The 57671-nt window shown below is 36.9% G+C and carries 42 protein-coding genes, 1 other RNA gene, 1 pseudogene and 1 riboswitch (1 of these 45 only partly in view); of the genes and pseudogenes, 22 read left to right on the forward strand and 22 right to left on the reverse strand.

Annotated elements, in window-relative coordinates; translation table 11 throughout:
* The 3 genes from lon to AC27G3_RS10615 form a co-directional block, all read left to right on the forward strand.
* Positions 1–1766, forward strand: the 3' portion of a protein-coding gene (gene lon, locus AC27G3_RS10605; protein WP_487121372.1) for an endopeptidase La. Its footprint begins 583 nt before the window's first position; only the last 1766 of its 2349 coding nucleotides appear in the window; its start codon lies beyond the left edge, outside the window; its stop codon occupies positions 1764–1766.
* Between the two features lie 235 nt (positions 1767–2001).
* Positions 2002–2337: an HU family DNA-binding protein gene (locus AC27G3_RS10610; protein ID WP_487121541.1), complete on the forward strand. Its 336-nt coding sequence runs from the start codon at positions 2002–2004 to the stop codon at positions 2335–2337.
* 253 nt (positions 2338–2590) lie between these two features.
* On the forward strand, positions 2591–4504 hold the full coding sequence (locus tag AC27G3_RS10615) for a SurA N-terminal domain-containing protein (protein ID WP_487121374.1): 1914 nt from the start codon (positions 2591–2593) through the stop codon (positions 4502–4504).
* A gap of 98 nt (positions 4505–4602) precedes the next feature.
* Here the strand turns inward: AC27G3_RS10615 and AC27G3_RS10620 are convergent, their stop codons facing one another.
* Positions 4603–5355, reverse strand: a complete 753-nt coding sequence (locus AC27G3_RS10620) for a peptidylprolyl isomerase (RefSeq protein WP_487121376.1) — start codon at positions 5353–5355, stop codon at positions 4603–4605.
* 299 nt (positions 5356–5654) lie between these two features.
* Positions 5655–6131, reverse strand: a complete 477-nt coding sequence (locus tag AC27G3_RS10625) for an acyl-CoA thioesterase (RefSeq protein ID WP_487121378.1) — start codon at positions 6129–6131, stop codon at positions 5655–5657.
* A 326-nt stretch (positions 6132–6457) separates the two neighbouring features.
* Between AC27G3_RS10625 and AC27G3_RS10630 the strand changes: the two genes are divergently transcribed.
* The 3 genes from AC27G3_RS10630 (at position 6458) to AC27G3_RS10640 (ending at position 11443) form a co-directional block, all read left to right on the forward strand.
* Entirely contained in the window at positions 6458–7690 is a 1233-nt protein-coding gene (locus AC27G3_RS10630) for an efflux RND transporter periplasmic adaptor subunit (RefSeq protein ID WP_487121380.1), read from the forward strand.
* A 3-nt stretch (positions 7691–7693) separates the two neighbouring features.
* A complete protein-coding gene (locus AC27G3_RS10635; protein ID WP_487121382.1) occupies positions 7694–10807 on the forward strand; it encodes an efflux RND transporter permease subunit in 3114 nt (1037 codons plus the stop codon).
* Positions 10808–10933: 126 nt separating this feature from the next.
* Positions 10934–11443, forward strand: coding sequence for an RNA methyltransferase (locus AC27G3_RS10640; protein WP_487121384.1), 510 nt, complete (start codon positions 10934–10936; stop codon positions 11441–11443).
* Between the two features lie 29 nt (positions 11444–11472).
* Here the strand turns inward: AC27G3_RS10640 and AC27G3_RS10645 are convergent, their stop codons facing one another.
* Together AC27G3_RS10645 and AC27G3_RS10650 are read right to left on the reverse strand one after the other, a co-directional pair.
* Positions 11473–11664 carry a DUF2986 domain-containing protein gene (locus tag AC27G3_RS10645; RefSeq protein ID WP_487121386.1) on the reverse strand — a complete coding sequence of 64 codons (192 nt, stop codon included), beginning with the start codon at positions 11662–11664 and terminating at the stop codon, positions 11473–11475.
* Between the two features lie 38 nt (positions 11665–11702).
* Positions 11703–12131, reverse strand: coding sequence for a hypothetical protein (locus tag AC27G3_RS10650; RefSeq protein WP_487121388.1), 429 nt, complete (start codon positions 12129–12131; stop codon positions 11703–11705).
* 169 nt (positions 12132–12300) lie between these two features.
* Here AC27G3_RS10650 and dbpA point away from each other — a divergent pair, with 169 nt between their 5' ends.
* From dbpA to ffs, 7 genes are all read left to right on the forward strand, one after another.
* On the forward strand, positions 12301–13698 hold the full coding sequence (gene dbpA, locus AC27G3_RS10655) for an ATP-dependent RNA helicase DbpA (RefSeq protein WP_487121390.1): 1398 nt from the start codon (positions 12301–12303) through the stop codon (positions 13696–13698).
* Positions 13699–13725: 27 nt separating this feature from the next.
* The gene (gene zapE / locus AC27G3_RS10660) at positions 13726–14946 is read left to right on the forward strand and encodes a cell division protein ZapE (RefSeq protein ID WP_487121543.1); all 1221 of its coding nucleotides are present in this window, start codon (positions 13726–13728) and stop codon (positions 14944–14946) included.
* 81 nt (positions 14947–15027) lie between these two features.
* A riboswitch (cyclic di-GMP riboswitch) is annotated at positions 15028–15111 on the forward strand.
* Positions 15112–15202: 91 nt separating this feature from the next.
* Positions 15203–15406 (forward strand): hypothetical protein, encoded by a 204-nt coding sequence (locus AC27G3_RS10665; RefSeq protein ID WP_487121392.1) that lies wholly within the window; start codon positions 15203–15205, stop codon positions 15404–15406.
* 241 nt (positions 15407–15647) lie between these two features.
* Positions 15648–16460 (forward strand): DUF2884 family protein, encoded by an 813-nt coding sequence (locus AC27G3_RS10670; protein ID WP_487121394.1) that lies wholly within the window; start codon positions 15648–15650, stop codon positions 16458–16460.
* A gap of 298 nt (positions 16461–16758) precedes the next feature.
* The gene (locus AC27G3_RS10675) at positions 16759–17637 is read left to right on the forward strand and encodes a DUF3014 domain-containing protein (RefSeq protein ID WP_487121396.1); all 879 of its coding nucleotides are present in this window, start codon (positions 16759–16761) and stop codon (positions 17635–17637) included.
* A 4-nt stretch (positions 17638–17641) separates the two neighbouring features.
* Positions 17642–18226 (forward strand): 1-acyl-sn-glycerol-3-phosphate acyltransferase, encoded by a 585-nt coding sequence (locus AC27G3_RS10680; protein ID WP_487121398.1) that lies wholly within the window; start codon positions 17642–17644, stop codon positions 18224–18226.
* Positions 18227–18329: 103 nt separating this feature from the next.
* An RNA gene (gene ffs, locus AC27G3_RS10685) (signal recognition particle sRNA small type) lies at positions 18330–18426 on the forward strand.
* A gap of 64 nt (positions 18427–18490) precedes the next feature.
* On the opposite strand, the gene AC27G3_RS10690 is transcribed toward ffs, so the two are convergent.
* Entirely contained in the window at positions 18491–20299 is a 1809-nt protein-coding gene (locus AC27G3_RS10690; protein ID WP_487121400.1) for a tetratricopeptide repeat-containing diguanylate cyclase, read from the reverse strand.
* A gap of 564 nt (positions 20300–20863) precedes the next feature.
* Positions 20864–22663, reverse strand: a complete 1800-nt coding sequence (locus AC27G3_RS10695) for a DUF885 domain-containing protein (RefSeq protein ID WP_487121402.1) — start codon at positions 22661–22663, stop codon at positions 20864–20866.
* A gap of 171 nt (positions 22664–22834) precedes the next feature.
* Between AC27G3_RS10695 and AC27G3_RS10700 the strand changes: the two genes are divergently transcribed.
* Positions 22835–23179 carry a hypothetical protein gene (locus tag AC27G3_RS10700; RefSeq protein WP_487121404.1) on the forward strand — a complete coding sequence of 115 codons (345 nt, stop codon included), beginning with the start codon at positions 22835–22837 and terminating at the stop codon, positions 23177–23179.
* Between the two features lie 381 nt (positions 23180–23560).
* Here the strand turns inward: AC27G3_RS10700 and AC27G3_RS10705 are convergent, their stop codons facing one another.
* From AC27G3_RS10705 to AC27G3_RS10725, 5 genes and pseudogenes are all read right to left on the reverse strand, one after another.
* On the reverse strand, positions 23561–24136 hold the full coding sequence (locus tag AC27G3_RS10705; protein WP_487121406.1) for a PEP-CTERM sorting domain-containing protein: 576 nt from the start codon (positions 24134–24136) through the stop codon (positions 23561–23563).
* Between the two features lie 221 nt (positions 24137–24357).
* A pseudogene (locus tag AC27G3_RS10710) lies at positions 24358–24645 on the reverse strand (N-acetylmuramoyl-L-alanine amidase); the annotation flags it as partial.
* A gap of 10 nt (positions 24646–24655) precedes the next feature.
* Positions 24656–27748 carry an efflux RND transporter permease subunit gene (locus AC27G3_RS10715; protein WP_487121408.1) on the reverse strand — a complete coding sequence of 1031 codons (3093 nt, stop codon included), beginning with the start codon at positions 27746–27748 and terminating at the stop codon, positions 24656–24658.
* Positions 27745–28779 carry an efflux RND transporter periplasmic adaptor subunit gene (locus AC27G3_RS10720; RefSeq protein WP_487121410.1) on the reverse strand — a complete coding sequence of 345 codons (1035 nt, stop codon included), beginning with the start codon at positions 28777–28779 and terminating at the stop codon, positions 27745–27747. The genes AC27G3_RS10715 and AC27G3_RS10720 overlap by 4 nt, the downstream gene beginning before the upstream one ends.
* A gap of 361 nt (positions 28780–29140) precedes the next feature.
* Positions 29141–29650, reverse strand: coding sequence for a PEP-CTERM sorting domain-containing protein (locus tag AC27G3_RS10725; protein WP_487121412.1), 510 nt, complete (start codon positions 29648–29650; stop codon positions 29141–29143).
* Between the two features lie 307 nt (positions 29651–29957).
* Between AC27G3_RS10725 and AC27G3_RS10730 the strand changes: the two genes are divergently transcribed.
* From AC27G3_RS10730 to AC27G3_RS10740, 3 genes are all read left to right on the forward strand, one after another.
* The gene (locus AC27G3_RS10730; protein WP_487121414.1) at positions 29958–30965 is read left to right on the forward strand and encodes a cytochrome-c peroxidase; all 1008 of its coding nucleotides are present in this window, start codon (positions 29958–29960) and stop codon (positions 30963–30965) included.
* A 7-nt stretch (positions 30966–30972) separates the two neighbouring features.
* Positions 30973–33312 (forward strand): response regulator, encoded by a 2340-nt coding sequence (locus tag AC27G3_RS10735; RefSeq protein ID WP_487121545.1) that lies wholly within the window; start codon positions 30973–30975, stop codon positions 33310–33312.
* Between the two features lie 684 nt (positions 33313–33996).
* The gene (locus AC27G3_RS10740; protein WP_487121416.1) at positions 33997–34950 is read left to right on the forward strand and encodes a nuclease-related domain-containing protein; all 954 of its coding nucleotides are present in this window, start codon (positions 33997–33999) and stop codon (positions 34948–34950) included.
* 100 nt (positions 34951–35050) lie between these two features.
* Here the strand turns inward: AC27G3_RS10740 and AC27G3_RS10745 are convergent, their stop codons facing one another.
* Positions 35051–35176, reverse strand: a complete 126-nt coding sequence (locus AC27G3_RS10745; protein WP_487121418.1) for a hypothetical protein — start codon at positions 35174–35176, stop codon at positions 35051–35053.
* Between the two features lie 231 nt (positions 35177–35407).
* Between AC27G3_RS10745 and rimO the strand changes: the two genes are divergently transcribed.
* Positions 35408–36850, forward strand: a complete 1443-nt coding sequence (rimO, locus tag AC27G3_RS10750; protein ID WP_487121420.1) for a 30S ribosomal protein S12 methylthiotransferase RimO — start codon at positions 35408–35410, stop codon at positions 36848–36850.
* Positions 36851–36952: 102 nt separating this feature from the next.
* Here the strand turns inward: rimO and AC27G3_RS10755 are convergent, their stop codons facing one another.
* Positions 36953–37348: a MerR family transcriptional regulator gene (locus tag AC27G3_RS10755; RefSeq protein ID WP_487121422.1), complete on the reverse strand. Its 396-nt coding sequence runs from the start codon at positions 37346–37348 to the stop codon at positions 36953–36955.
* A 140-nt stretch (positions 37349–37488) separates the two neighbouring features.
* Here AC27G3_RS10755 and AC27G3_RS10760 point away from each other — a divergent pair, with 140 nt between their 5' ends.
* The 3 genes from AC27G3_RS10760 to AC27G3_RS10770 are packed head-to-tail and all read left to right on the forward strand — an operon-like array spanning position 37489 to position 43136.
* Positions 37489–38868, forward strand: coding sequence for a TolC family protein (locus AC27G3_RS10760; protein ID WP_487121424.1), 1380 nt, complete (start codon positions 37489–37491; stop codon positions 38866–38868).
* A 38-nt stretch (positions 38869–38906) separates the two neighbouring features.
* Positions 38907–39977, forward strand: coding sequence for an efflux RND transporter periplasmic adaptor subunit (locus tag AC27G3_RS10765; RefSeq protein WP_487121426.1), 1071 nt, complete (start codon positions 38907–38909; stop codon positions 39975–39977).
* A 9-nt stretch (positions 39978–39986) separates the two neighbouring features.
* Positions 39987–43136: an efflux RND transporter permease subunit gene (locus AC27G3_RS10770; protein WP_487121428.1), complete on the forward strand. Its 3150-nt coding sequence runs from the start codon at positions 39987–39989 to the stop codon at positions 43134–43136.
* Positions 43137–43233: 97 nt separating this feature from the next.
* On the opposite strand, the gene AC27G3_RS10775 is transcribed toward AC27G3_RS10770, so the two are convergent.
* The 8 genes from AC27G3_RS10775 to AC27G3_RS10810 all read right to left on the reverse strand — a co-directional run bounded on the left by AC27G3_RS10775 (position 43234) and on the right by AC27G3_RS10810 (position 54343).
* Positions 43234–44646, reverse strand: a complete 1413-nt coding sequence (locus tag AC27G3_RS10775) for a serine hydrolase domain-containing protein (RefSeq protein ID WP_487121430.1) — start codon at positions 44644–44646, stop codon at positions 43234–43236.
* 118 nt (positions 44647–44764) lie between these two features.
* Positions 44765–47371: a TonB-dependent receptor gene (locus AC27G3_RS10780; protein WP_487121432.1), complete on the reverse strand. Its 2607-nt coding sequence runs from the start codon at positions 47369–47371 to the stop codon at positions 44765–44767.
* 125 nt (positions 47372–47496) lie between these two features.
* On the reverse strand, positions 47497–48297 hold the full coding sequence (locus AC27G3_RS10785; RefSeq protein WP_487121434.1) for an SDR family oxidoreductase: 801 nt from the start codon (positions 48295–48297) through the stop codon (positions 47497–47499).
* Positions 48290–49480, reverse strand: a complete 1191-nt coding sequence (locus tag AC27G3_RS10790) for an MFS transporter (protein WP_487121436.1) — start codon at positions 49478–49480, stop codon at positions 48290–48292. Before AC27G3_RS10790 ends, AC27G3_RS10785 begins: the two co-directional genes overlap by 8 nt.
* A 1-nt stretch (position 49481) precedes the next feature.
* Positions 49482–51293, reverse strand: a complete 1812-nt coding sequence (locus AC27G3_RS10795; protein ID WP_487121438.1) for a Vgb family protein — start codon at positions 51291–51293, stop codon at positions 49482–49484.
* The gene (locus AC27G3_RS10800) at positions 51294–52256 is read right to left on the reverse strand and encodes an NAD-dependent epimerase/dehydratase family protein (RefSeq protein WP_487121440.1); all 963 of its coding nucleotides are present in this window, start codon (positions 52254–52256) and stop codon (positions 51294–51296) included.
* A 2-nt stretch (positions 52257–52258) separates the two neighbouring features.
* Positions 52259–53173, reverse strand: coding sequence for a bile acid:sodium symporter family protein (locus AC27G3_RS10805; RefSeq protein WP_487121442.1), 915 nt, complete (start codon positions 53171–53173; stop codon positions 52259–52261).
* Between the two features lie 171 nt (positions 53174–53344).
* Entirely contained in the window at positions 53345–54343 is a 999-nt protein-coding gene (locus tag AC27G3_RS10810; protein ID WP_487121444.1) for an AraC family transcriptional regulator, read from the reverse strand.
* A gap of 270 nt (positions 54344–54613) precedes the next feature.
* Here AC27G3_RS10810 and AC27G3_RS10815 point away from each other — a divergent pair, with 270 nt between their 5' ends.
* A complete protein-coding gene (locus AC27G3_RS10815) occupies positions 54614–55342 on the forward strand; it encodes a hypothetical protein (RefSeq protein ID WP_487121446.1) in 729 nt (242 codons plus the stop codon).
* A gap of 207 nt (positions 55343–55549) precedes the next feature.
* Here the strand turns inward: AC27G3_RS10815 and AC27G3_RS10820 are convergent, their stop codons facing one another.
* Positions 55550–57394 (reverse strand): M2 family metallopeptidase, encoded by a 1845-nt coding sequence (locus tag AC27G3_RS10820; protein ID WP_487121448.1) that lies wholly within the window; start codon positions 57392–57394, stop codon positions 55550–55552.
* Positions 57395–57671 lie beyond the last annotated feature (277 nt).

Here is a 57671-nt window from a genome sequence, read left to right on the forward strand (position 1 = left end):
ATTTAATGGCGCTTATGGAAGGCGAAATTGATTTATTACAAGTAGAAAAGAAAATCCGCACCCGTGTGAAAAAGCAAATGGAGAAAAGTCAAAGAGACTACTACCTGAATGAGCAAATGAAAGCGATTCAAAAAGAGCTTGGGGAAGGTGAAGAAGGGCAAGATGAAACTGAACAAATGGCAAAGCGCATTGATGATGCTCAAATGCCTAAAGAAGCAAAAGAGAAAACATTAGCTGAATTTCAAAAGCTAAAAATGATGTCGCCAATGTCGGCAGAAGCTACTGTTGTGAGAAGCTACATTGAATGGATGACGAATGTTCCTTGGAAAAAACGTAGCAAATTAAAGAAAAACTTAAAACTTGCGCAAGATGTATTAGACAAAGATCACTTTGGTTTAGATAAAGTTAAAGAGCGTATTCTTGAGTATTTAGCCGTTCAACAACGTGTAACAAAACTTAAAGGGCCAATTTTATGTTTAGTCGGGCCTCCTGGTGTTGGTAAAACGTCATTAGGACAATCTATCGCCAAAGCGACGGGCCGTAAGTATGTACGCATGGCGTTAGGCGGAGTAAGAGATGAAGCTGAAATAAGAGGCCATCGCCGCACTTACATTGGCTCTTTACCGGGTAAACTTATTCAAAAAATGGCGAAAGCCGGCGTTAAGAATCCATTATTTTTATTAGATGAAATTGATAAGATGGCGTCTGATATGCGCGGAGATCCTGCTTCTGCATTACTTGAAGTGTTAGATCCAGAGCAAAATGTTAACTTTAATGATCATTACTTAGAAGTCGATTACGACTTATCTGATGTTATGTTTGTCGCAACCTCTAACAGTATGGACATACCTGGACCATTATTAGATCGTATGGAGGTTATCCGCTTATCAGGTTATACCGAAGACGAAAAACTCAATATTGCTCGTAATCACCTCAGTGAGAAGCAAATTGAGCGTAATGGCTTAAAAGCTAATGAAATTACCATAGAAGATAGTGCCATAATTGGTATTATTCGCTACTACACTCGTGAGGCTGGGGTACGTAGTTTAGAAAGAGAAATCTCAAAGCTTTGTCGTAAAGCCGTTAAAGCTATTTTGCTCGATAAAAAATTGAAAAAAGTAGTGATCAATCAAGATAATTTAGAAGAATACCTTGGCGTACAACGCTTTGATTATGGTAAAGCTGATGATGAAAATAGAATTGGCTTAGTTACTGGCCTTGCTTGGACTCAAGTGGGAGGTGAGTTATTAACAATAGAAACCGCTTCAGTGCCCGGCAAAGGTAAGTTAACTTACACCGGCTCTTTAGGCGATGTTATGCAAGAATCTATTCAAGCTGCGATGACCGTGGTAAGAAGTCGTCAAGAAAAGCTTCGCATTAATAGCGACTTTAATGAAAAACGCGATATTCATGTTCATGTGCCAGAAGGAGCAACTCCTAAAGACGGCCCAAGTGCTGGTATTGGTATGTGTACCGCCTTAGTTTCTAGTTTAACAGGAAACCCTGTCAAAGCCGATGTTGCCATGACTGGTGAAATTACGCTTCGCGGTGAAGTGCTTCCTATTGGCGGTTTAAAAGAAAAACTGTTAGCGGCGCATCGAGGGGGAATTAAAACGGTTGTTATTCCAAAAGATAATGAGCGCGATTTAAAAGAAATTCCTGATAATGTTAAACAAGATCTTGCCATTTACCCAGTAAAATGGATTGAAGAAGTGCTAGATATTGCTCTTGAACATCCCGTTGAAAAGTGGAGCGTTGAAGATTAAATCACCTGAAAACGCAGTGTTTTTAGTAAAAAAGTAGAAAAAAGTGAAAAAAAAGCGAAAAAACTGCAATTTTCGCTTTTCAAACGCTGAAACTATGGTAAGTTATCTACGCAAATAACGCTAGACCGCGCTATTCATAGGGATCTAGTGTTGATAATTATTGAAAGATAGTTTATCGAATTGTATTTTTAATTAACTCGGTATTCGATGTTCAAAGAAACATAATAAGAAGTTTCTGCAGGACGCTAAACAACAAAGTCAATACCGTATAATAACAACTGAAGGGGAAGTTACTGTGAACAAATCTCAACTTATCGAAAAAATTGCTGCTGGTGCAGATATTTCTAAAGCTGCTGCTGGTCGTGCATTAGATTCATTTATTGATGCTGTTACAGATGAATTAAAAAGTGGTGAGCAAGTTGCTCTAGTTGGTTTTGGTACATTCTCTGTACGTGATCGTGCAGCACGCGCTGGCCGTAATCCACAAACAGGCGCTACTATTCAAATCGCTGCTGCTAAAATTCCTGCATTTAAAGCGGGTAAAGCATTAAAAGATGCTTGTAACGATTAATTTTATAATTAACGTTATAAACTAGTCTGCTAAAGACCACCTCAAGGTGGTCTTTTTGTATCTGAGTTTTGTGTTTTATCAAACGCAGTTAATTTAAACAGTGACTTTAATTTACTAAAAACCGTATTTGAAAAATATTTAACCAATTTATTTGCATTTATCGTCTGTTTCGACTTCAAGCGGTGCTTTGCATCTGATAAAATCGCGGACAAATAATGACAGGGATTTCCCTGATTAATATAAAGAGACAAAGATGTTAGAAGATATCAGAGAAAAATCACAAGGTGGGATTGCTAAATCCATCCTTGGTTTAATCATTTTAACTTTTGCTGTTGCTGGTATTGGTAGTTATTCCAATTCTGTTGATACATCAGTGGCAGAAGTTAACGGTCAAAAAATCACGAAAAATGATTTTGATAAAGCCTATCAAAATCAACGTGGCCGTATGGAACAACAATTTGGTGAAATGTTTGAAACACTGTCTGCCGATAGCACCTACATGGCAAACTTCCGTAACAGCGTATTAGATAGTCTCATTAACGAAACGTTAATCGATCAAAGTACTGTTGATTTAGCTATTCGTATTTCAGATGAGCGTCTAAAAGAAGTTATTCGTGAAATGCCTGAATTTCAAGTAGATGGTGTGTTCGATAACAACCGTTACCTAGCTATTATTAATCAAGCTGGATTTTTTCAATCATCAAGTTTTAGAGATTACTTACGTACCGAAATGACACGTCGTCAATTAAGTATGGGGTTAGTAGGAAGTGAATTTAACTTACCTTATCAAGAAGCGCAATTTCAACGCTTAGAAAATCAAAAACGTGACATTCGTTTCGCTACTATTGCAGCTGAGCAATTTAAAGCGGAAGTTGAAGTTAGCGACGAAGAAATTAATAGTTATTATTTAGCTAATCAAACACGATTTGAAAACCTTGAACAAGTAAAAGTGGATTACCTTGTTTTAGACGTTAATGAAATTGCTAAAGGTATTGAAGTTGAAGAAAGTGATTTAACAACGTATTACCAAGAAAACATCGCGAACTATCGTCAAAATGAAGAGCGCCGTGTATCGCACATTTTGATTGAATTTGGAGAAGATGAATCTGCTGCAAAAAGTGCTATTGAAGCGGTGCTTGCACGTCTGGAACAGGGTGAAGATTTTGCTGAGCTAGCCAAAGAAGTTTCTACTGATACTTTCAGTGGTGAAAACGGTGGTGATCTCGAGTGGATTGAGCCAGGTGTCATGGACCCAACATTTGATGATAGTGCATTTGCCTTAACTGAAATTGGTGACGTAAGTGATGTCGTGAAGTCTGAATTTGGTTTTCACATTATTAAATTGACCGATTTAAAACCTGAACAAACTAAATCGTTCGATGAAGTGCGTGAAGAATTAGCATCTTTGGTGAGCAATGAAAAAGCTCAGGATAAGTTCTTTTCTTTACAACAAGAAATGGCACAAATTAGCTTTGAATTTCCAGATAGCCTAGACGATGCAGCACAAGCGGTAGATGTAGCAGTACAAACAACAGATTGGTTATCTCGTAATGGCAATGAATTACCTTTTAACGACCCACAAGTAATTGATGCAATCTTCTCAGATTTAGTGCTGACAGATAACATGAATTCAGATGTTATTGAAGTTAATGACAACCTTGCTATCGTGGTTAGATTAAATGAATACCAACCTGCTGAAGTTAAGCCATTATCTGAAGTGACTGACGAAATTAAATCAATGTTAGTGGCTAATAAAGCTTCTGAAAAAGCGTTGAATACTGCTGAAGATTTATTAACTCAGTTTACTTCGGGTGAAGATATTACCGCTCAACTTACAGACGTTAATTCAAGCTTTGTTGTTAAACCTGCTATAGGTCGTTTTGGTAGTGATGTTGCACAAGCTATAAGTAAAGAAGCATTTGTATTGCCTCACCCAAGTGAAGGTAGTATTTCAGCCTCAACTGTCGCATTACCTAATGGTGATTTAGTCTTACTTGAAGTTCAGTCTGTCATTGAAGCTGATGAAGAGGCAATTGAAAATCCTAATTTAACGAAGCAGCAAGTGTCACAGCTGGCTCAATCGGCATACAGTAGTTATGTAGGAGCATTAAAGGTTGACGCTAAAATAACACGTAAAGAGGTTATTGAAGCAGTACCTGCTTATTAATTGTCTAATGATGACTCGTTCTAATTAGAATGAGTCAAGCTAATAAAAAAGGAGCGTAATGCTCCTTTTTTGTATCTATTGATATTTATATATCTTAATTACTTTTTAAACTTTCTACGGCCTATAGATAACAAGCCTAAAGTTAACAAAGATATAATACTTAAACTGCCGCCACTGTCTTTATCGTTGTCTGAATCATCAGTTGATATATTTTTAACAGGGTTAAGCTGAGCAGCACTGTCAATTGAAGTATCAGAAATAGTCGCGCTATAAATAGTGACAAAAGTTTCAACACTTGGTGTACTGGTGTCAGCACATTCAAAGTCGATAGTTGGTATATCGCTGCATGTTTCAAAGCTAGCTACTTTATCTATAACATCCATGCCTTCGGTGACTTGCCCAAACACCGTATAGCCGCTTTCGTTAACATCTAAATTTGCGCTGTTATCCGCGAGGTTGAAAAACCACTGGTTGGTTGCACTATTAGGTTGGCCGCCTATTTTAGCCATTGAAATTGTACCGCGACGGTTTGAGTAAACAGGCTCGTTTACCACTGATGACATAGTAGGTAATTTAACTAATGGAAAAGCGCCTTCAAATGCGTAACCGCCTCCTTGAATGATAAAACCAGGTATACTACGATGGATAACAGAGTTGTTATATGAGCCATTATTAACATACGATAAGAAGTTATTTACAGTTTTAGGGGTGTCATTATCAAATAAATTAATAACGATAGTGCCCTCTGATGTGTCAAAAGTTACTTCTGTCGCTGAAGCTTGTGTGGCAAGTGTTAAGGCACTTAATAGAAAAGTTGATTGAGCCAATTGTTGAAATGTTTTTTTACGCATGTATCCTCACAAGATTGATTATTTTCAGTGTTAATTAATCTTTAGTTAACACTATTGAATTAATTTTATGGCAATGATGATAATCTGTTCATTGCTGAACAACCAGCGTTGACTGTAAGTATTTTGTAACTAAAATATAATTTATATGATGAGAGCAGAATCCATTCTGCTTATATTATTAACAACGATACTTTTTGTTGAGTGACTAAAGCTAAATTAAGTTAGATTAGGTTAAATTAAGTTAAGTTAAGTAAAGTGAGAAAATAAATACTAAAATGACGGAACAAACATGTATTGGTTTAATCAACAAAAATTTCCATTTCTTCACCAATAGTTTTACGCATTTCCATTAATCTTTCTGCAGTCTCATGCTGTTTTATATCACTTTCTGATTCGGGTACCCAAGTAGGAATCGATATCTTTTGTCCAGTTTCATCTACTGCGACCATAATGACAATACAATGTGTTGTTAAACGTCGGTTTAGAGACTTTGGATCACATGCGTTCACTTCAAGGGCAATATGCATTGAAGAGTTACCTGTAAGAATAACTTTTGCTTCTACTTCAACTAAAGAACCTACATGTATTGGGGCAATAAATCGAATGCCACCTGCATACGCTGTCACACAATACCTTCCACTCCATCCAGCAGCACAGGCGTACGCGGCTAAATCGATCCATTTCATTACTGCACCACCATGGACCTTACCACCAAAATTAACATCTTGTGGTTCGGCTAAAAATCTTAAGGTGATGTCTCTTTGAGGTTTGTTCATTATTATTCCTTAATTATTGCAATAGTTAGCTTGAAGCTAGAGTGAAGCTTTAGAGATAGTAACACTGCCACAACTATGAATGCATTATTTATAAACACAGTGAACCAATGATAATCAGCTAAGATAGTTTTTTAGGTGCTAATTAGGTTAATGAAATAAAGTAATGTTCCAAAGGATTATATTCGTTGCTTTAGTAAATATTTGTCATTTTTCAAAATTATCCTAAATCGATGAATAATTTAACAATTAACTGCTGTACTAATTCTTAGTAGGTGCCATAATTGATTGTTACTTTATAAATCATGGCCTAAAAAGGAAAAGCATTGATGATGCCGCAAAACTTTAAAGCGAAATTACCGTTTAAAAATAAAACACCTTTATCTCAGTTATTGTTTTCAGGCTTGGTTGCATTAATGCTAACCGCTTGTGATAAAGCACAAGTCGCCGCTCCGGCAGCACCAGCACCAGCTGTTTCGGTTTATCAAATAAAAACACAAGATATCGGTAATTATCGAGAGATTGTTGCGCGAACAGTTGCCTCTAAAGAAGCTAATTTGCGTGCTCGTGTTGAAGGTGAATTATTAGAGCGAACTTTCAAAGAAGGCTCTAAGGTTGAAGTTGGACAAGTGTTATTGAAAATTGATCCTGCAGAATACATTGCTTCACTCGCTTCTGCTAAAGCCGATTTAACCAGTAAAATCGCCGGGGCAAATGGCGCAGAAAGAGACTTAGTACGTGGTAAAGAAATTGCCGCAAATGGTTTTATTTCTCAATCTGATTTAGACAAGTTAATTACCAATGAGGCACAAACTAAAGCTGCAGTACGCGTTGCTAAAGCGGCGGTTGAAAAAGCTGAGCTTAACTTAAGTTATACAACTATTCGTGCTCCTTTCTCTGGCCGAATAGGTAAAGTTAATTATAATGTGGGCAATGTTATTGGTCCTGCAAGTGATGTGATAGCAACGCTTACCTTGACAGATCCTATGTATGTAAGTTTTCAAATAGAGGAAAGCTTATATGTTTCTTATTCGCAACAACATGTTAAGCAAAAAGAAATTAATGGCGTGAAGTCTCCTGATGTTAATCTCTCTATCCGTTTGCCCAATAATTCACTTTATCCCGAAAAGGGCGTGCTAGATTTTGCCGATACAAAAATTAATCAAAGTATGGGAACCGTAGAATTACGAGCATTATTTAATAACCCTGATGGCATCATTTTGCCAGGTTTGTTCGTCACGTTATTAATAGAAAGCCAAGATAAATTACAAATGTCTTTAGTGCCGCAAGTGGCTGTTCAAGAAAGTCAGCAAGGAAAATTTGTTTTAGTGGTTAAAGACAAAAAAGTTGTTCAACGTCATGTTGAGTTAGGCCGAAGAATTAACGCGATGTGGGTTGTTGACACAGGGCTAGAAGAAGGCGAAGAAGTTATTGTTGAAGGTTTACAAAAAGTTCGACCTGGTGTTGAAGTTAACGCTGTAAATAAAGTTGTTGACGAGCTAACAGGCACGATTTCAGATATTACGACTGATCCCACTACTGAAAATGCACAAAAGGGCTAAACGATGATTAGTAAAACCTTTATCGAACGGCCAAAGTTCGCCTTTGTTATTTCTATTGTTATTTCGCTTGCCGGCTTAATTGCCATGAGTTTATTGCCGGTTAATATGTATCCGGAAATAACGCCTCCTCAAGTCCAAATTTCGACAGTATACCCAGGCGCAAGTGCGCAGGTTGTAGAAGAATCAGTTATCAGGCCTATTGAAGAGCAAGTCAATGGTGTTGAAGACATGATGTATATCGAATCAACAGCATCAAATAATGGGAGTGCCTCAATTACTGTCTACTTTAAAGTAGGAACTGACGGCGATATGGCGCAAGTTAATGTACAAAATCGAGTTGCATTAGCGACAAGTTCACTTCCTTCAGAGGTAACGAGGCAAGGGGTGAATGTTGAGAAAAAATCGAGCACCATGTTACTTGGAGTTAACCTATTTTCCACACAAGAGAATGTCGATCAATTATTTTTAAGTAATTACGCAACTAATTATTTAGTTGAACCTTTAAGTCGTATTAAAGGTGTTGCTTCAGCAGAAGTAATGGGAGAAATGACTTATAGCATGCGTGCTTGGTTAAATCCTGATCGAATGGCCTCGTTAAATATCACGGTGACAGAAGTCCAGCAAGCGCTGCAAGAGCAGAATATGATTGTTGCGGCAGGAAAATTAGGTGCCAGTCCTTCTTTGCCTAATCAAAAATTCGAGTATTCAATACAAGCTAAAGGCCGTTTAAAAACACCAGAAGAATTTGGGCAAACGATTATCCGAGCGCAAAAAAATGGTAATTTTGTGCGTTTAACCGATATTGCTAGGCTTGAATTAGGTGCAGAAGATTACTCGACCCAAGCAAGGTTAGATGGTAATGAAACGGCATTCCTTGTTATTTATCAATTGCCTGATGCCAATGCTACTGAAGTGGCTATGTTAGTTAAAGCTGAAATGGAAGTGCTAGCTCAGCGTTTTCCTGACGGACTAGAGTATGTCATTCCATATGATACTACTGAGTTTATCTTTCGGTCGATGGAAGAAGTAAAAACTACACTTTTTCAAGCTGTTGGTTTAGTGATTTTAGTTGTCTTTTTATTTTTACAAAATTGGCGGGCTACTATCATTCCAACCTTAGCGATTCCTGTTTCTTTAATTGGTACTTTTGCTTTTATGATCGTAATGGGGTATTCAATTAATACCATTACTTTGTTTGGTTTAGTGTTAGCCATTGGTATTGTCGTTGATGATGCCATTATCGTTATTGAAAATGTAGAACGTATCCTAAAAGAAGATAAACTCCCTATCAAAGAAGCAGTAAGCAAAGCGATGGAGCAGGTCTCGGGACCTATTATCGCGACCACTTTAGTACTGTTAGCGGTTTTTGTTCCTGTTGGTTTTATGCCTGGAATTACAGGTGAATTATATAAGCAATTTTCTGTTACCATTTCTTTTGCGGTATTAATCTCCTCTCTTAATGCTTTAACACTCAGTCCTGCATTGTGTACTGTGTTGTTAAGTGAAAAAAATATGAAGCCTATAGGCTGGTTAAAGCCTTTTGAACAAGGGATTACCAAATTAACAGGTGGTTACACTACAGCAGTTAACTTTGTGCTAAAACGAGCGATTAGAATAGGCTTGTTTGTTTTGATCATTTTTGGCGCTGCCGGCTGGTTAACAACGTCTGTTCCTACCGCATTTTTACCTGCGGAGGATCAGGGCTATTTGTTTGTCGATATTCAATTGCCTGATGCATCATCAAGTGTTCGTACTCAAGCCGTGATGGATAAAATCTCACCTATAATCGAGAATGATCCTGCTGTTGAAGACGTTATTACCGTTGCTGGATTCTCCTTACTTGGTGGTGCAGGTTCCAATAATGCATTAGGGATTATTATTTTAAATGATTGGGAAGAAAGAACTAGCCCTGAGCTTGGTTTAGCACAAGTCATTCCTCGTTTAATGGGGCAACTATGGTCGATGCCTGATGCACAAATTATGGTTTTTAATCCGCCACCAATTCCAGGTTTGGGTAATAGTTCAGGGTTTGAATTTAAACTTCAAGATAGTGAGGGGCGAGATCCAGCATTGCTTGCGCAAGTTATGAATGGCTTAATATATGAAGCAAATCAACGACCTGAGCTTGAGCGAGTATTTAGTACTTTTAGAGCTAACGTGCCACAATATTTCTTGGAAGTTGACCGTAATAAGGCCAAAGCTCAGGGAGTTGTTCTGTCTGATATTTTTGTGACACTACAAGCACAGTTAGGATCGTTATATATTAATGATTTCAGTCAATTTGGCAGAACGTATAGAGTTACCATTCAGGCTGAAACTGAGTTTCGTAAAGATCCGTCAGATCTACGTCATTATTATGTGCGCAATAGTGAGGGTGATATGGTGCCTTTAACCACATTAGCCAAACTAACACCTATTTTAGGCCCAACGAGTATTACGCATTTTAACTTATATCGAAGCGCGAGTATTACTGGACAAGCAGCTCCTGGGTATTCTTCAGGACAAGCTATAGCGGTCATGGAAGAACTAGCAAGTAAATTGCCACAAGGTTACATTTATGAATGGTCTGGGCAGTCAAAGCAAGAATTAGAAGCTGGAGATTTAGCGCCTATTCTATTCTCGTTAGCGATACTATTTGTTTACTTATTTTTAGTGGCGCAATATGAAAGTTGGACTATTCCTTTTTCGGTTATTGCTGCGGTTCCCCTCGCTTTATTTGGCGCTATGCTCACCTTGTATACCGTGGGGATGGCTAACAATATTTACGCACAGGTTGGTTTGGTATTATTGATTGGTTTATCCACTAAAACTGCGATATTAATTGTTGAATTTGCAATGGAGCAAAGAGCTGCAGGAGAAACTATTATTAATGCTGCACTTAATGCTGCCAGAATGAGGTTCAGAGCTGTTCTAATGACGGCGTTATCATTTATCTTAGGTGTATTGCCACTAGTGTTTGCAAGTGGTGCGGGTGCAGGGAGCCGTGTATCTTTAGGGGTTACAGTACTTGCTGGTATGGTAGCTGCAACATTATTTGGGACGTTACTTGTGCCATATTTTTATATGCTCATTCAATCGATGAGAGAAAAAATAAAAGGGTCAAGTAATCCGAATTAACGATAAGAAATGATTAGATCTCTACATGCCAATCTCTAAACAAGGTTGGCATTTTTTTCAGCTCAGAACTGAAAAAATATTCACGCTTTACAGGATAATAGTGAAAAATAATTGGAATTAAGCATAATGAAAAATGAATATGTAAAAATTGGATTAATTAACCCTAAAAGTCCAACTAATGTTGGCGCAGTTATGAGGGCTGCTGGTTGCTATCAAGTCAATGAGGTTTACTTTACAGGAGAGCGCTTTGCTCGAGCAGCTAAATACAATACTGATACCAAGGATGCTAGTTTAAATATTCCTCTTTCGTGTGTGGATAACTTACTTGACAATATTGAAGGCAATATGCAAGTTGTCTGTGTCGATTTAATTGAAGGGGCAACACCGCTTCCAGAGTTTAATCACCCCGCGAATGCGCTTTATATTTTTGGACCTGAAGATGGCACAATCTCACAAGGGGTTATCGATAGGGCAGACTCAGTTGTATATGTGCCTACTGTGGGGTGTATGAATTTAGCCGCCTCTGTAAATGTTTTATTGTATGATCGCTTGGCAAAGTCTAAGAACTCTATAGCCAGTGATGCATTAATTAAAAAAAGTAGAGATACCAATAATAAAGTTAAAGTGAAACGCTAGCGCTAACGGTAGTTTTTGACTCGCTATTATTAATTGTTACTGTCTGTATGACTGCCTGTATTGCTATCTGATTCACTACATGGCGTATTATCTAATTCTGCGGCTATTTTTGCTCTTTCAGCTTTTGATATGTACTTAGGCTTGTTTGTTTTTTGCAATTTAGCATTTGTTTTTTTTAGGCGCTTTTTAAGGCTTTGATTAATTTTTTTCTTGCGATTCATTACTTTAATATTTTGATAATAAGTTAACTAAGCGCTGATTATAGCAAACTAACACTGAAACTTATAAGCACTAAAATTAAATAGGGGTACATAACCGTCGGCCTTAACGAATTTAGAAGGTATTCTTTAATTAAACCAAGTTGGCTTCGGCGACTACTTTCCCAAGTGCTGTACAATTGAAAGGCTTGATAGGAGTCATCCATTGAGGTATTAATCGATTTTTCAATAAATAATATTCTATCGATTAATCGAGATTGAAAAGTCTTCCATACGCCTTCTAATACCCAAAGAGTTAGCACTATCAAGGTAGTTAAAATAATAGGAGACTTTGAAATATACAACCAACAGCAAAGAAGTATAGCAACAAGTTTAATGACTAAGGCAAACTTTTCATAGTTTTCGATATTGTGATGTAATAGTGTCCATTCGTGTTGTAAAGCGTGAGTATCTTTGGTGAGGTGATTCATTAAACGTCCATTTATCTACTGAAAATTTTGATAATAATACACAAGATTTCCTAAGAAAACATTGGATAAAAACAAATTCCAACTATGCTTGGTTGTAACTAAGCTTTGCTGTTATTATGCGCGCCTAAATAGTCTACAAACTATATATTGTTTAACGAAGGATTTTACCTTGAGCCAGAATAAACCGACTGAATTTTCATCATTAGCACTAAACGACGACTTACTGCAAAATTTATCGTCTTTGGGCTACAAGTCAATGACACCAATTCAAGCATTGAGCCTGCCTGATATATTGGCAGGCAAAGATGTTATCGGCCAAGGGAAAACCGGTTCAGGTAAAACTGCGGCTTTTGGTTTAGGTTTATTGGCTAAATTAAATGTAAAACGATTTAGAATCCAGTCATTAATTTTATGTCCAACACGAGAACTAGCAGATCAAGTCGCTAAAGAAATTAGAAAGTTGGCCCGTACTATTCACAATATTAAAGTGTTAACTTTGTGTGGCGGCACACCATTTGGCCCACAAATAGGTTCACTCGAACACGGTGCTCATATTATTGTTGGAACGCCTGGTCGAGTAGAAGAACACGTTATTAAAGGTACCTTACAACTCGATAATTTAGAAATGCTGATCCTTGATGAAGCTGATCGTATGCTAGAAATGGGTTTTCAAGCAGCGTTAGATAACATTGTAGAGCGCGCCCCGAAAGTACGTCAAACCTTATTGTTCAGTGCAACGTTTCCTAAGCAAATTCAAGCAATTGCCCAGAATATTATGGTTAACCCTGTAATGGCTAAAGTTGAATCGACCCATGATAGCAGTAGTATTACTCAGCACTTCTATCAAGTAGCTGATGTAGAGGAGCGTTTATTAGCTGTAAGGTTACTGTTGTTGAAAAATACGCCTGAGTCTACGGTTATTTTTTGTAACACGAAGAAAGAAGCACAAGAAGTTGCCGATGAATTACATGACTTTGGTTTTAGTGTTTTAGCTTTACATGGTGATTTAGAGCAAAGAGATCGAGATCAAACCTTAATTCGTTTTGCCAATAAGAGTGTTGCAGTGCTTGTTGCAACAGATGTTGCTTCAAGAGGTTTAGATATTGATGCACTAGATGCCGTTATTAACTATCATATTGCTCGTGATAGTGAAGTTCATGTTCACCGTATAGGTCGTACTGGGCGTGCAGGAAGTAAAGGTATCGCTTGTTCTTTATTTAGTGAGAAAGAAAGTTATAAGGTTGGCTTGCTTGAGGATTACCTCGATCAAGTTATTACTGGTGAGCCTTTGCCTAGTTTATCTGTACTCGATCAAGCCCCATTGCAAAGCAAAATGGCTACACTGCAAATTGATGGTGGTAAAAAGCAAAAAGTAAGGCCTGGCGATATTCTTGGTGCTTTAACAGGTGAAAATGGTATTCAAGGATCACAAGTTGGTAAAATCAATGTTTTGGATAATTGGGCGTATGTAGCAGTAGATAAAAACGCACTTAAATTAGCCCTTAAAAAACTGGAAAAAGGGAAGTTAAAGGGGAGAACCTTTAGAGTAAGACACCTAAGCGTTTAATTTTATTGGGAGCAATTCCTGATGTCGATGAAAATAGCGTATCAACAGCTCGTTGAAACAAAGAAGTTGTCTTATGATGAGGCACAATTACTTGCTGTTAATGCGCTTAATGAACTCTCTTGCCAAGTGTCATTAACAGCGAGTGATAACTCATCTTTTTTCTCTAAGCTTCTGTGCTTAAAACTAACACCCTTGTTTAATCAAAATAGGTACATCAAAGGTATTTATTTTTATGGCAAAGTAGGGCGTGGTAAAACCATGCTAATGGACTTGTTTTATCAACATCTTGCTATTGATAAAAAAATGCGTATTCACTTTCATCGATTTATGGAAAGTGTTCACCAGCAATTAAATGAAATTTCAAATCAACATGCCTTGCAACAAACAAAACAAACGCATCCATTAAGCACTATCGCAAAAAGGTGGGCAACTAAAGTCGACGTACTCTGCTTTGATGAGTTTTTTGTGTCAGATATTGGTGATGCTATGCTTATGTCGGGCTTGCTGGACGCTCTTTTTGCCCAAGGGATAACATTGGTTGCTACCTCAAATTGTCAACCTGAAAACCTCTATAAAAATGGACTTCAACGGGCTCTATTCTTACCCACAATTCAACTGATTAATGACCATTGTCAGGTTATTTCAATTGATGGTGAAATTGATCATCGAAGATCGTTATCAGACAGTCATTATTCATCTTTGTCCCCTAAAATTACAGACACAGGAATTCCTTATCGTGATTATGTTTATCCAAGCACCGCATATCCTAACTTCTTAAGGCAACGTTTTATTGATATTACTCAGGAGAACAAGCTTGCTTCGGGTCATATTTGCATTAATCATCGGAATATTGATTATATAGCCATGCACGATAAAACGATTTACTTTGACTTCTTTGCGCTATGCTCAGGACCAAGAAGCCAGCGAGATTATATAACTCTTGCAGATATGTTTGACACTATCCTTATAGATAATTTACCACAATTTCATGGTGATTTAATTCCTGCAGTGTTTTCAGGAGTAGAGGATAGCTACCAACGAAGCGGGGTTTTAATGTCAGAACTAAGACATTTTGATGATGAAGCTCGACGTTTTATTGCGCTGGTTGACGAGTTTTACGATCAAAATATACGTCTTATTATTAGTGCTGAGGTTGATATTGATGCCTTATATCAAGCAACGCAATTAGCATTCGAGTTTGAACGCTGTCAATCAAGGTTGTTTGAGATGCAAAGAATATACTACTAAAATCAATATCTTAATGGTTTTGGTTACACTGAAATATTTTGTTACGAATAGTTGTAATCTAATAAACTTTGTGTAGAATGTTATGGCATCTGGCAAGATATTTGAAAAAATATTCGCGCAAAACCACAGATCTACGGGGAAACCTATGATGGCTGGGCTACAAAATTATATAGTGCTTAACTTATAATTTAAGTGTATTAACAGCGAACATTATTTTCCGACAATATAATAAAAAATTAAATCGGATGTAGTATTAATGAAAGTTAATTTAACAAAAAAATACCTAACTAAACTGACAGATTTAGCGGCAAAGTTTCATAAAGAAGAAGCTAGCATGACAGATTTGGTTCAGCTAAAGTTATTAATTGGTGCGTTTCAAACGTATTTGAAAAATAATAAAGTTAGCCCTGAGATTGCTTACCAATTTTCTGAAATACGTAAGTTGTCACAAGTAAAGTAAATTAGCTTACTTGTATTCTTATTTTAAGTGCTTGTTTTATGGCTTAGTTTAAGTAAGTACCGAATCACTAACTTTTAGTTTAAATAACCACTATTTAGTTTTTTTAACTTGGTAGTGCTTTGTGCTTATTGTAAGAGTTATTTTTAAGTTAATAAAAATCAAATAGTTACCCTTCTTTGCTAACTTGGCATCAGTCTTGTTATATACTTTGTAATTACAATGAAATTATAAAGGACTTCACATGAAAAACATCCTAACAGCCTCTTTATTGGTTTTAACTACAAGCATCGCTTCTGCTAGTGCTTTTGCACATCAAATTAGTTGCGATATTCAACTTGAAGCTGGCGTAAAGGTTTCTAAAGATAGCTTAGAATTTTTAGATGATTCGGAAAATAACCTCTACACAATCACCGATAACAAAGTCCTAATAGTGAAAGGTAAAACTATTGCCTTAAACGCAAAACAGCAAAGTTTAGTGACTCAATACTCGACCAGCATTAGAGATGTTGTACCAGAAGTAAAAGCGATCGCTTTAGATGCTTTATCGTTAGCTTCAGATGGGTTAACGAAAACGTTTGACGAGCTATTGGGCGAAAATAACCAAGTAGGTGCAGATATCACTACAGAGTTAGATACTATTCACCAACAAATAGAAACACATTTTTCAGCTGAGCAAGGGTTCTACCTTAATGATGATGGTATTGATGGCGATGAAATCTTTGGTGAAGACTTTGAAGAGCGTATTGAAGCTGTTATAGAAAAAGCAGTGCAAAACTCAATGGGGACTTTATTAATGGCATTAGGTAAAGAGATGCTAACTTCTGGTGGAGATATGGATGCGTTTGAAACTCGAATGGAAGATTTTGGTGAAAAAATAGAGCATGAAATGGAAACTCACGCTAAATCTTTTGAAAAACGAGGTAATGACCTATGTGCCTCAGCGGTTGCTATTGATGTTTTAGAATCAAAACTTCAAGCGAACATCCCTGAGCTTGCAGATATTGATGTTTTAACTGCAAAGCAAGGTAAATCGCATAACCAAAATAGCATTTAACGACAGCAACTGATTAAACACTTGTGACGGAATCGATTTTTTAATGTGCTTTGACAAAGAAAAATTAAGCGGCCATAAGTGTTTTATCTGTATTTGTTTTATTTAATAAATATCATTCCTGTGACATACCCTAGAATGACTTATCTTAAGCCCTCCTGAACAATTCAATACTAAAATTTACAAAATAGTTAACTTTAAAGCTTGCAACCATTAATAAAAAACGTTGCAATGACTTATCAGTTAAATTCAATGCAAAATAAATTAGTGTATTTCTTTTATTTACAATAAATAGGACATTATGGAAAATTCAGAAACCGTTGAAAATATCAAAAAGCCAAATTCTTGGGGTTTAGTGAGTGTTATTATTATTGTGATAATAGCTTTATCGGTTTGGCTTTATACGAACGAAAGTACTCCACCTCAAGAAGTTGAAGTAGAGGAAGAAATAGTTGAGGTTGTAATTGAAGAAGCTCCTTTGCCTGAAGTTGTTGTCCCTGAAATTATTACGCCTGAAGTGGAAGAGGTTGTTGAACTAGAGCCAATCATTGAGCCTGTAGACGTTAATCCGTTACCTCCATTAAATGAGAGTGATGTGTGGGTTAGAGAGCAACTTCCTTCTCTTACATGGAGAAAAGAACTCTTAAAGCTAGTGATTGATGATGACATGATTAGGCGATTAGTTGTTTTCACTGATAACTTTGCTCAAGGTACTTTAGCTTATAAATACAGTCCATTAATTTCTCCTAATGTTGGATTTTCAGCAAAAGACAAGCAGGTAGATGAAAGTAATCAAGCTCACTGGACATGGGATGCACAATCTGAAAAAAGATTTACTTCGTATATTGAACTTTTGCGTTCAATGGACAGCGATAAATTAGTCGATTGGTATATAGAAATTAAACCATTGCTCAATGAAGCCTATGCAGAATTAGGTTACCCTGAAGATGACTTTACTGAAACGGTGCAAGCAGCAATCGCTCGTGTATTAGATGCTGAAATGCCTAAAGAAGAGTTAAAAATTATTAGGCCTAGTGTAATGTATAAGTATCAAGACGCAGAAATTGAAGCGCTAGATGATGTTGACAAATTATTACTTCGTTTAGGTAAAGAGAATGTCTTGGTGATCAAATCAATCTTGCTTGAATTTAGTGAAAAGCTAGACGAGAAGTCAGAATAACTCAATGCTATTAACTGATATACCGCCTTGTGTGCCTAAAACAAATAGTACTATATCTAAATGGTTAGGGATGGTGATATTAAAAACTTTACGTTGGAAAGTAACCGGGAGCTTACCTGAGCGTAAAAAGTTTATTATCGCCATTGCTCCACATACTTCTAACTGGGATTTTATCATTTGTATCGGTGTGAAGTTAGCGCTTAATTTACGCGTAAAATCTATGGTAAAAGCATCACTCTTTGTTTGGCCGCTTAAAGGTCTATTATTAGCTTTAGGCACAGTGCCAATTCATCGTAATAGTAAGCAGGGAGTTGTTAGTCAGATGGTAGCCCAATTTAGACAAGTAGATGAGTTAATTTTAGCTATTACGCCAGAAGGAACAAGAAGCAAAACTGATGAGTGGAAGAAAGGTTTTTTACTGATTGCCTGTCAAGCGAATATTCCTGTCGTTCCTGTTAGTGTTGACTTTAAAAAAAGAACTGTAAACTTTCTACTTGCTCAAGATATTAGTGATGATATTGACTCTGAATTAGAACAGTTTAAATTGAACTTTATTGGTGTGTGCGCAAAAAATCCCCAAGCAGTTTGATTTTTTAAACAAGTACTTGCATCTTATTAATTGATTAGCGATAATCCGCGCCGTTACTATTATTTCTTACGTAATAATAGTTAGTAGCGTTCTATGGTGACCCTTTTGGTCCCCTCGCAATGATACTCTGTGAACTCGGCCAGGTCCGGAAGGAAGCAACCGCAGCAGACGACTCATGTGCCGGGGTGTGGCTATTAGGGTTACCACCACTCTTATTTCATCTAATTCTTTACTAAATAGCACACCCAAAATATATAATATGTGTTATATCGTTTTTGTCTGGTTTTGAGATTTAATTTCTTCAGTAAATAATAATACTTTGTTTCGACCCTGATCTTTTGCTGCGTAAAGCGCAATATCTGCTTGTTTATATAGTTCATCGTAATTGGCTTGTTTCATATTTCCAATGGCAACACCAATACTGGCTGTAACAGTTGACTCTAAAGATCTCGTCATTCCCTCTATACAAAGTCTTATTCTTTCGGCAAATAAAAATGAAGCCTCTTTAGTACTGTTCATATTTAAAATAACAAACTCTTCTCCGCCGATACGAGCAAATAAATCATTTTTCCGACAAAGGTCCTTAATGGTCTCTGCAATAGAAACTAGTATTTCATCACCAACATCGTGGCCAAAATTATCATTTATACCTTTAAAGTGGTCAATGTCTAACAATAAAAATGCCATTTCAATGTCTTTTCCTTTAAATTCATTGATTTTATTGTCTAGAAACCGGCGATTACCAATACCTGTTAACGGATCGGTTTCAGAGGCTTTTTTTAATGTTTTGTTTGTTGCTTCTAAGCGAGCAATAACTTGTTTTCTTAGCATTAATATCAAAATTAACACCAAACTAATGAGTGAAATAACTACAACGGCAAATAAATAAAGTGAAGAATGTAAAGACTCACGTTCACTTATCAATAATTCATCTTGCAGTTTTATATAATCTCGTTCCATTTGTAATTGGCTTTCTAGTTTTTGAACGATACCTTTTTGTATTAAGGGCTGAACTTGGTTTCTTCTTTTTATGTAGTCAGATTGTGTTTTTGAGGCGGCTTTAAAGTTGTTTTGACTCAGTTCTAATTCAGCCAAGTTTTCATACATGGCCATTTCGCTTTCAACAGATATTTTATCTTTAACTTCAACGATACCTTTTTGGTATAAATTAATAGCTTCTTGTATTTTATCAGTTTGAATCAATATCTCGGCTAAACCAACATATGCAGCAGCTACAGCAGGAGGATACGCACTGCCGATATCATTATTGATGACAAATTCATAAAGCGATTGTGCAGAGGCTAGCTCATTCTTCGACTTATAAACATGAGCTAAACTAACGGAAGCTTCACTTATGCTAAAGTCACTAATATAAGCTTTATTACTTAGTACTTGTTTAAGTAACTTTTCTGCTTGTAGTAATTTTCCAGAACCTAAAAACGATATGCTTAATCCCACAGAAGCATTTAACTTCATTTCTATATCATTGAGTTCGGAATTAATCGTTATTGAGCGTTGAAAATATTTAGCTGCATCAATATAGTCATTTTGTGAGTTCAATACATTGCCTAAGTTATTATAAACCATTGCTAAATCTTGCTTCTTATTACTTAACTTGGCAAATTTCAAAGCTTCAAGGTAATAATAAAGGGCATTTTCATGATCAACTAATAGTTCATGAAACACCCCCATTACTCTATTCGATACAGAAAGCACATGAGGATCATTGCTTTCGTTTGCGCTAATAATAGATTGATTTAAATGAGTAAAAGCTTTTTTATTTAAACCTTGATACATTTCTGCTTGACCAAGTAAGCGCAAGGCAGTTGCTTTAATTACATTATTATTATCAATACTAGGTATCGCTATAGCTTGTTTGGCATATTCAGCTGTTTTGTCAGGAGAGGTGTAGATATAAAAATTGGCTAATGCAATTAATGGTTTTATGCGTGCTTTGTCATCTACAGGAAGTTTACTTAATTTCGCTTTTAAGGACTCTACATTAACTTCGCTAGCAAATAGCTGTGGTGTAACAGCTAATGCAAATAGTAAAGCTAATATCCATTTAATCATTGTTAACCTTTTATTCTAAGAAGGGGCATTATACCAATCTCACTAATTAGGTGATCATTTCTACAGGTTAAAATAACCAATTACTGTTTTATTTAATAATTTAAACAAGTAGTTACTCAAATAAATACTGCATATTTGGCTATTTTCTCTGCGTATAAAGGAGATCACCTATTAAGTAAATACTATTAATTATCTTTGTCATCATATTATTAACGCGATATTAGGTTAATGTCTACTTTATATACGTGAAAATGGTTATATAAAGCATTATCATGGTTTTAATTTATAGAAGATGAGAAGGTAAGGTGTAAAGTAACTTAATTTAGTTAATTTAGTTTAGTTAAGATAATAGCTTCTGTAAGAAATTCTTGAATATAAACTGTTAAAAAGTGTTTTAACAGTATTGGTGTTGAGTGAGTAATTTAAAAATACGTAAAGCACCTATAACCTCTAATAAGTGCTGTACGTTAATACGGTTAAACCATCAAATTATTTGCTAAATTTTGAAACCATTCAGATCAAGATTTAGTTAATTATTTAAGTTAACCATTTTAGTTAATTATTTCACTTAGCTTGGCTCGCAATATATCGGTCTATTTCTTTTTCGACCATAGCAAGTGGTAATGCACCATTGCCAAGTAAAACGTCATGAAAGTCTCGCAATTTGAATCTATCACCCAATATTTTTTCAGCTTTATGTCTAAATTTCCAAATGGCTATTTCGCCTAATTTATATGAAAGCGCTTGACCAGGCCATGAAATATAGCGATCAACTTCAGCTCTAACATTTGCCTCAGAAAGTGATGTATTATTCGCGAGAAAGTCGATACCTTGTTGTCTACTCCAACCTTTGGCATGTATACCTGTATCTATCACTAAGCGACAAGCACGCCACATTTCATAGCTTAGGCGTCCAAAATGATCGTATGGCGTGTCGTAAACACCCATCTCTATCCCTAACTTTTCAGAATATAGACCCCAACCTTCACCATAAGCACTAAAGTATAAGCCTAACCGAAATTTAGGAACATTCTCTAACTCTCGTGAAATTGCAGTTTGATGATGATGGCCAGGAACAGCTTCATGTAATGTTAGCGCGGTAAGTTCATATAAAGGGCGTTGATCTAGCTGATAGGTATTTAACCAATATGCACCTCCTCGAGTGCCACCAACGACACCACCGTTATATGAAGCTGTGGTGTAATTAGGCGCGATCTCTTTAGGTACTGGAACAACGCCATAAGGTACTCGTGGTAATTTTCCAAAAAATTCAGGCATCACATAATCAATTCTCTTAGCGATATAAGAGGCTTCTTTGAGTAGATCTTTCGCTGATTTAGCATAAAACTGTGGATCTGTACGAAGAAACTGTGTGAATTCTTCAAAGCTGCCATCAAAATTAAGTGCTTTTATAATTTCGTTCATTTCTGCTCGTATTCGTTTGACTTCATTCAGGCCTGTTTCATGTATTTGTTGGGCAGTAATATCTGTTAATGTCGTATACGTTTTAATTTGATGAGCATAATAAGCTTTGCCGTTATTCATTTGCTCTGCACCAAGAGTTGTTGAAGCTGCATTGAGGTATTCACCACCAAAAAATTTAGCAAATGAAGCAAAGGCGGGCATTGCAGATTCTGATATCGCTTTTTTAGCACTTGCTCTAAGTATGGCTTGGTTTTCTGCTGATATGTTATTGTTCATTTTCAAAAAGGGCTTATACATGCTACTTTTTGTCGGGTCTTGATAAACTTGTGCATGAACAGTTGGAAGTATGCCTTTGACAACAATTTTAGGTAGAGTAAAGTTTGTTTTAATCCCCTTACGCATATTGGTAATATTTTCATTAAAATAGCGAGGAATTTCATTCAACCTTGCAATATAATCTTGGTAATCTTTTACTGAGTCCATCACTAAACCATTACTCATATTTAGAACGCCTAAATAAAAGCTACTAAAGGTGTTTAATGGGATCCTCGATAAATCTAATTGATATCGACGAATCGAACCTTCTAAAACCCACTTTAATAGTTGGTAGTTAATGCGGTTGTCAGCAGTTAGTTTATTCTCATCAATGTTAGTTAAACGTTTAAGGAATATAGTTTCCGCTGCGAGACGTCTATCATTATCTTTAGCTGATACACCTTTAAGCAAATGATTATATGTATTTACACCTGCTCGCGTTGCTGAAAGTGGATTTTCTTTTAATGAATAATCCCACCTTTCATCAATTATTTCTGTTAACACTTCATCTGCGCTTTTAGGTATATGATCATTTGCTATTAAGTGTGTGTTATAAAAGCAAAGCAAAATCAATAGGAATAAATTACTTATTTTTTGATTTAACATTAAGTTGATACTTTTCATTATTTCCCCAATATTTTTGTATGTACAAATATTTTCATTACTAGTCAATATTGCCATAAGTATGAACAATAATGTATGTTTAGCCACACTCAATTTTATAATAGACAGTGAGTATCTATTGAATAAGTGAGGTCACCTGAAACTAAGGGTCAATAAGTTAGAGAGATTATAATGCAATCAAAGTCCATCATATTAATTTTTACCTTAATGCTCTTTATCGTGACATTACTTGTTGGTTTTTATATCGGTACAGTCTCAAGTGCAGGCTCACATAGCAGTCAACTTTATGCTGGAGCTCAAGAAATGAGAGCAGCGCTATTGAATTTGAATAAAAATGATATTCCAGAGGCTAGGGCGATACTTTGTCGTTCAATAGAAACAAGACTACAAATATTAGATTTAGCCAAGCCTGCATTACCTGAACGCACAGTAGAAGAAGTTAACGCTATAAAACAGGCATGGCTGTATAAAAACATTAATGAATCAAAAGATGATTTTATGGAAATTTGTTCCTAAAATAGGCGTAAAGGTACTTATTAATTAAGTAGTATCGTTTTATTAAATACTGCTAATTTTTAGTTACTATAAAATTAAGAAGGTCGTATGAAGTTTATTTATCTACTCGTTTTGTTACTTATATCAGGGTGTTCCACTCAAACTTTGAAAGAACAATTAGCAGACACAACGTTTGGAGCTGTAACGGGATCGGATTATTCTCGAAATCCTGCAAGCTGCCCAAGAATAGAACAGCAATGCGCCGACGGAAATTATCAAGAATGGATTCAGGATAATGGTCAATTAGCTTGCGCTTGTAATAATTAATTAACTGGAATACAGACAATAAAAAAGCACCTTAAAAAGGTGCTTAAACAATATATATTATCTGTAAGTGATTTTCTATTTTTTAAACTTACGAGATGTTAAACCTATAATGCCTAAAGCAAAAATGGCAAGAGTAGTAGGCTCTGGAACTTGTACTGAAGATGTTTGAATAATTGCTTGGTTTTGCCCCCAAGTAACACTGACACTTTCACCTGCTAACATGCCAAGTGAAGCTAATGTAACACCACTAAAAGTTGCAGATTCATTAACAGTTCCAATCAAAGCGGCATTAATTTGAAAAGCAATCTGATTTTGCACATTAGCGAAGAAAAAAGGATTTGTTGTAGAAGTAAGCGAAGCTGGGTATGCATTACCAGTAGCAGTAAGGCTTCCTACAAATGTTGCTTCAAACAGATTATTTGACCCTGTTTCCCAACCAAAAGCAGGTAAAGTTCCGGCGACAGCTGCATTTGCCCCTAAATTTATATTTCCTTGGCTTATTAGCCCTGTATTATCGTAATCACCAGTTGCTGTCATCATTAAATCAGTGCCATTATCAGTAATATTCATAATAATAAGGCCAGCGTTAGCATAACCACTAACAGTTAATATTAAACTAGCAATTGCGACTCTCAACATTTTTGTATTCATAACTACCACCTTTATAATTTACATTCTTGTAATAAAACATCACTTGGTTTTAATAAAGCATTATTCATGCCGAAAAATTAAAACCTTTTTTATCAAGAGAGTAGAAATGTCTTTGAAAAAGTTTTATTAAAAGGTGTAAAGTAATCATACAGTTAAACTATTGAAAATCAAAATTTTGTTAACAGTATTGCAACAACCAACGATATTCTTTCTATATGCGTTTATAATTTTTCTGCAATATCATGTATAGCACTTACATAAGCGGCTATTAATTCTTTACGATTAATAGTGGCACAGGATAAATCACTGTCATTATCAATAAAGAATGGCTCTGCAATTAGACAAGGGGCAGAAGTTTCTTTAAGTAAATATCCACCTCTATCTTCAACTGTTTTGGCTTTAATACCTCTATCAAATAAAGCGAGGGCGGAGACTAGTTTCTGTTGTAATACAGTTGCTATTGCTTTGCCTTTTGCTGACTTGTGGTAATAGAGTACTTCGGTACCACTTACTTTTTTGTTAAGACTCTAACTGTTGAGCTTGCTCTAACTCAGTTTCTAAACGTTTTGTTTCATCGGCACGTGGCTTGGTGAAACGGGCTAAGGCAAGGTACAAGACAGGGGTTAAATAAAGCGTAAAGATTACCGCAATTCCAAGCCCACCGAACACAACCCAACCAATTGCGTTGCGTGCTTCAGCACCGGCCCCGCTTGATAATATCAAAGGTAAAGAACCTAGCAGTGTGGATAATAACGTCATTGTAATCGGACGAAGCCTTGTACTTGCTGCTTCTTCTACAGCTTGGCGCACATCCATACCTTTATCGCGTAATTGGTCGGCAAATTCGACTAGTAGAATAGCATTTTTTGCGAGTAGCCCAATCAGCATTACTAAACCTATTTGTGAGTAAATATTAATAGAAGTGCCTGTTAAAAATAAGGCAAATAAAGCAGCAGCTATACCAAAAGGTACGGTGGCCATTACAACTACCGCACTGTTAACGCTTTCAAATTGTGCTGCCAATACTAATAGCACAATGACGAAAGCTAACACATAAGTCATCGTCACTTCGTTAGCGGTCTCTTGAAAAGTAAGTGCTTCACCTAAGAAAATTAATCCTATGTTATTGGGTAAGTTTTCAGCACCAAGGCTTCTTATTTTCTCAACAATCTCTTGTAACGGAAGATCCTCAGGCAGCTCCATTTCTAATTCAATTGCTCTGCGTTGAGCTTGACGCTCTAATTCTGCAGCAACACCTTCTTCCGAGATATAGGCTAAGCTCGAAAGCGGTACTAGATTACCGTTACTAGAGCCAACATACAGGTTACTTAAATCTGTGGGATCTTTAATTTCCTCTAATTGGGCTTGTAAAATAAGAGGAATGGCTTGATCACCCACATTTAAATCAGCAATATCATCACCATTAATTGCAACGCGCAACGTGGTGGAAATATCCGATAATGGCACACCCAACTCTTGTGCTCTTCGTCTATCAATATTCACTCTAAGTTGCGGTTGAGTAGGTTGGTAAGAAATTCTTGGTAAACCTAGTTCAGGTAATTCCTGTTGAATAACATTAGAAAAGCTTTGGGCTGCTGCAAATATTTCATCATAAGTTTGGCCAGTAAGAGCTATTTCTAAACCGCCACCTTGACCTCGTAAATTCAAACTATTAGATCCAAAAGCTCTAGCAGGAGCACCTGGTATGGCAGCAAGAGGTCCCTTTATTTCATCTATAATATCTTGTTGTGAACGGGAACGTTCATCCCAGTTTTTAAGTGGTACTCTAATAAAAGTAATATTAGGATCCCACTGACCGACCACAGTTAATATCGAATCGATATCACCTTCGCTAACATAAGGGAGTAATATTTCCTCCATTTTATGTGCTTGTCGATCCATAAAGTTCAGACCAACACCATCTGGGCCACGCGCAAAAATTCGAATATTGCCTCTATCCTCAGTGGGCATCAGTTCTTGATCTAACACATTGTACAAGCTTATTGCGGCAGAGGCAGCAAGTAAGCTCGCCAAAAATATATACCAAGCCTTGTTCAATGCAAAGTGTAAAGAGCGTTGATACAAGCCAACAATACTTTGCCCTAAAGTAGCTAAACGAGTAGGTTTATTTTCTTTTAGAGGTAAACGTGCTGTTAGTGCAGGTACTAAGGACAGCGCGACAAAAGATGAAATAATGACAGAAATGGCTAAAACACCACCAAACTCTCTAAATAAGCGACCAGCTGTTGATGGTAAAAATGCGATAGGGACAAAAACGGCAACTAACACGGCGGTTGTTGCTACGACAGCAAAAAACACTTCACGAGTACCAATAACCGCAGCTGCACGGGCACCTAAGCCCATGTTTCTTCGGCGTTGAATGTTCTCTGTAACTACAATAGCATCGTCAACAATTAAACCTGTCGCTAAAACGAGTGCTAATAAGGTCAAAATATTAATTGAGAAGCCCATTAACCAAATAGCCGATAGTGCGCCAATTAGCGATACTGGAATTGATAAAGCAGGGACTATAGTTGCACGACCGGAACCAATAAATAACCATAAAGTAGCGATAACTAAAATGATTGTTAATAACAAGGAGGTAAAAACTTCTTCTACTGAACTACGGATAAACTCAGCATCATCAGAGGTTACCTGCATTTCTAACTCTGGAAATCTGCTTTCCACTTGTTCCATTAGTGCTAACACTTCATCAGAAATTGCAATAGTATTTGAGCGTGCTTGGCGGATAACACCTAAACCAATAACAGGTTTTCCATCGAGACGAACCATGTTTCTTGCATCGGCAGGCCCGAAATACACATTAGCGACATCACCAATACGAGTGTTATCTCTTATAATAATATCTGATACTTGTTGAGCATTAATTGAGGTTGCATCAGCGCGAACAATCAACTGCTGATCATTTGCTTTCATACTACCTGCAGGGACATCGAAAGGCGCTTGACGAAGCGCAGCAGCAACGTCAGTAACAGATAAGTTAAAACTGGTTAGCCGTAAAGGATCTAGCAAAACTCTTAGAACACGTTCTCGATCGCCATTTAATTGTACATCTGCAACACCTGGTATACTTAAAAATAATGGAGCTAAATCTGTTTCGACTCGTTCTGTTAAGCTTTCTAAATCGAGGGTTTTACTTGATACAGCAATACTTACAACCGATTCTGCATCATTGTCTGCTTTGATAATTGCCAATCGCTCAACGGTGTCAGGCAACTCTCTTTGTATTCTACTTACTGCTTCACGAACTTCATTCGCGGCATCATCTAAATTAATACCGGGTCTAAACTCAACCCTGACACGAGCGCTTTCTTCTTCACTCTGGGCGTTAATTGATTTTACGCCACTCACTCGTGCAACAGCACCTTCTAGTTTACTGGTTACTTCCGTGTCGACTGTTTCAGGAGAGCCGCCTGGAAGGGCTGCAGTGACTGAAACAATAGGTCTATCAACATCGGGAAGTTCCCTCACTTCTATTGCATTAAATGCGGCTAATCCTGCGATAATAATCAACAAGTTTAAGACAACTATGAGTACAGGACGACGAATAGATAGTGATGGTAAATCATTTTGATTTACTGGTTGACTCATGATTGATTTCCCTTAGTGTCTACCGAATTAACCGCTTGACCTTCACGTAATCGCTGAACACCTTCGACAATGAGCTCATCTCCTATATTTACATCGCCAGAAACCAGTAATCGCCCACTTAACCTTTGTTGGATTTTTATATCCACTTTTTTTGCCTGACCATTTTCAGCAAGCCAAATATAAGCATTGATAGGTCCCCACATTAGCGCTGCTTCTGGAACTACGGCGAATGCATTTCCTTCGACCTCTATTCCTACTCTAAAGCTCATCCCCGGGCGGTATAAGTCTTCTTTATTGTCTAACAATGCTCGCACGCGAATAGTGCGATTTGTGAGATCAATTCTAGAATCTATTTGACTAATTTCAGCAGTGATACGTTGTTCTCGTGCTTGCCAAGGTGTTAAGACGACACTGGCTTTTCTTTGTAACATGGAAAGTGCACTTTCTGGCGCATTGAAGTTGATTAATAGTTTATTGCGTTTATCTATCGTGGTTATGGCTGTCTGCAATCCAATACGATCGCCAGTTTCGACATCAGTCAAACCAACAACGCCAGAAAATGGCGCTCTAACGGTTCTATCTTCTAGTTCTGTTTTTGCTTCAGTTAGCTGAACTTTGAGCAGGTCACGTGCGGTCAAAGCGTCATCCAGTGCACTTTGTGCTATAGCACCTTTTTTACGACTTTTTTCAGACCGATCAACGGTTCGCTCTGCATCAGCCAGTTGAATAATGACACGCTCCAGAGCAACTTTTTGCCGACGAGAGTCAAGCTCCAATAAAACGTCATTAATATCCACAAATTGTCCTGGCAAAAACTTCACAGCTGTCACTTTATCCGCTACTGCAGGGTAGACAACAACAGAGTTAATCGCTTCGGCAGTACCAACAGTTTCTACACGTTGAGTTTCTTTTTCAAAAACTATAGGGGTTGTAACCACTTGAGCGGGTCGGCTAGCGCCTGCATTTTGCGCGTTAACTTGGCTTGCAACTATTGTTAAAAGTATCCAGGTAGTGTGGCGAATTAATGCCATTTGGTTTCCTCAATTTATACTTATCATTTTATTTTGCTTAATATACGGTGTTTTAAGGTGTTTTGAGCTATTAGGTAAGAGGCTTATCGATGAACTGTTGATGTTTTAAGGTGAATGACAATAGTTAATAACATATTAACAAATGACAAGTTTACTGATTATTTGCTATTAAATAGAGAATAATTTTTAGTTTTATACTTCATATGAATGATTTTATGAAGCTTAGTTTATTAAGTGTGATTGATAAGTATAAATTACTGTCTGTATTGAGGATTACCGAGTTGAATAATGTAAATACCTTGACCACACAATAAAAAAGCACCTGATGAATGGTGCTTTTAGTATGCAAAATAGTTGTTTACTATCTTTTAGATCTTCTTGATGCTAACCCCATGAGACCCAATGCAAGGATAGCAAGAGTAGATGGTTCAGGAACTTGATTTACCGCGACCCACATGCCTGTAGGATTAATAAATCCATAGTCCCGAACAAATTCGCCAGAAATATAGACAACTTCGGGGGAATTTGAGAATCTTGCATAGCCTACATCTGCATTAATAGAGTCGATCACAGATATTTTACTTGAATCTAGTACCATTGAAATCCCACCTAAATCTAAATCAGCTAATGTCCAACTTATTAATGCGTCATTAGAATAGAAGCTAAAATCAATTATTTCGGTTGTTCCTGTTAATGTGCCGGCAGCAACGGCAGCATCAGATATTTCAAAATACCCACCCCAACCATCGTCTGCATTGCCGTCACATGTTATTTCGTCACATTTGAATTCATAAATTACTCCAGCATTAGCGAACCCACAAACAGATAAAATTAAACTAATAAAAGCGGCTTTTAATATTTTTGTATTCATTTTATTTTCCTTTGTAATAATCTCTTGAAAAGAAGGTTAATAATTTTTATTGTATTTTTTTAAGTATTAATCAGGCCGAAGTATAAAGTTGCTATTTTTTCAATAGCTTAAAGCATGGTAAAAATAAAAAGAGATATTAGTGTAGAGTAAGCATACACTTAAGTTGTGGTAATATTTTGTATGATTAACAATATTTTAACAGTCAGCAGAAACTATTACGTGTATATATAAAACAGATAATGTGATGTTTGTGTTTATAACCTATAATTGCTTGTATATAAAAATAATAATTTTTTCTTATATTTAAATGAATAAAAAATATTATATATCATTAGTTTGCGCATTTATTATCTGTTCTATATTCCCTGGTGTTGTTTATTTCTCATCTTTTGATGACGATAATGATAAAAAGCAGATCAAAACGACATATCTCTTTGAAAATGTTGATGGGCCTATTCAACCTATTCCAAGACAATTAACCATTGATAAAGAATGGCTCATTTTAGGGAAAGCACTATTTAACAGTCCACTCCTCTCCAAAAACAATACTATTTCTTGTGCATCTTGCCATATGGTTAATTTTGGTGGTGACGATGGATTCCCTGTGTCTACTGGAATTAATAATGCTCAAGGGGAAAGGAATTCACCTACTGTACTTAATGCAACTTTCAATTTTAGACAGTTTTGGGATGGGCGTGCAAATACATTAGAAGAACAACTGGTTGGGCCCATACATAACCCTATAGAAATGGGGAGTTCATTCGAAGAGATCATTGAGAAATTATCTTCAGATGATTATTTTAAGGTTACATTTAACCGATTAAGTGCAGAAGGTATAACAGCAAAAAATATAATCAAAGCAATTACCACTTATGAAGAGTCATTGATCACACCGAACTCGCCAATTGATATGTATTTATTAGGAAATAAAGATGCCCTAACTGAGCAACAAATTCGTGGATTGAATTTGTTTATTGATTACGGTTGTTCAACTTGTCACCAAGGCCGAAATATTGGCGGTAATATTTATCAAAAATTAGGCAGGATAAGTGATATTCCAGAAATATTAACATTAGATAAAGGCAGATATGCACTTACTAATGATTCTATTGATGAATATGTCTTTAAAGTACCAACATTACGTAACATTGCCGAAACGGCTCCCTATTTTCATAATGGCTCTGTTAGCACTTTACCAGAGGCTGTTCGCATTATGGCTGCTTCTCAATTAGGTAGAGAGTTAACTAATAATGAAGTAGAAGATATAGTCGCTTTATTGCACTCGTTCAGCGCAAAATTACTTGAGGTGCACTAAAGTGAAAATGCCCCAATATATGCCAGAATATTTATGCTTATTAATGTTTACTGCTTGTTCAATAATGTGGAGTCTTTGCTTTACCGAAGAAAATAAGTTGGCAAAACAACTCAATGTATTGACAAATTTAGAGTTAACATTGTCTCAGCATCAAGTGCAATTATTAAATGCAAATTTTAGTGATCAGTTACATTATGATAATTTTGCACAATTAGAATCACAAATTGAAGGAACGTTGCCTCAATTATCAGGTGAACATGAATTGAAAGAGTTACTGACTCATTATACAGAAAGCTCCCAAAATTATATTCAATTAGTCACAATGCTTAAGACCTCTCAGCGGTTAATAAGCAAAAAAGAAATAATTTCAAACGCTAAACTAATAGATTTAATGGATATCATTCGAATAGAGATATTCGCGTTCATTACTTCTACTCATAGTCGTTCAAAAGACAAGGTTTATCAGCTATTAACGTCGAAAAACCTTGCTGAAAATTCTATTGAATACGAACAGTATTGGCAACTCTATAAACTTCATACTTTGTTCATTCTCGACAATTTAGAAAAATCAACTCAACACCGACAGAGTTTAATCGACTTACCTATTATTGATAGCATAATAAAAAGTATTAACCTTAAAAATCAGGCTGTTAACTCTGCAAGAACGCTCACCTCTTTATCTGGTTTTGGAAGTGTTTTAGCGGTGCTGTTTGTTTTTATAATTATTCTAAAACGACAGCAGCAAACCTTAAAAGAAACGTCCTTGGCTTATAAAAAAGCTGTTGAGGTTAAAACACAATTCCTTGCTAATATGTCACATGAAATTCGTACACCAATGACAGGGATCATTGGTTTAATTGAGATTTGTTTAAAAACCCCATTAAGTGAAGAACAACAAAGCTATCTAGAAAAAGTGGAGTTTTCAGCGAAATCTTTGTTAATTATTATTAATGATATTCTTGATTTTTCTAAAATTGAATCTGGACAATTACACATTGAAAAAGTATCGATTAAACATCATAAATTAGTCGACAACCTAAATATGATGTTAGGAAGAACAGCTGAAGAACAAGGTATAGAGTTAATCTTTGATTTAGACCCTAATATACCGACAAATATTATCGGTGATCCCGTTAGACTCAACCAAATACTACTCAACTTACTCTCTAATGCTGTCAAGTTTACTGAAACTGGACATGTCATATTAAGCACATCCATAGTTTTTGATGAGCAATATAAAAACCCAAATCGCATCCTATACCAAATTGAAGATACGGGAATAGGGCTATCTTCTGAGCAGCAAGATAAGTTGTTTCAACGCTTTTCTCAAGCTGATGAATCAACCACCAGAAAATACGGTGGAACAGGTTTAGGCTTGGCTATTTCTAAACTGTTAGTTGATTTAATGCAGGGAGAAATTTGGGTGGAAAGTGAGTTAGGTAAAGGGTCAACGTTTAAAGTGAGTCTTCCTTTAATAGAAGATAAAAACTGTAAAGAAACGCCTTCAAAAGATATCTATGAAAACTTGCGTTTATTGCTACTCGAAGATAATAAAATCACCCAAAAAGTGGTAGAGAAAATGGCATTGTATTTTAATGTGCATATCGATATAGCATCGACCATAAAAGAAGCAGAAATATTTTGCCAAAACAATAACTACGATGTTGCTTTAGTTGATTGGAACCTAAAAGAGGAAAATGGTTTAGACTTTATTAAGCATATAATTAGTACAGATTATTGCCCTTCGTCTTTAGTTGTTTGCAGTGCATATAGTAAAGCCTATATCGAAGAAAACTCTACTGTAAATTGTGATCTGAAATATTTAGCAAAACCGCTGACATTTGAGAGTTTTAATCAAGAACTGTCAGATCATATTCATAAAGATGTAGAGCACAATCAACAACCAAAAATTAGCAAAAAAACGAACAAACAAACTATCAAAGTTGATAGCATTTCTACTTATGACCAACAAAGCATTTTATTGGTTGAAGATAATAAGATTAACCAGATTGTCGCTACTAAATTATTACAGAGTATTGATTTGAAAGTCGATGTTGCAGAAAATGGTGAAGAGGCGATTGAAAAAATTAAGAAAGGTAAATACTTTGTTGTTCTAATGGATATTCAAATGCCTGTAATGAATGGGATCGAAGCAACAAAAATATTGCGAAAAACATATAATCATCAAGAGCTTAAAATTATCGCTTTAACTGCAAATATTACAGAGGAAGAAGTTACTTATTATGAAAGTATAGGCATGAATGGTCATTTGGGGAAACCATATGAACTTGAAAAAATAGTGAAAATGCTGACTCAGTATTTAACATTGCCAAAAGACATAAATTAGAACTTACTGTTTCTTTGAATAAACATAAAAGACAAGCTAGCTCCGCTACTGTGTAATTCAGCGTATTAAACAACTCAGCCTTTGTTGAGGATGAACATTTGCCCATAACCCCAATCTGCGACTTCAGGATTTAACGGGTCGATATTCAATGCTAAATCTAAGTGTTTTTTAACATTAGCTTTATTACCTAGCGCTACGTTAATAAGTGCTAGGCCTAACTCGGTTGTTGGCAGTTCGCTATTGCTGAATTTTGCTGTCGTTTAAATTAACTTGAGCTCGGCTTAACAAATATTTCTCTAGCAGCTATTTTTCCTTACTTCTTCGATAAATTTCTTGCAATAGGCCAGCTATTGACGCGAAATTTGCCTTGAATTAAGAAAAACTATCAAGCTAGAGTGGAGTAAAATAATTATTTACCTATTTTTCAAACTGTTACCCATCTCTTAAACCGAGTTCAGGTTAAATTAGGAAAGCCTAATTGGGAACTTGCACCTGATAGTAATATTGCTTATTTACTTGTAGTGAAATGGAAATTAATTAACATTAATAAAATGAGCATGGATAAAAAGACGCTAGCAATTGATAAATTTCTAAAAGTACTAAAAGAATGACTTTAATAAAGACAGTAATTTACGGTATTATTTCTATTAATTAAGATTCGATTTTCATGGATGATGTTATTGTATGATTTTAAAAGATAAAACATTTCAAAATGCTGTATCTCTAACAGCGAAAGCAGGGCAAAAACAAGAACAAGATGTAGCTTTCTTTTTAAGGCGTGCTTTCAAAAATCATAAACAAGTTTATGTTATTAATGACTTCAAGTTTACTCACAATGATGAAACAGCCCAAATAGACCATTTAATTGTTTATACCTATGGTTTTGTGTTAATTGAATCTAAAAGTATTAAAGGTGAAGTGAAGGTAAATGACTTAGGTGAATGGACTCGTAGCTTGAACGGTAAATGGTCAGGAATGGCTTCACCAATAAAGCAGGTTGAATTACAACAAAAACTACTTCGAGAAACGTTACATGCTAATCGAGAAAGCATTTTAGGTAAGTTGATGGGTATTAAGCAACAATCATTTGGAATGCGCTGTTGGGATAATGTATGTGCTGTTTCAAGTAACGCCATTATTGACCGCGATTCAATGCCTAGTAATGTGTCAAAACAACTTGTTAAAACTGAGTTTCTGGTTGATAAGCTTCTCGAAACAATGAAATTGAAAACTTATGCCATCACTAAACTTAATCCTTTCGATACCCGGCCAGGCTTCAATGACGAAGAATTAAAGTCGATAACGTCATTTCTTATGGCTCAAGTAAATAATAGATCTGTAATACAGCAACAAGTTAATGAGCCTAAAGTTGCGTTTGAAATACCAAAAGACATAACAGATAAGATTGAAAAAGCTACTGAGTCGGTACTTCAATGTAAATTGTGTGGCGAAAAGTCTAATTATGCAGCGCAATATGGTCGCTTTGGCTACTTCATTAAATGTAATAAATGTGAAACGAATACAACAATGAAAATGCCATGTGTTAGTTGTGGTAGTAAAAAAACAAAAGTATCAAAAAAGAAAGAAAGTTATACGCTTAATTGTTGGGACTGTGAGACTAGAGCAATATTGATTTAATCATTTTTACTGAAATTCTTTAACCATCAGAGCTTACAACATAATAATCATGCTGATTTTTATAGGTTGTCATTTGCCCGTTATTTATAAGCACAGCATATTACTCACCTATTCGACTGCTTAAATGCCTTAATTCTGTCGCAGGAACACCCCAATTCAATTCACGTTCAAGCCAAGACATTGCTTCGCCAAGTGACTGTATTATTTGCATTTGAGTTAGTGCCATTGAGTGAATCCTTTATTTTTTTATCTGATACCAGCATGGTGAAAATTATTATAGATATTTATCCTGCTGAATTTAGTAAAACATTACTGTATAATCTCGCCCAATTCATTAAAGCCTTTACAAAGCCCCTGACTTTGCAATAAAGGCAGTTAAACCACCATTTATGACGTTGCTCTTCTCTTTATTAGATAAAAAGCACCAGTAATAGAATAAGAGTAAGTAGAGATATCTATGACCGTAGAACAATTCGACCCAAGTACAAGTAACTCAAATAAAAGCCAAACAACCACTTTAGACATTCCATCTAAAATGATTGAAGAGCAAAGTAAGTTAAATAACAGCTCAAATCGCGCTGCAAAGATAGGCTTTCTCAGTCTCGGCTGCCCAAAAAATCTTGTCGATAGCGAACGCATTCTTACTCAGTTGCGCACAGAAGGTTACGATGTAACTAACAGCTACGATGATGCTGAATTAGTGATTGTAAACACCTGTGGTTTTATTGATTCAGCCGTACAAGAATCGCTTGATACCATCGGTGAAGCATTAGCTGAAAATGGCAAAGTGTTAGTTACCGGTTGTTTAGGCGTGAAGAAAGATGAAATAATCGAACTTCACCCTAATGTATTAGGTGTAACAGGGCCGCATGCTTACGATGAAGTGCTTAATCAAGTCCATGAGCATGTTGCTAAACCTGTACATAATCCGTTTATTGATTTAGTACCGGCGCAAGGCGTTAAATTAACACCTAAACATTACGCTTATTTAAAAATATCGGAAGGTTGTAACCACCGTTGTACTTTCTGCATCATTCCTTCAATGCGTGGTGATTTAGATTCGCGTCCTGTTGGCGACGTATTAGGCGAAGCCAAGCGCTTGGCTGATTCTGGCGTAAAAGAGTTGTTAGTTATCTCGCAAGATACTTCGGCTTACGGGGTAGATGTAAAACACAAGCTTGATTTTTATGAAGGCATGCCAGTTAAAACTCATATGCAACAGCTTTGTGAAGAGTTAGCCAAACAGGGCGTTTGGGTGCGCTTGCATTATGTTTATCCTTACCCACATGTGGATAAAATTATTCCCTTAATGGCTGAGGGTAAAATACTGCCGTATTTAGATATTCCATTCCAACATGCCAATAAACGTATTCTAAAATTAATGAAACGCCCTGGTAGCTCAGACAGAGTATTAGAGCGTATTGCTAAATGGCGTGAAATTTGTCCTGAACTAGTGATTCGCTCCACCTTTATTGTTGGTTTCCCAGGTGAAACAGAAGAAGAGTTTGAAGAGCTATTAGCCTTCTTAGAAGAAGCGCAATTAGACCGTGTAGGTTGTTTTAAATACTCACCCGTTGAAGGCGCCACTGCGAATGAATTACCTGATCATATTTCTGATGAAGTAATGGAAGACAGGCTGCAACGCTTTATGGCTGTACAAGCAAAAATCAGTGCTGATAAGTTACAAGCGCGTATTGGCCAAGAGTACCTTATTCTTGTAGATGAAGTGAATGAACTTGGTATAGTTGGGCGCTCATACATGGATGCACCTGAAGTTGATGGTAAAGTGTATTTGTCTGATGATTATGACGCTAAGCCGGGCGATCAACTCTGGGTACAAATTATTCATGCGGATGAACATGATGTTTGGGGTGTTCGCGTTGAAGACGAAGAAGATTAACTAACCGTTATGATTATTCTTTTAAGGTGTGGCTAATAAAATAAGCTAAACATTTTTTATCTAACAGACTCGACTTCTTTGTCGTTGTTTTTTTTGGCTACTTTAACAAGGTGTTTGCTTTAAATTTTTTAATATTGAGCAATCACCTATTAATTCATTCGAGCATGATGCTGCTAATTTACTCAACGATTTTTCAAGCAACTGCAACTCATTGATAGTAGTTCGTACTTTTTCTAGTTGCTGCTCTATCATCAGATCAACCTCACTACATGATGACATTTTATCCGTTTGAACTTTAATCAAAACCTTTATTTGTTCAATCGGAATTTGTAGTTCTCGACATCGCCTAATAAAAATTAAATTATCAACATCCGACAAACTATATTCTCGGTAACCATTACTATTACGTAAAGCTTTAGGTAGTAAGCCAATTTCTTCATAATAACGAATATTTTTACTGAGTACATTTGTTAATTTTGATAACTGATTTATTTTCATTTCGCTTGACCTTACACCCACTGTAAGGTTTATGATGAATGATACATATGCCTAATTCAACCATTAAATTACTCAGTGTTTTTGCTTTACTAAGCGAAAGTATTTAAAACAGTAATAACATTTTAATGCAGGAATATCACATGCAAAATAAGCTTTTTGTACTTTTTAACAGTGCAAAAATATCACTGTTATCCCCCAAAAAGTTGACGATGAAAAAATGTATTCTTACCAAAGTATTGATACTTTCTTTTTTCACATACAGTGGGGTTTCTTCTGCTCAAAATGATTTCGAACAGAACCAACCCAAACACACGTTAACTTTATCTACTGCTATTAAAAAAGCGCTAAAAGATAATCCGTCACTTAACGTTTTTAAATTTCGTCAAACGGCTATTGAAGGTCAACTTCAACGTCAGAGTTTAACCCCAGGTTATGAACTTGAGTTCGAAATGGAGAATTTTGCGGGCACAGGCGAAATTGGTGTGTTTGAGAATAGTGAGTTTACTGTTTCACTTTCTTCAATTTTAGAAATGGGCGATAAAACATCCGCTCGAGTAGCTGTTGTCAATAGCCGAAGTTCACAACTGGCGGTTAAACGTAAAATTGAAGCATTGAATTTACTAAGCGAAGTTACCCGCAGGTACATTAATATTCTTGCGGCACAAGCGCGATTATCATTAGCAAAAGAAGCTAGCTTACTTGCCCAAGACGCATTAGGTGAAGTGGAAAAACGAGCAAAAGCAGGCGCGGCTCCTGAAGTTGAAGTTAAGCGGGCATTAGCTGCATTAGGAAATGCTCGTTTAGTTACCGCTTCTGAGCAACAAAGGTTTGATTACGCAAAAGTATTTTTAGCGATGATGTGGCAAGAAACATCACCAACATTTACGCAAGTCGAAGGCGATTTATTTAAATTCTCAGCAGATGTTTCCTTTGAAAAACTATACGCGAAAGTAGAGCGCAACCCTGAAATTTTAATTTATGCAACACAGTCACGTTTAAAAGAAGCACAAATCCGTTTAGCAAAAACAGAGTCAAGTACAGACATAAAATGGTCTGTTGGTATAAAACAGATTCAAGAGCTTAACGATACCGCATTAACGGCAAGTATAAGTGTGCCGTTATTTGCTGAAAAACGAAATTCAGGTGCAATACTTTCAGCGCAAGCGGCACGTGATGAAGTAGCGGTAAAAAAAGAAGCGGCATTACTAGAGCTACACAATCAATTGTATCGTGCTTATAGTAATCGAAAACAAGCAATTTTCACTGCTGACAATCTGAAAAATTCCATAATTCCGCTACTAACAGACGCATTAAACGAAACTCAAATTGCCTACCAACGAGGCCTTTACAGTTATTTAGATTATTTATCGGCTAGGCAAGAACTGCTTTTCGCTCGCAGTGCGTTAATCGACTCAGCAGTTGCTGCTCTGCAATATGGTACTGAAATAGAACAACTGATAGCAGAGCCTTTACCTGCCTCTCAATATGGTTCAAGAACACCTATCTATCATGATTTTTAACGTAATAAATTTAGCATAACGAATTTTTGAAGGTTTACATGACAACAAATTACCCCAAGATACTTTTATTCGCTGTAACACTTAGTGCAATTACCGCTGGCAGTTACGTAATGGCTAATGAAGAGGATAACAAGAGAGAACACCATGACACTCCTCATGATGGTAAACATAAAGACAGCCACGCAGATGATCATTCAGATAGCCATGCAAAATCAATAAATGGCGAACATGGTGAAAACGAGCACAAGTCTGAGCACATAGATGAACACGGGCATGGCCACGATGCAGAAGAAGGGCATGTAGAAATTAGTCTTGAAGATGCCAAAAAAGCAGGCATTGTTAATGCTCTAGCAAGTACGGCTCAAATCAATAATAGCTTCACCGTTTATGGACGCTCAGTTATCAAGCCTGATGCTATTAGCCAAGTAAGCGCCCGTTATTCAGGTTTAATTACTCAATTAAACGTTAATGTGGGGGACGTTGTTAAAGCTGGTGACATTATTGCGGAAGTTGAGTCGAGCAAAACCTTAAAACATTACAATATTCTTGCCTCTATTTCAGGCATAGTAACAAAGCGGCATGCAAACGCTGGCGAACTTTCAGCAGAAAAACCGCTAATAACGATAGAGAATTACGATAAACTCTGGGTTGAATTTAAAGTATTTCCGAGCCATCAGTCACTAATTGCTAGAGGCCAACAAGTGACGATCTCATCGACAACATCATCAGTACAGTCAAATGTAGTACATTTACTCGCTAACAAAAACCAACCGTTTATCACAGCAATAGCGACTATCGATAATAAAAAGGATAAAAATAACAAACGACTGTGGTCACCAGGGCAAATGCTACAAGGCAGCTTAGTCACGAGTCAAACAACAGTAAAAGTTGCGGTTGATAACCGTGCGTTTCAAGAAGTTGAAGGAAAAAATGTTATTTTTATCGTAAATGCCAATGGTTATGAAACCCGCGAATTAACCCTTGGAATTACCGATGGTAGTTTTACAGAGGTGTTATCAGGAGTAAACGCTGGTGAACAATATGCTGTAGTTAACAGCTACTTACTTAAGGCCGATTTAGGCAAAGCTGGCGCAGCGCACGTTCACTAGGAGTTAACGATGATTGAAGTAATATTACGTTTCTCTATTGCGCGACGTTGGTTGATGATGAGTATGATCCTAGTGCTAATTGGTTTAGGGTTTTGGAGTTATCACAAACTGCCCATTGATGCTGTTCCCGACATTACCAATGTGCAAGTTCAAATTAATACCCGTGCACCGGGATATTCGCCACTAGAAACCGAACAACGCATTACCGTGCCCATTGAAACGGCAATTAGAGGCATTCCCAACTTATCTTATACGCGTTCTATTTCGCGCTATGGTTTATCACAAGTCACCATTGTATTTGACGAAAATACAGATTTGTATTTCGCCCGTAGTTTAATAAATGAAAAGCTAGGCGCACTTAAAAATAAATTACCGAGTGATTTAACGCCTGAAATGGGAGCTATTTCAACAGGGCTTGGTGAAATATTTATGTACAGTATTGAAGCATCAAATGGTGCGCTTCAAGCTGATGGTACGCCTTTCGATGCAACCGCATTGCGTGAAATTCAAGATTGGATCATTAAACCGCAGTTATCACTTGTCTCAGGTGTTACTGAAATTAACACTATTGGCGGCTACGACAAACAATATCACATTACGCCATTACCGAGAAAACTGCTGGAATTTTCACTTTCATTTGATGATATCCACCGCGCATTAAAGACTAACAATAGTAATCGTGGTGCTGGTTACATCGAGAAAAATGGGCAACAACTCATGGTGAGATCGCCGGCACAGCTTGCCTCTATTAGTGAAATAGAGCAGGTAGTTGTTAAGCTTATCGATGACACGCCCATCACAATAAAAGATATTGCCAAGGTGGCTATTGGTAAATCTTTGCGATCAGGCGCAGCAACGCGTAGCGGAAAAGAAACTGTTATTGGCAGTGCTATGATGCTTGTTGGTGAAAACTCACGGGTTGTTGCATTAGCTGTAGCAGCAAAGCTTGAGCAAATAAAACTGTCGCTACCTAAAGGTGTAATTGTTGAACCCGTGTACGATCGCACAACTCTTGTTGATAAAGCGATGTACACAGTGCAAAAAAACTTGGTTGAAGGTGCGCTACTGGTTATAGCGGTGTTATTTTTATTATTAGGTAATATTCGAGCTGCGTTGATTGCCGCCGCGGTTATTCCTCTTGCCATGTTAGCCACAATCACAGGCATGGTAAAAGCAGGTGTGTCAGCTAATTTAATGAGTCTTGGCGCACTCGATTTTGGTTTAATTGTTGATGGCGCAGTTATTATAGTTGAAAACTCAGTCAGGCGATTAAGCGATGCTCAAAGAGAAAGTGGTCGTGTTTTATCTCAAAAAGCACGTTTGAAAGTCGTTTACTCAGCGACTAATGAAGTGATCAGACCCAGCTTATTCGGGATTTCTATTATTACCATTGTTTATATACCGTTATTTAGTTTATCGGGTGTGGAAGGAAAGATGTTCCACCCTATGGCAGCTACTGTCATGATGGCGTTAATTGCGGCACTGGTTATTTCGCTTACCATAGTACCGGCAGCTGTCGCTATTTTTATGAAAGGCAAAGTGAATGAACAAGGAAGCCGCATTATTAGTGGCGCTAAAACTCTTTACAAACCGATTTTAATTGGAGCAATGAAAATACGGTGGTTAATATTAACTGCATGTAGTGCTTTAGTAATATTTTCACTTTGGTTAGCTAATACACTTGGATCTGAGTTTATTCCTCAGCTCAACGAAGAAGATTTACTTTTGCAAGCAATTCGTATTACAGGAACCAGTCTGAACCAGTCTGTAGAAATGCAAAAACAACTAGAGATTGAAATACAAAAATTTCCTCAAGTAAAAAATGTATTCTCACGCATTGGTACGCCAGAAGTCGCTAATGATCCTATGCCACCAAACATAGCCGACACTTATGTAATGTATCAACCTCGAAATCAATGGCCAGATCCCTCTTTGAGTTATGAGCAACTCTCCGCAGAAATTGTCGAATCTTTATCTGGACAATTGGGTAATAATTATGAATTAACTCAACCGATAGAAATGCGCTTTAACGAATTAATTTCAGGGGTAAGGGCAGATGTTGGCATTAAAGTTATCGGCGATGATTTAGAGCAATTAATTCGATCTGCTAATGCAATAAGAGAAGTGATTGAGAAAATTGATGGCGCACATGATATTCAAGTAGAGCAGGTAACAGGTTTACCCATGCTATCTATTACTCCTAAACGTATGGAACTTGCACGTTATGGCTTGAGTGTTGCGCAATTACAGCATACAGTCGCCACAGCAATTGGTGGTGAAAATGCAGGCGCTATTTATGAAGGAGATCGTCGTTTTAATATGGTAATACGTTTGCCTGACAGTATCCGCGAAAACATTTATCGTTTAGGCGAACTCCCAATTGCTATACCCAATTCAGACTCGTTTAATAAGGGGAGAAACACTCATATTAATTATGTACCCTTATCAGAAGTTGCTGAGCTTAAAATTGCTCCTGCGCCTAACCAAATTAGTCGTGAAAATGGTAAACGCCGTATTGTCGTTACTGCGAATGTGCGCGGTACCGATTTAGGTACATTTGTTCAGAATACTAAACAGAAAATTCAACAAGACATAGAAATTCCAGCAGGTTACTGGCTTGAATATGGTGGTGCTTATGAGCAACTAGCATCAGCAAATGAGCGATTAACCTTGGTTATTCCTATAACCTTAGCTGTTATTTTAGGTTTGCTAGTAATGGCGCTGGGTAATTTTAAAGATGCGCTAATTATTTTTTCAGGTATTCCTCTTGCCCTTACTGGTGGTGTTATCGCTTTATGGTTGCGAGATATGCCCTTGTCGACATCTGCAGGTGTTGGTTTTATTGCCTTGTCAGGTATTGCAACGCTCAACGGCTTAGTGATGCTGACTTTTATACGAGAACTGTGTATAGAGCGCGCCGAGTTGATATCAGGAATTATAGACGGTGCCATGCTTAGACTAAGACCTGTTTTAATGACCGCTTTAGTAGCAGGTTTAGGTTTTGTACCTATGGCATTAAATATTGGCACAGGTGCTGAAGTACAACGTCCGTTAGCTACCGTGGTTATAGGAGGGATAATATCTTCTACGCTACTAACGTTACTCGTTTTACCTATACTGTATCGTATTGTTCATCAACGAGAATTTAAGAAAGCCTGACGGATTTAATTTTTATTATTGTTTAAAGCTACTTTAGGTAGCATGTTTAAATAATCTACCTATTACTTTGTCTAGTAATAGGTAGATTTGTTTTTATTCAATCTTTTAGGGCATTTAATATTGTTGCGTAGTTTTTATCGAGTGGGTAACTTCCTTTTGTCCAACCAATACGTATTAATATGGTTTTTTCAGAAGGGATAACCATTACTGATTGTTGTCTGTTTCCCATCATTGCATAAGCATCAAGGGGGAGTGAAGGCCAACGAAGCTGGCTATTTGTGTCGTTTGTTTGGTTATTATTGCTACTTCCTGAATTTAACCAAAACTGATAACCGTAACGACTATCGTTATTACTGCTATTAGGTTGTGAGGCTTTTTTTACCCAATCTGAGGGTAATAATTGTCTCTGATGTGTTATCCCTTTATTGTCGATATAATTAATCACTCCGTTATTTAGCATGAGTAAGCCGAGTCGTGCCCAGTCTTGTCCAGAGGCGTAAATATAAGAGCTACCAACAAATACGCCACTTGAATCAGTTTCAAATATACTATTTTGCATACCTAATGGTTGAAAAAGTTCTTGAAAAAGAAAATTAATATCAGCTTGTGTAGATGCCCCCATTTGGTCATGCATAAAGCGGGTTAGTAGGTTAGTGGTGCCAGATGAATAAGAAAAATGTAAGCCGGGCTTATTTGTTAATGGGCTTTGCATGGCCACATTTGACGCGCTTGGCGCAGTAAATAACATAGCTGTTGCGTCGCTGCCTGGTGCATAGGTTTCGTCGAATGCTAGTCCAGAGTTCATTTGCAATAACTGTTTAAGGGTAATTTCTTTTCTATCGTCATGTTGCCACTCTTTAAAAAGATCAGCTTTTGACATAGTTACCATGTCGAGTTGTTGCATTCTGCCTAACATGATGGCTGTAACGCTTTTTCCCATAGACCAACCCAGTAATGGTGTGGTTTCATTAAAGCCATCACCGTAAAATTGGGCAATAATTTCTCCATTTTTTATCACTAGCATGGCGCGGGTGTTAAGGTTGTTGCTATTGTCTTGTTCGACCAAAGTGGTTACTAGGTTTTGTATGTTGGGATTTATTGTTTCAACGGTATTGCCTGCAGGCCATTGTGCATTTGAGGCACTAAGTGGTGGCACAACTACGCTATCGAGTGTGTTACTGTCACCCATTATTAAGCTACAACCTAGACCAGAACGAAATTGTGCACTGGTTTTTGCCATGCCCATTAAACTTGCTGTCACAATTTTATTGTTGTTATCGTAGTCTAAGTTAACCACTCTAACTGCAGGAGAGTAGCTAGATAAATCTTCAATAATTTGGCTGTTAGATAACCCTGTTATATATTTGGCAGAACATGCTAGTTTGGCGCTCATACCTGTTGAAACACTTACCGCACTGCCTAATTGCCAAATAGAAAAACCTAATAAAGTTGGCGCTGCAAAATGCAATGTGGTTAATACAATTACTATTGTTAATAAAAATTTTTTCATTACGCGTTGCCTTAGTTTTTTCAGCTGTTTATAGCTGTTTTGAATATAAACTAAAGAATAAAAAGCCTGAACTAATCAGGCTTTTTAACTTTTATGTTTTGCGGGTTATAAAGTTACGTTAGAACGAGTATTTAAAATCAACACCAGCCTCTAAGCCTCGGTTAATTCGACCATGTGGCACACCTAGCTCAGTAGCAGCGTAACCACCGATACCTACCATGTAACGTTTGTCTAATAAGTTTTTACCCCAAACACCAATTTCGAAATCGGCATCTTGAGAAGTCCAAGAAAAACGTGCATTTAAGTCTTTTCTGTCAATAAAGTAAGAATCGACTGGTTTTTTGTATTCTTCTAATCCAACTTCTTGAGCATTAAGGTTTTCAACATACACATAATCAACATGAAGGTTGGTATCACCTAAACCAATATCAAGAATCCAATCCATGGTCGCAGTATAATTAAGAGCGGCATCTGTTGTGGTTTTTTGAGCAACAATTAACGTACCCTCTGCATTGTAAAAATCAGGGGTAAATCTATCCGTACTTCTTATTTCACTGACAATACCAAGGGTAAGGTTGTCGCTTACATTCCAACGAAGATCTAATTCTAAACCTGTTATGTCGCGATCTTCATTCATAATAGTAGGAACTGCTTGCAATGAACCTGGCGGTTTAGAGCTAATTGCTGTTTGTAGATCCGTTAATTCAAGCGAGTAAACACTAATATTAGCAACCACTTGATCCCATAAAATTCCTTTATAACCTATTTCAAAGTTAGTGGTTTCTTCTGGTTCGAAAGCTATTAAACTTGGCGTTAACGAATCAAAGCCACCAGATTTATAACCTGTTGAGTATGAAGCGAAAATCATTTGATCGTCTGTTACTTGGTAACTGGTAACTAAACGGCCTGTAATTTGATCCCATGAGTCAGATGTCGTCATATCTGCTTGAGGAAATATTAAGTTGTTTACACCTGGACGTACTTGAGCAAACTCAGTTACTGGGATATACCAAGAGAAATCTTTCTCGTCTTTTGAATAACGTAAACCACCAATAATATTCCATTTGTCAGTTACTGAATAATCAACATCGGCATAAATTCCCCAGTTAGTGAAGTCTCCATGATTGGTAATACTTTCACGCCAGAATTGACCTGTGTAGCTTGGACCAAATATCTCTTGGAAATTCATTTGGTTAGCAACAATATCATAAGTTGCATCACCAGTAGCACTAACAATATCGCCAGTAAGTGGCATACCTGGCATACCAAGAGCAGCCATGATCGGATCTGCAAAGCCTAAACCATTAAGTGCATTTGCCCATTGATCAGGGTTCCATATATGATCCAACGGAAAACCATTCACTTCATAAAGCGTATCAACAGCACCTTCAAAGGTAACGCCCGGTCCAAAAGCTGCTGCAGCAGCTTCATCCGTATAACCGCCAATTTGTGAAGCAACTTGATCAGCGACACCTGCTTTAATGGTATTGTTTAATTCACCTGTAACTAATCTTGCCGCACTGTCAGCTGTTGGTGTTAACCAAGTAATTTGGTTGACCGACTCTTGCGAGTATGAAAAGCCAGCAACAGCATTCACTTTGTCAGTTATATAGTTAAATTGAAGCTCGGTATACATAATATTAGAGTCTTCATTATTGACAGTGTCAAAGTAACGTGTGATGTCGCCCGTGCCATCTTCATCTTGACGATTGTAAGTTTCCCATTCACGATAACTAGCAATGTATTTCATTGAAAATTCATTGTTAAATTCATGATTTAATTTAGCTATTACGCCATACATATCGCGAGTTTCTACGCCATCGTTTACATCATTTTCAGCTTTTGAGGCAAAGGGATCATTACCGCCACCATAAGCATATTCACTAATACCTACAGCCATAGAAGGCGCTTGATTTAAGTCGTCCCAATCGTAAGAAATTTGGAAGTCTGTAGAAGATGAAATATCCCATAATAAAGAAACTCGTGCGGATTGATGTTGTACAGCACCTAAATCCCATATTTTCTCGCCCTGATTCCATTCTGGTCGCGCAACGTTTTCAACAATGCCATCTTGTGCAGTATTCATGTAATTTGCACGGATATAAACACTGTCGGTGATAGGAATATTAATCATACCTTCGTAGCGTTGTAAATTGTCTGTGCCTAAGGTGCCTTTAATAAAGCCTTCAAAATCTTCGATTGGGCTGTTAGGAATAACACTGACTACACCCATAGCAGCGTTTCGACCAAACAGCGTACCTTGTGGGCCTTTTAATACTTCTACGCGAGCAATATCTGAAAACATAACGTTGTGAGCAGCTTGAGGCATGTAAACATCGTCAAAAAACGAAGCAGAAGATGGATCGCCTCCAACACTAATACCAGGGCTTGAAATACCGCGCATGGTTATACCATCTTGGGTCATGGTGCCGTCACCAAACTCAAAACCCGGAATAAATTTATCAAGATCGCTCAGTAAAACATCACCACTTTCTTCAATTAAGTCGCCAGTCACTGCCCCCACAGTTACTGGTACCTTTAAAATGTTTTGCACCCGCTTTTGAGAAGTTACGGTGAGTACTTCTACATTGGCTTCTTTTTCTTCAGTATTTTCTTCAAATGCTTGAACCCATAAAGGCATAATAGCGATGCTCGCCATTAACGCTTTAGTGATCAAATTCTTTTGTGGAGAAAGGGGATTGTTTTTGTTTTTAAACTGCTTCATTTTTGTTCCTCATACATCGAGTGTCTTGTTGTATATTTATTATTTAGGTACTGATTGTTATTCAGCTTATTTTTATTGGATTTTTTTTCTATTTGCACAATAGTACAATAGGATTTCGGTTTTTGTTAAGTAAATTCTTCTTTCGCACTTTTTATCATGATTTTTCTATAAATATTAGGAACTAAAGCATTTAACCAAAAGGCAATTTTGGAAACTTTTCCTAAGTATAACTTCTGTTTCTTATCAGCAACGGCTCTAATAATTTGGTTTGCTGCATCAGTCGGTGAGAGCTGTTCACCATTGGTGTTTTTTTTCAGGGCTCCAGGAGAAGATAAGCCGCCATTAACATTGGCTTTTAATTCAGGGCGAGACTTTACAAACGAAGGGCATACCACTAATACCGAAACGTCATCATCAACTATTTCACAAGCAAGCGATTGAAAAAAGCCTTCCATGGCATGTTTGCTAGCACTGTAAGCAGAGCGCCCATATAAAGGGGCATATCCCGCAACACTTGATATAGCAACGATTTGACCTTGTTGCTTGCATAAATAAGGTAGACACAATCGAGTGATACTTACACTCGCACTAAAGTTAACTGCCATAATCGCGTCAAAATGTTCTGCAGAGGTTTGTTTGAAAGTACTCATGTGAGTAATCCCTGCGTTATTGATTAAAATATCTATTTGACTAAAGGTCGTTATCACTTGTGATATTGCTTGTTCTAATGCATTTTTATTCGTGATATCAATCGCAATAGGTAATAAATTATTGGTAGAGGTTAAGGTATCAACATTAAGATCTAAGGCTGCTACATTCGCACCTTGCACTAATAATTGATCAATTAACGCTGTTCCCAAGCCACCAGCTCCACCGGTAATGACTATGGTCTTATTAGTAAAAAAGTGATTAGAAACGTTATTCATTTGAAAAGTTACTCAGTTGACGAATATTTCTCAGCAGTATTGCACTCGCTAAGGTGCCAATGATAATAATGCTAGCAATAATTTTTAATGAAATTGCAGGGGAGGTTGCTTGAGCGATTATGCCCACTGTTATACCACTAAGCGCAGGGATCACTTGGCTAATAATACTATAAAAACTCATAATTCTGCCGCGATATTGGCTGGCTGAAAAGCTTTGCAAGCCCGCGACAATAAAGCTTACGGCAACACCACCACTTATTGCGGTTAGGCACAATAATATAATTGAAACGACTAGTTGTGTTTCACTGCCAACCAAACCTATACCAATGCCAGCTATAATAATAGCTACTAACAATACAAGCCCAACACGACCTTGATTTTTTAGCGCCATGGCAATAACACCACCTACAATTAATCCGAGGGCGATTAAACTTAAGTAATAGCCTTGTCCTGCTTCACTTAACTGTAATGTTTCTTTCGCAATAGTGGGAAAAATAACTTGCATAGGTCCCATCATTAAATAAACGAGAGTTGACAATAATAATAGGTGAATGATGATGGGGGTTTGTTTAATAAAGTAAAAACTGTTTTTAATTTCTTGGATCGCTTTTTCAGGCGCTTTTGGTAAAAATGAAAAACGTAATGGCAGTAAAATAGCACTAGAGCAAGCAAATAAAGTTGCAGCACAAAGTAAAACGATTTGCCAGTCAAACGTTACTTGAACTTGTTTAATGATTAATGGTGCTAAGCCAAAGCCAGTCATTACCATTAAATTTAAGGCTATGGCAGCGCCTGCTAGTTTTTTAGCGTTAACATAATAAGGTAAAGTTGCAAAACGCGCTGGTGCAACAAAAGACCAGCCAATGCCAGAAAACAACGCAGCAAATAATAGTAAGGTTTGTTGTTGTTCTGTGGACGAGTTAGTCGCAATGTAGAGTAAAGCAATGCTAATAAAGAAGCTATTTTGCGCAACTAAAATAACTTTTCTTGGTGAATAGCGATCACAAAAAACACCGGCAAACCAACCGAGAATAAGTGGTGGTCCAAAGCATAAACCATAACCTATCCCTGCTAAAGAGTGGGAATTAAACCACTCTAAGGCCAAAAATATTATGCTGTAATTGACAATATGTCCGGCAATAAAAGCCATTAAGCATGAACAAAGAAATGCAGGTAAAGCCAAGTTATTTAGCCTCTTTCAACTGTTCATTTTCGGGTGTTAAGTTTTGCTCAATCCGAATGAGCGTTGGTTGTCCATCTTCAATATGCCAGCTTGGAAAGCTAGAATTGGTAGTATAAACATCTCCATTGGGCGCAATTTCTACATCACGTGTAAAAGAAACGCGCTTAGGTAGTGGATAATGTTGCCATTTGTCTTCTGTAATATTATAACTGTATAAAGCATCTGAGGTATTGCCATTTACCCATACCGTATTTCGAAGTAAATCCACATTTAATGAATAAGGTGATTCGCTTCCCAAAGGATAAACAGGTAAAGGATAATTAGTGAACGATTGTGCTTTAGGATCGTATTTTACAATCATCGATTCTGGAAATGAGGCAATCCATAAGTTGCCATTGGCATCACTTCTTAGGCGACGAGGACCAGCAAAAGGGGTGTCTATCATAGTCACTTCTAATGTTTTAGCGTCTATTTTTCCAATGGAATCTGCGTGCAGGCGCGCAAACCAGACGTCACCATTTGGCGTGATGTCAATACCATAAGGTAGCGGCAAACCTGTTGATTGTTCGTCTATAGAGAACCAGTTTGCTAGCGGTAATCCCCAATCAATTAAGGTGAGAATGACGCCCATTGCCGACACAGTAACGCCTTCACGTGCACTTCTGTTGGGCAAATCGAACATGGTAAATTCTTTACTAACTCGATCAAACATTGCAATTTGGTTAGACAATGCCATGGTAAACCAAACGCGATCTTTATTATCTACACGAATAGTGTGAGGGTAATAACCATCATCCATTGCATGATTGGTAAACTCTTTTGTTGTTGGGTTAAACTCAACAAGGCGCTGTTGATATGAAGTAGTAATAAAAATGTGGCCATCTTTTTTAGATTCAGCCAACGAGTGGATACCAGCAAAAGCTTCATGTTTAGGGAAGGAGCTTAAACGTCTTGCCATTAATCCACCATGTTCGTCAGAAGCTTCACGTTTTAACTTAAATACCTTGTATTCACCATTTTCTGGGTTAATTTCATATAAACGGTCTTGTAAATTATCACCAACATACACCAAACCATTGGAGTGATATAACAAGTCATGCATTTGCGAGAATGCATCACCAATTGGCCACTCGGTAATTTTAGTTTGTTGCAAGTTGTTATCCCAAGGAGTACTTGTTGGAATAACGTCAGGGTTATTGTATAAACGGCCATATTCTTGTGATAGTAACTTAGGCAAGTCTTCCTGCGCTTGGTCATGTAATCGAGAGCCATAACCAATCATGCGGTAAATGATATCTTCCCACGCTTCTTCTGTTCTTGGGCGGCGAAAAAAATGTGAACCTTGTTGATGACAGAATCCACATTGGGTGACATATTTTTGTTTAAGCTTTTCATCATTGTTTAAGTTTAAAGCAGACAACCATGTATTGGCCGGACGTGATTCCGCTAGTGCTAACGGATCCGTAATTAAAGCCATCATGAGTGTTTTATTTTCATTTGCTTTTAATACAAACGTTTGGTCAGCAAAATCAGGTTTTCTTAATCTAACTCTGACACTTTCATTGTTATATTTTTCAAAACTTACCTGACCTTTGTTATTGGTAAATAAAGTGACGCCAGCATCAGAAATATTAGTAATATGTTCTGGTGGGTATCCTTGATCAGAAATATCTAGAGTATGACCTTGAACAGGAACTTGCATCACCATCACATTGGCTAATGGTTGGCCTGATTCATTGGTTACAGTAATTGTTTTTGCTTGCACTGAGCTTGTTAAGGCGATTATGGCTAAGTTAAAAAGTAGGGTTCTCATTTAGGCTTCTCTTTTTTGATAGGCTAAAAACTGCGAAAGCGCTTGAAGGCTGGTAAATCTGGGTTGGTGTTTAAAGGTTGTTTTAAGTTTTTTATTGCTTAATACCGGACGATATTTAATAAATTTGACTTGTTCAGGCCCATACTGCGTTAAACGTAAAGGTTTACCAACAGCGAGTATTGCTTGAATTAACAGAGCAGGTAGGGGCAGATAAGTTTTTTCAAGAATTTGCGCAATTTTTTTAACGGTTAATGTGCCATCACCTGCGATATTAAATTGCCCTGTAATATCGCTTTTTAAACCTTCGATAAGGTAATCAACAACATCCTCTGACCAAATAAAATTAAACGGTCCTGGGTATCCTAAAACACCTGTAATTATCTTTTGCTCAAAAAAATTGACAATAGGGCCTTCAAAATCAGGACCTAATATAGTGCCAGGGCGAAATACTATTTGTTTCAATTCTGGGTGCTTATCACGATAAGTCGCCATAACCTGTTCAACTTCTGCTTTATGAGCAGAATAAAAGTAGTCTTGATTACCTTTGGTTGGGCGATCTTCTGATATTTCATTGATATTTTCAGGGTAGTATCCGTAGGCAGCACCACTGGTAGTAACGATAAACTTTTCAACGCCAAGCTTAATACTTGTTGCTAATAATTTTTCGGTAGCGGTTACATCAACTTTATACGCCATCTCTCGTGTGATACGTGCAGAAATTTGTAAGATTGACGCTAAATGCACAATTTTATTTGGAGAAATTTCTTCAACCCATTGAGTAAACTCAGGAGAGCATAAATCAAAGGCTTGGTAAGCTAACGTAGCCTTACTATTAGTTGATAGTGCGGTAAAAGGGTTAGGCTTAATATCAGTAGCAAAAACAGTCACGTTTTCATTGGTGATAAGCTTTTCTATTAATTTACGACCTAAACTGCCTGCCGCTCCGGTAACAAGTATTTTCATGCTTAATTCTCACCAACTACATTAGAGGTTTCTTTACCCCATTGATTAAAGATAAACGCAATAATTAAGCCTGAGGCTATATGCCATGTGCCCCAAAATGCACAAATTAGTGCCATACCTGCTTGACCATTAAATTGAGTAAAAACAATAGCGATAGCGAGAGAAGAGTTTTGCATGCCCACTTCTATAGTGGTGGCTTTTATATCTCTAATCGTTAGTTTTGCATATTTTCCTGCCAAAAAACCAAGTAGCAAAGCAATCGCGTTATGTATAAGTACGATGGTAAAAATTAGACTTAAATGAGAAAGGAAAGCTTCTTGGTTTCGGTAAATGGCAATAAAAATAAAGGCAAATAAAGCTAAAATACTGCTGTATTTTAAAAGTTTATGTAGCGACTTTGCTAATGACGGCCATTGCTGTTGAATAAACAAACCTAAAAATAACGGTAGTGCAAGTACCCACAGTAAATTTAAAAATAGTGCGGTACTGCTAACATCAATAGCGGTCATTAATGAGGCTGTGTCAGGGTTTACTTGTGACCAAAAAACAAAGTTAATGGGCAACATAACGGTTGCTAGTGCGCTTGAGGCTGCCGTCATTGAAATTGACAGTGCAGTGTTGCCTTTTGATAAATGGGTAACAAAATTTGAAATGGCGCCGCCCGGACAAGAAGCAACAAGAATCATCCCCAACTCAATACCAGCGGGCATATTTAATAATAAGGTTAAACCTGTGGTAACAGCAGGTAAGGCGATAAATTGTGCGCTTAGCCCCGCTAATATCGCTTTAGGCATTTTAGCGATGGCTTTAAAATCTCGCCAATGAATATCAAGAGCAATACCAAGAATCATGCTTGCTAGCACTATGCTGAGCAACCATTGACTATTCGCATTATAATAAATTTGACCTATTTCCATAAACCCGCCATTTTTTTGATTCATTCGACTATAGAGTAGAGTGAAAAGAAAGTAATGACATCAGGTGCCACAATATTGGCGTGCAAAGTTAACGCGGCATAATGCACATTTAATGCGGTTTAATATCCTTTTAAAGCTATCTATCTAAGTTTTAGCAAGTTTACCGTATTGTTATTGCAGTACTTCATTGTTATCACGAAATTGTTTTGGTGTTTGCTGTGTCCAGCGTTTAAATGCGCGCTGAAAAGCACTTTGCTCTGAAAAACCAAGCATTTGTGTAATATAAATGATTTTTGTATTCGTATTGCATAAGTAACTAATTGCTAGCTCTTTTCGGATACTGTCGACAAGTCCGCTAAACGTGAGTTGATGTTCACTGAGTTTTCGTTGCAGTGTACGCACACTCATTTGTAAGTTACTCGCGGCATCTTCTATTTCAGGTACACCAAGTGGTAATTGATTACTAATAAATTGGGTAATTATTTCAACTGGCGACTTTTCAACTAAATTATTAATCATCTTGTTTGCATGCTGACAAAGTAGTTGATGCAATTCAGGATTATATTTAGTCAACGGGGTATTTAAAACCGCTTGAGGAATGGCAATACCGTTAAAATCACTATTAAAAATAACATCACAACCAAAAAAGGTTTGATATTTCTCTGATTGACTTTGGCAGGCATGACTAAAGTAGACGGTTAATGGGCGAACCTTGTTATTGGTTAATCTTTTTGCCATAACAGCCCATCCTGTAATGACTTCCTCAACAATATGATGGCTACAAGGGTAGGCAGGTAGCCACTTTAATACCATAGATTCTTGTTGAAATTCCTGTAAAGGGGTACCAACATTACCTACTAGGGTTTGAAACTTTCGTTGGCACATTAATGCGTCTTTAATCGTTGGCGCTGTGTAAGCAATGTACCCTAGAATTCCCCATCGGTCAGGTTCAATCGCTTGACCAAACTCAAAACCTAACACGCTATTCGTTAATTCTTTTTCCGCCAACTGAAAGAGTAATTCATAGCAATCGGTAGTAATCAATTGGTTAGACTGATTAAGTTGTTGCTCGGTTAAATTAACGTGTGCTAATAAAAATTCGCGGTTTACACCTTGTACGGTTAAGTAGTTCACAAACGACTTTATGGTATCTAATGTTATTTGAGGCATGTTGAACTCTATGTTAATGACTGTTTATGTGTAGTGTATCCATTAAATATTTACCTATTAATTTAATTTTAAATAAGCTTAATGAAGAATATCTAGGTAAATATTGCCGCTACTAAACAATAACTTGCCACGTTCATGTGATTTATTAAATGTATTTTTAGCTTTTGATGTAAATTAATTACAAACCCATACTAATTTTTTACTAACGGCTTAATAATTGCTTTGATTTCATAGCGTCAATTTAACGAAAACCTTAATTAAGAGCTTATTATGATCAATAACATTAATACCTATAGTGGTAATTATGCTTTAAATTCTTCAACGTCAACTTCTAATTCATCAGAGATTGAGGAGATTATAGGCGCTCATAAAAAACAAGTTATCGTAGATGAAACGGCTTCAAACAGTAAAGAAAACTTGTATTTAAGTAGCCGTTCTAAAAAAATAAATGCGCTTAGCACTGAATTCTTCAATAATGGGGCAATGGACTTTAAGAATGTCAATCAACTTAAAGATAGAGCTTACGAGTTAGGACTAATTTCTAAGCAAGATTACGATAGATTAACCGATACTGACGTAACAGAACCGGCTGTTAATATTGAGGAAAATAGTCAAACGTTAGCCAGTTTTTCTGCCAACTTTGTTAGTCGTTTAGAAGCTGTCGATTCTGATGAAATAAAAGCAGACAACGAATCTGATAATGAACCCGATCATAAACCCGAGAGTATTGAAGCATTAAAAAAAGCGCTAACAACAGCGCACGATATCCTTTCCGATATTGATAGCGCCAAAAACAATCCAGAGTTTAAGGACTCATTGTCTTTAGCGTTATCTTCATTGAAAGAAACGATACATGCCGATTCATTTGAAATTCTTCCCATCGATGACAAAGTAGGTATCAGTAAAGTGTACCAAGCTCTTGAAATTATAGATAAAACATCACAAAAACGTATGACTAACGCTAAAGTTGACCGTTATATACAGGTATTATTTGAATAAACTCAAACTTTTGAGATATTTTATTACCATCGCCTTATCTATTGCTGTGTGGTGTTATTCAATTTATAGATTAATCAGGCTTTGATTGGGCATAACAAAAAGGCTTAGTGATGAAATCGCTAAGCCTTTATTTTTTGCTTTTCTGAGTTAAAGAACACGACGATATTACTCAGTGATCAAACTAAGTGATCTAACTCGGTTTTTTTACTAAAAACCACACTGTTTACCTTGGTTTTTATCTTTTAACCAAGTTTGTAATGGTGCAAAGTAGTCTAACACTGCTGTAGCATCCATTTTTTCAGTGCCTGTTAATTCTTTATAGGCTTGTTGCCAAGGCTTACTAGAGCCCATTTCTAACATAGTGTTAAGCGCCGTTCCTGCTTCTTTGCTATTGTAAATTGAACAGCGATGAATAGGGTCGGTATTTCCTGAAATTTCACATAATGCTTTATGAAACTCAAATTGTTGAATGTGTGCTAAAAAGTAACGAGAATATGGAACGCCACCTGGTACATGATATTTTGCCCCTGGATCGAAGGCATTTGCATCACGTGCTACAGGGGCTGTTACGCCTTGATATTTTTCACGTAATTCCCACCATGCACTATTATAGTTTTCTGGTGTTACTTCGCCAGAGTAAACTTTCCAGCGCCATTGATCGACCATTAAACCAAAAGGAATAAAGGCAATTTTCTCTAATGCCATTTTCAATAACAAACCAATATCTTTAGATTCATCAGGAATAGTATCAATTAAGCCAATTTCTTTTAAATATTTAGGTGTCACTGAAAGAGCAATGGTATCACCAATGGCTTCATGGAAACCGTCATTGGCACTATTTTGAAAGTAAACAGGTTGGTCTTTATAAGCGCGTTGATAGAAGTTGTGTCCTAATTCGTGATGAATTACGTTAAATTCTTCACCCGTTTTTTGGATGCACATTTTAATACGAATATCATCTTTTGCGTCTAAGTCCCAAGCCGAAGCATGACAAATAACATCACGATCTTCTGGTTTAGTGAACAAAGAACGTTGCCAAAATGTTTCTGGTAATGCTTCAAAGCCTAATGAAGTAAAAAACGTTTCTGCGCCTTTTACCATTTTTATTTCATCATAACCGTGAGCAGCTAGTTGCTTGGTTACATCGTAACCTGGGTCGGCGTCTTCAGGGGCAACTAAATCATAAATATTTCCCCAAGATTGCGCCCACATATTACCGAGTAAGTGTGCAGGAATCGGTTTGTCTAATGCCACTTTATCTTCGCCGTACTCCTCTGATAATTCACTTCTTACATAACAATGTAGGTCGTCGTATAAGGGTTTAACTTGTCCCCATAAACGATCGAGTTCGCTGGCAAACTCATCTGCGGGCATATCGTAGTTTGAGCGCCACATAGCGCCTAAATCTTTATAGCCTAAGCCTTGAGCGCCTTCATTGCCTAATTCTGCTTGTCGAGTAAACAACGGCTTCATATCGGGGCTAATCGTGCGCCAACCCGTCCACATTTCAAGTAACTCATCGTAGTTACGAGAAGTTGCCATAGTTGATGTCATGTCGCCTAAACTGAGAGTTTCTCCGGTGGATGTTGTGTATGTACCTTTGCCGTACATACCACCTAATTTTGAACCAATATTAGCAAGCTCAGCAGATTTCTTTTTGTCTTGTGGCGCGGGCATCACTAAACTTTGTTTTAATGTGTTTAGTTTTCTACGTTGATCCGCAGATACGTTAACTTGATCATATTTTGCGGCTTCCATTGCAAAACGAACACCTGCCTCTGTTGATTTTTGGCTAGCAGCGGCCGCAAGGGCAGAAGTATCTTCTGTAATAAAGTTAGAATATATCCATTCAGCGCGACTGCCTTCTAAATTTAAAGCAACAATTTCTTTTTCTGTTGCTGATAAAAATGCAGCGGCATCTTCAGCAGTAAGGGATTGGCTTACCGACTTATCTTGAGTTATCGCTTGTTTTGTTGTTTCTTCTTGGTTACATGCCGATAAAGACGTTGTAATAAGTAGCGCAATTGCTGTTAATTTAAATGATGCTGTCATTGAGTCCTTCACTTGTCGGTGATTATTTTTATTAAAAATGGGTGAGCTTAGGGTCTGTTGAACTTTCGAGCTTGTACTTACTTAGAGTAACTAGGCTGCACACTACTCGCCGTGATTAAATCGCTTTTAACTTGAACAAAATTCAACCGTGAAAGATCAACAAACCCTAGTATATTGATTTGTCATTTATGTACAAATATAAAGGATAAAAAAATTGATAGAAAATTTTATCCTTATGTAAATTTGTATAGAAAACGAAACAAATAAAATTTAAATA

The organism is Colwellia sp. SU-HH01217, from assembly GCF_057543495.1.

Excerpts from the sequence above, each read along its gene's own strand:
- AC27G3_RS10615 (WP_487121374.1), top strand. The coding sequence starts at position 2,591 with ATGTTAGAAGATATCAGAGAAAAATCACAAGGTGGGATTGCTAAATCC.
- AC27G3_RS10620 (WP_487121376.1), bottom strand. The coding sequence starts at position 5,355 with ATGCGTAAAAAAACATTTCAACAATTGGCTCAATCAACTTTTCTATTA.
- AC27G3_RS10625 (WP_487121378.1), bottom strand. The coding sequence starts at position 6,131 with ATGAACAAACCTCAAAGAGACATCACCTTAAGATTTTTAGCCGAACCA.
- AC27G3_RS10630 (WP_487121380.1), top strand. The coding sequence starts at position 6,458 with ATGATGCCGCAAAACTTTAAAGCGAAATTACCGTTTAAAAATAAAACA.
- AC27G3_RS10635 (WP_487121382.1), top strand. The coding sequence starts at position 7,694 with ATGATTAGTAAAACCTTTATCGAACGGCCAAAGTTCGCCTTTGTTATT.
- AC27G3_RS10640 (WP_487121384.1), top strand. The coding sequence starts at position 10,934 with ATGAAAAATGAATATGTAAAAATTGGATTAATTAACCCTAAAAGTCCA.
- AC27G3_RS10645 (WP_487121386.1), bottom strand. The coding sequence starts at position 11,664 with ATGAATCGCAAGAAAAAAATTAATCAAAGCCTTAAAAAGCGCCTAAAA.
- AC27G3_RS10650 (WP_487121388.1), bottom strand. The coding sequence starts at position 12,131 with ATGAATCACCTCACCAAAGATACTCACGCTTTACAACACGAATGGACA.
- zapE (WP_487121543.1), top strand. The coding sequence starts at position 13,726 with ATGAAAATAGCGTATCAACAGCTCGTTGAAACAAAGAAGTTGTCTTAT.
- AC27G3_RS10665 (WP_487121392.1), top strand. The coding sequence starts at position 15,203 with ATGAAAGTTAATTTAACAAAAAAATACCTAACTAAACTGACAGATTTA.
- AC27G3_RS10670 (WP_487121394.1), top strand. The coding sequence starts at position 15,648 with ATGAAAAACATCCTAACAGCCTCTTTATTGGTTTTAACTACAAGCATC.
- AC27G3_RS10675 (WP_487121396.1), top strand. The coding sequence starts at position 16,759 with ATGGAAAATTCAGAAACCGTTGAAAATATCAAAAAGCCAAATTCTTGG.
- AC27G3_RS10680 (WP_487121398.1), top strand. The coding sequence starts at position 17,642 with ATGCTATTAACTGATATACCGCCTTGTGTGCCTAAAACAAATAGTACT.
- AC27G3_RS10690 (WP_487121400.1), bottom strand. The coding sequence starts at position 20,299 with ATGATTAAATGGATATTAGCTTTACTATTTGCATTAGCTGTTACACCA.
- AC27G3_RS10695 (WP_487121402.1), bottom strand. The coding sequence starts at position 22,663 with ATGAAAAGTATCAACTTAATGTTAAATCAAAAAATAAGTAATTTATTC.
- AC27G3_RS10700 (WP_487121404.1), top strand. The coding sequence starts at position 22,835 with ATGCAATCAAAGTCCATCATATTAATTTTTACCTTAATGCTCTTTATC.
- AC27G3_RS10705 (WP_487121406.1), bottom strand. The coding sequence starts at position 24,136 with ATGAATACAAAAATGTTGAGAGTCGCAATTGCTAGTTTAATATTAACT.
- AC27G3_RS10715 (WP_487121408.1), bottom strand. The coding sequence starts at position 27,748 with ATGAGTCAACCAGTAAATCAAAATGATTTACCATCACTATCTATTCGT.
- AC27G3_RS10720 (WP_487121410.1), bottom strand. The coding sequence starts at position 28,779 with ATGGCATTAATTCGCCACACTACCTGGATACTTTTAACAATAGTTGCA.
- AC27G3_RS10725 (WP_487121412.1), bottom strand. The coding sequence starts at position 29,650 with ATGAATACAAAAATATTAAAAGCCGCTTTTATTAGTTTAATTTTATCT.
- AC27G3_RS10730 (WP_487121414.1), top strand. The coding sequence starts at position 29,958 with ATGAATAAAAAATATTATATATCATTAGTTTGCGCATTTATTATCTGT.
- AC27G3_RS10735 (WP_487121545.1), top strand. The coding sequence starts at position 30,973 with ATGCCCCAATATATGCCAGAATATTTATGCTTATTAATGTTTACTGCT.
- AC27G3_RS10740 (WP_487121416.1), top strand. The coding sequence starts at position 33,997 with ATGATTTTAAAAGATAAAACATTTCAAAATGCTGTATCTCTAACAGCG.
- AC27G3_RS10745 (WP_487121418.1), bottom strand. The coding sequence starts at position 35,176 with ATGGCACTAACTCAAATGCAAATAATACAGTCACTTGGCGAAGCAATG.
- rimO (WP_487121420.1), top strand. The coding sequence starts at position 35,408 with ATGACCGTAGAACAATTCGACCCAAGTACAAGTAACTCAAATAAAAGC.
- AC27G3_RS10755 (WP_487121422.1), bottom strand. The coding sequence starts at position 37,348 with ATGAAAATAAATCAGTTATCAAAATTAACAAATGTACTCAGTAAAAAT.
- AC27G3_RS10760 (WP_487121424.1), top strand. The coding sequence starts at position 37,489 with ATGCAAAATAAGCTTTTTGTACTTTTTAACAGTGCAAAAATATCACTG.
- AC27G3_RS10765 (WP_487121426.1), top strand. The coding sequence starts at position 38,907 with ATGACAACAAATTACCCCAAGATACTTTTATTCGCTGTAACACTTAGT.
- AC27G3_RS10770 (WP_487121428.1), top strand. The coding sequence starts at position 39,987 with ATGATTGAAGTAATATTACGTTTCTCTATTGCGCGACGTTGGTTGATG.
- AC27G3_RS10775 (WP_487121430.1), bottom strand. The coding sequence starts at position 44,646 with ATGAAAAAATTTTTATTAACAATAGTAATTGTATTAACCACATTGCAT.
- AC27G3_RS10780 (WP_487121432.1), bottom strand. The coding sequence starts at position 47,371 with ATGAAGCAGTTTAAAAACAAAAACAATCCCCTTTCTCCACAAAAGAAT.
- AC27G3_RS10785 (WP_487121434.1), bottom strand. The coding sequence starts at position 48,297 with ATGAATAACGTTTCTAATCACTTTTTTACTAATAAGACCATAGTCATT.
- AC27G3_RS10795 (WP_487121438.1), bottom strand. The coding sequence starts at position 51,293 with ATGAGAACCCTACTTTTTAACTTAGCCATAATCGCCTTAACAAGCTCA.
- AC27G3_RS10800 (WP_487121440.1), bottom strand. The coding sequence starts at position 52,256 with ATGAAAATACTTGTTACCGGAGCGGCAGGCAGTTTAGGTCGTAAATTA.
- AC27G3_RS10805 (WP_487121442.1), bottom strand. The coding sequence starts at position 53,173 with ATGGAAATAGGTCAAATTTATTATAATGCGAATAGTCAATGGTTGCTC.
- AC27G3_RS10810 (WP_487121444.1), bottom strand. The coding sequence starts at position 54,343 with ATGCCTCAAATAACATTAGATACCATAAAGTCGTTTGTGAACTACTTA.
- AC27G3_RS10815 (WP_487121446.1), top strand. The coding sequence starts at position 54,614 with ATGATCAATAACATTAATACCTATAGTGGTAATTATGCTTTAAATTCT.
- AC27G3_RS10820 (WP_487121448.1), bottom strand. The coding sequence starts at position 57,394 with ATGACAGCATCATTTAAATTAACAGCAATTGCGCTACTTATTACAACG.